General features: G+C 58.4%; 47 protein-coding genes. 17 read left to right on the top strand and 30 right to left on the bottom strand.

Features of this window, described 5'->3' with window-relative positions:
* Positions 1-159: 159 nt before the first annotated feature.
* From HMPREF2724_RS04915 to HMPREF2724_RS04905, 3 genes are all read right to left on the bottom strand, one after another.
* Positions 160-939 (bottom strand): hypothetical protein, encoded by a 780-nt coding sequence (locus HMPREF2724_RS04915; protein WP_061921039.1) that lies wholly within the window; start codon positions 937-939, stop codon positions 160-162.
* A 9-nt stretch (positions 940-948) separates the two neighbouring features.
* Positions 949-1,899 (bottom strand): DUF3152 domain-containing protein, encoded by a 951-nt coding sequence (locus HMPREF2724_RS04910; protein WP_083306089.1) that lies wholly within the window; start codon positions 1,897-1,899, stop codon positions 949-951.
* A 69-nt stretch (positions 1,900-1,968) separates the two neighbouring features.
* On the bottom strand, positions 1,969-2,193 hold the full coding sequence (locus HMPREF2724_RS04905; protein WP_061921035.1) for a DUF3107 domain-containing protein: 225 nt from the start codon (positions 2,191-2,193) through the stop codon (positions 1,969-1,971).
* A gap of 76 nt (positions 2,194-2,269) precedes the next feature.
* Here HMPREF2724_RS04905 and HMPREF2724_RS04900 point away from each other — a divergent pair, with 76 nt between their 5' ends.
* Positions 2,270-3,595 carry a DEAD/DEAH box helicase gene (locus tag HMPREF2724_RS04900; RefSeq protein WP_062041773.1) on the top strand — a complete coding sequence of 442 codons (1,326 nt, stop codon included), beginning with the start codon at positions 2,270-2,272 and terminating at the stop codon, positions 3,593-3,595.
* The gene (locus HMPREF2724_RS04895) at positions 3,592-4,830 is read left to right on the top strand and encodes an Rv3212 family protein (protein ID WP_062035661.1); all 1,239 of its coding nucleotides are present in this window, start codon (positions 3,592-3,594) and stop codon (positions 4,828-4,830) included. The genes HMPREF2724_RS04900 and HMPREF2724_RS04895 overlap by 4 nt, the downstream gene beginning before the upstream one ends.
* Before the next feature lie 38 nt (positions 4,831-4,868).
* On the opposite strand, the gene HMPREF2724_RS04890 is transcribed toward HMPREF2724_RS04895, so the two are convergent.
* Positions 4,869-5,345, bottom strand: coding sequence for a hypothetical protein (locus HMPREF2724_RS04890; protein WP_062035662.1), 477 nt, complete (start codon positions 5,343-5,345; stop codon positions 4,869-4,871).
* Between the two features lie 562 nt (positions 5,346-5,907).
* Here HMPREF2724_RS04890 and HMPREF2724_RS04885 point away from each other — a divergent pair.
* Both HMPREF2724_RS04885 and HMPREF2724_RS13465 read left to right on the top strand, forming a co-directional pair.
* Positions 5,908-6,168 carry a WhiB family transcriptional regulator gene (locus HMPREF2724_RS04885; RefSeq protein ID WP_061921027.1) on the top strand — a complete coding sequence of 87 codons (261 nt, stop codon included), beginning with the start codon at positions 5,908-5,910 and terminating at the stop codon, positions 6,166-6,168.
* A gap of 115 nt (positions 6,169-6,283) precedes the next feature.
* Positions 6,284-6,358 (top strand): 50S ribosomal protein bL37, encoded by a 75-nt coding sequence (locus HMPREF2724_RS13465; protein WP_096030696.1) that lies wholly within the window; start codon positions 6,284-6,286, stop codon positions 6,356-6,358.
* Positions 6,359-6,452: 94 nt separating this feature from the next.
* On the opposite strand, the gene rsrA is transcribed toward HMPREF2724_RS13465, so the two are convergent.
* Positions 6,453-6,725, bottom strand: a complete 273-nt coding sequence (rsrA, locus tag HMPREF2724_RS04880) for a mycothiol system anti-sigma-R factor (RefSeq protein ID WP_062035663.1) — start codon at positions 6,723-6,725, stop codon at positions 6,453-6,455.
* Positions 6,722-7,336 (bottom strand): sigma-70 family RNA polymerase sigma factor, encoded by a 615-nt coding sequence (locus HMPREF2724_RS04875; RefSeq protein WP_062035664.1) that lies wholly within the window; start codon positions 7,334-7,336, stop codon positions 6,722-6,724. The genes rsrA and HMPREF2724_RS04875 overlap by 4 nt, the downstream gene beginning before the upstream one ends.
* 31 nt (positions 7,337-7,367) lie before the next feature.
* On the opposite strand from HMPREF2724_RS04875, the gene ybaK reads away from it, so the two are divergent.
* The gene (gene ybaK / locus HMPREF2724_RS04870) at positions 7,368-7,886 is read left to right on the top strand and encodes a Cys-tRNA(Pro) deacylase (RefSeq protein ID WP_083306088.1); all 519 of its coding nucleotides are present in this window, start codon (positions 7,368-7,370) and stop codon (positions 7,884-7,886) included.
* Between the two features lie 17 nt (positions 7,887-7,903).
* On the opposite strand, the gene HMPREF2724_RS04865 is transcribed toward ybaK, so the two are convergent.
* Complete coding sequence (locus HMPREF2724_RS04865) at positions 7,904-8,593, bottom strand: SOS response-associated peptidase (RefSeq protein WP_070587437.1); 690 nt, start codon at positions 8,591-8,593, stop codon at positions 7,904-7,906.
* A gap of 20 nt (positions 8,594-8,613) precedes the next feature.
* On the opposite strand from HMPREF2724_RS04865, the gene aroA reads away from it, so the two are divergent.
* On the top strand, positions 8,614-9,882 hold the full coding sequence (aroA, locus tag HMPREF2724_RS04860; protein WP_235591008.1) for a 3-phosphoshikimate 1-carboxyvinyltransferase: 1,269 nt from the start codon (positions 8,614-8,616) through the stop codon (positions 9,880-9,882).
* Positions 9,875-10,894 carry a ribosome small subunit-dependent GTPase A gene (gene rsgA / locus HMPREF2724_RS04855; RefSeq protein WP_070587431.1) on the top strand — a complete coding sequence of 340 codons (1,020 nt, stop codon included), beginning with the start codon at positions 9,875-9,877 and terminating at the stop codon, positions 10,892-10,894. Before aroA ends, rsgA begins: the two co-directional genes overlap by 8 nt.
* On the opposite strand, the gene HMPREF2724_RS04850 is transcribed toward rsgA, so the two are convergent.
* Positions 10,891-11,406 carry a DUF6912 family protein gene (locus tag HMPREF2724_RS04850; protein ID WP_070432427.1) on the bottom strand — a complete coding sequence of 172 codons (516 nt, stop codon included), beginning with the start codon at positions 11,404-11,406 and terminating at the stop codon, positions 10,891-10,893. The genes rsgA and HMPREF2724_RS04850 overlap by 4 nt on opposite strands.
* Positions 11,407-11,817, bottom strand: a complete 411-nt coding sequence (locus HMPREF2724_RS04845; protein ID WP_061921014.1) for an HAD-IA family hydrolase — start codon at positions 11,815-11,817, stop codon at positions 11,407-11,409.
* A gap of 182 nt (positions 11,818-11,999) precedes the next feature.
* On the opposite strand from HMPREF2724_RS04845, the gene HMPREF2724_RS04840 reads away from it, so the two are divergent.
* Positions 12,000-12,407, top strand: a complete 408-nt coding sequence (locus HMPREF2724_RS04840; protein WP_070455495.1) for a hypothetical protein — start codon at positions 12,000-12,002, stop codon at positions 12,405-12,407.
* 42 nt (positions 12,408-12,449) lie between these two features.
* On the opposite strand, the gene HMPREF2724_RS04835 is transcribed toward HMPREF2724_RS04840, so the two are convergent.
* From HMPREF2724_RS04835 to HMPREF2724_RS04795, 9 genes are all read right to left on the bottom strand, one after another.
* A complete protein-coding gene (locus HMPREF2724_RS04835) occupies positions 12,450-12,764 on the bottom strand; it encodes a hypothetical protein (RefSeq protein WP_141748337.1) in 315 nt (104 codons plus the stop codon).
* Positions 12,765-12,928: 164 nt separating this feature from the next.
* Positions 12,929-15,487, bottom strand: coding sequence for a preprotein translocase subunit SecA (gene secA, locus HMPREF2724_RS04830; RefSeq protein ID WP_070587429.1), 2,559 nt, complete (start codon positions 15,485-15,487; stop codon positions 12,929-12,931).
* Between the two features lie 213 nt (positions 15,488-15,700).
* Positions 15,701-16,348: a ribosome hibernation-promoting factor, HPF/YfiA family gene (hpf, locus tag HMPREF2724_RS04825; protein WP_062035670.1), complete on the bottom strand. Its 648-nt coding sequence runs from the start codon at positions 16,346-16,348 to the stop codon at positions 15,701-15,703.
* 199 nt (positions 16,349-16,547) lie between these two features.
* Positions 16,548-16,961 (bottom strand): ComF family protein, encoded by a 414-nt coding sequence (locus HMPREF2724_RS13125; RefSeq protein WP_246818206.1) that lies wholly within the window; start codon positions 16,959-16,961, stop codon positions 16,548-16,550.
* 411 nt (positions 16,962-17,372) lie between these two features.
* Positions 17,373-19,115, bottom strand: coding sequence for an LpqB family beta-propeller domain-containing protein (locus HMPREF2724_RS04815; RefSeq protein WP_061921004.1), 1,743 nt, complete (start codon positions 19,113-19,115; stop codon positions 17,373-17,375).
* Entirely contained in the window at positions 19,115-20,809 is a 1,695-nt protein-coding gene (mtrB, locus tag HMPREF2724_RS04810; RefSeq protein ID WP_082778558.1) for an MtrAB system histidine kinase MtrB, read from the bottom strand. The genes HMPREF2724_RS04815 and mtrB overlap by 1 nt, the downstream gene beginning before the upstream one ends.
* Before the next feature lie 93 nt (positions 20,810-20,902).
* On the bottom strand, positions 20,903-21,595 hold the full coding sequence (gene mtrA / locus HMPREF2724_RS04805) for an MtrAB system response regulator MtrA (protein WP_061921002.1): 693 nt from the start codon (positions 21,593-21,595) through the stop codon (positions 20,903-20,905).
* A gap of 4 nt (positions 21,596-21,599) precedes the next feature.
* Positions 21,600-22,214 carry a dTMP kinase gene (locus tag HMPREF2724_RS04800; RefSeq protein WP_061921000.1) on the bottom strand — a complete coding sequence of 205 codons (615 nt, stop codon included), beginning with the start codon at positions 22,212-22,214 and terminating at the stop codon, positions 21,600-21,602.
* Between the two features lie 2 nt (positions 22,215-22,216).
* The gene (locus HMPREF2724_RS04795; protein ID WP_070587428.1) at positions 22,217-22,570 is read right to left on the bottom strand and encodes a DUF4259 domain-containing protein; all 354 of its coding nucleotides are present in this window, start codon (positions 22,568-22,570) and stop codon (positions 22,217-22,219) included.
* A 550-nt stretch (positions 22,571-23,120) separates the two neighbouring features.
* Between HMPREF2724_RS04795 and HMPREF2724_RS04790 the strand changes: the two genes are divergently transcribed.
* Both HMPREF2724_RS04790 and HMPREF2724_RS04785 read left to right on the top strand, forming a co-directional pair.
* Entirely contained in the window at positions 23,121-23,936 is an 816-nt protein-coding gene (locus HMPREF2724_RS04790; RefSeq protein ID WP_061920996.1) for a hypothetical protein, read from the top strand.
* A gap of 78 nt (positions 23,937-24,014) precedes the next feature.
* On the top strand, positions 24,015-24,374 hold the full coding sequence (locus HMPREF2724_RS04785) for a hypothetical protein (protein WP_061920994.1): 360 nt from the start codon (positions 24,015-24,017) through the stop codon (positions 24,372-24,374).
* Here the strand turns inward: HMPREF2724_RS04785 and manA are convergent.
* Both manA and HMPREF2724_RS04775 read right to left on the bottom strand, forming a co-directional pair.
* Positions 24,358-25,605: a mannose-6-phosphate isomerase, class I gene (gene manA, locus HMPREF2724_RS04780; RefSeq protein WP_070432422.1), complete on the bottom strand. Its 1,248-nt coding sequence runs from the start codon at positions 25,603-25,605 to the stop codon at positions 24,358-24,360. The two genes, HMPREF2724_RS04785 and manA, sit on opposite strands and share 17 nt — an antisense overlap.
* Before the next feature lie 18 nt (positions 25,606-25,623).
* Positions 25,624-26,658: an exopolyphosphatase gene (locus tag HMPREF2724_RS04775; protein WP_070432439.1), complete on the bottom strand. Its 1,035-nt coding sequence runs from the start codon at positions 26,656-26,658 to the stop codon at positions 25,624-25,626.
* A 135-nt stretch (positions 26,659-26,793) separates the two neighbouring features.
* On the opposite strand from HMPREF2724_RS04775, the gene cobA reads away from it, so the two are divergent.
* On the top strand, positions 26,794-27,558 hold the full coding sequence (gene cobA / locus HMPREF2724_RS04770) for a uroporphyrinogen-III C-methyltransferase (RefSeq protein WP_070432421.1): 765 nt from the start codon (positions 26,794-26,796) through the stop codon (positions 27,556-27,558).
* 12 nt (positions 27,559-27,570) lie between these two features.
* Here the strand turns inward: cobA and HMPREF2724_RS04765 are convergent, their stop codons facing one another.
* Genes HMPREF2724_RS04765 through HMPREF2724_RS04750 form a run of 4 tightly spaced genes read right to left on the bottom strand, consistent with a single transcriptional unit; the run spans position 27,571 to position 31,273 of the window.
* Positions 27,571-28,611 carry a sulfite exporter TauE/SafE family protein gene (locus HMPREF2724_RS04765; RefSeq protein ID WP_070432420.1) on the bottom strand — a complete coding sequence of 347 codons (1,041 nt, stop codon included), beginning with the start codon at positions 28,609-28,611 and terminating at the stop codon, positions 27,571-27,573.
* 3 nt (positions 28,612-28,614) lie between these two features.
* A complete protein-coding gene (locus HMPREF2724_RS04760) occupies positions 28,615-29,328 on the bottom strand; it encodes a sirohydrochlorin chelatase (protein WP_070587425.1) in 714 nt (237 codons plus the stop codon).
* Positions 29,325-29,600: a hypothetical protein gene (locus HMPREF2724_RS04755; RefSeq protein WP_061920984.1), complete on the bottom strand. Its 276-nt coding sequence runs from the start codon at positions 29,598-29,600 to the stop codon at positions 29,325-29,327. Before HMPREF2724_RS04755 ends, HMPREF2724_RS04760 begins: the two co-directional genes overlap by 4 nt.
* Complete coding sequence (locus tag HMPREF2724_RS04750; protein ID WP_070432418.1) at positions 29,597-31,273, bottom strand: nitrite/sulfite reductase; 1,677 nt, start codon at positions 31,271-31,273, stop codon at positions 29,597-29,599. The genes HMPREF2724_RS04755 and HMPREF2724_RS04750 overlap by 4 nt, the downstream gene beginning before the upstream one ends.
* 337 nt (positions 31,274-31,610) lie before the next feature.
* Here HMPREF2724_RS04750 and HMPREF2724_RS04745 point away from each other — a divergent pair, with 337 nt between their 5' ends.
* Positions 31,611-32,960: an FAD-dependent oxidoreductase gene (locus tag HMPREF2724_RS04745; RefSeq protein ID WP_061920981.1), complete on the top strand. Its 1,350-nt coding sequence runs from the start codon at positions 31,611-31,613 to the stop codon at positions 32,958-32,960.
* Positions 32,961-33,186: 226 nt separating this feature from the next.
* Here the strand turns inward: HMPREF2724_RS04745 and HMPREF2724_RS04740 are convergent, their stop codons facing one another.
* Both HMPREF2724_RS04740 and HMPREF2724_RS04735 read right to left on the bottom strand, forming a co-directional pair.
* A complete protein-coding gene (locus tag HMPREF2724_RS04740) occupies positions 33,187-34,554 on the bottom strand; it encodes a phosphomannomutase/phosphoglucomutase (protein WP_070432417.1) in 1,368 nt (455 codons plus the stop codon).
* 54 nt (positions 34,555-34,608) lie between these two features.
* Positions 34,609-35,106, bottom strand: coding sequence for a DUF3499 domain-containing protein (locus tag HMPREF2724_RS04735; protein WP_082778557.1), 498 nt, complete (start codon positions 35,104-35,106; stop codon positions 34,609-34,611).
* A 94-nt stretch (positions 35,107-35,200) separates the two neighbouring features.
* Here HMPREF2724_RS04735 and HMPREF2724_RS04730 point away from each other — a divergent pair, with 94 nt between their 5' ends.
* On the top strand, positions 35,201-35,671 hold the full coding sequence (locus HMPREF2724_RS04730; RefSeq protein ID WP_062039102.1) for a metallopeptidase family protein: 471 nt from the start codon (positions 35,201-35,203) through the stop codon (positions 35,669-35,671).
* A gap of 98 nt (positions 35,672-35,769) precedes the next feature.
* Here the strand turns inward: HMPREF2724_RS04730 and HMPREF2724_RS04725 are convergent, their stop codons facing one another.
* The 3 genes from HMPREF2724_RS04725 to HMPREF2724_RS04715 all read right to left on the bottom strand — a co-directional run bounded on the left by HMPREF2724_RS04725 (position 35,770) and on the right by HMPREF2724_RS04715 (position 38,604).
* A complete protein-coding gene (locus HMPREF2724_RS04725; RefSeq protein WP_005528147.1) occupies positions 35,770-36,018 on the bottom strand; it encodes a WhiB family transcriptional regulator in 249 nt (82 codons plus the stop codon).
* Between the two features lie 511 nt (positions 36,019-36,529).
* On the bottom strand, positions 36,530-37,624 hold the full coding sequence (locus HMPREF2724_RS04720; RefSeq protein ID WP_061920973.1) for a mannose-1-phosphate guanylyltransferase: 1,095 nt from the start codon (positions 37,622-37,624) through the stop codon (positions 36,530-36,532).
* A 65-nt stretch (positions 37,625-37,689) separates the two neighbouring features.
* Positions 37,690-38,604: a glycosyltransferase family 2 protein gene (locus HMPREF2724_RS04715; RefSeq protein ID WP_070587418.1), complete on the bottom strand. Its 915-nt coding sequence runs from the start codon at positions 38,602-38,604 to the stop codon at positions 37,690-37,692.
* A gap of 186 nt (positions 38,605-38,790) precedes the next feature.
* Here HMPREF2724_RS04715 and HMPREF2724_RS04710 point away from each other — a divergent pair, with 186 nt between their 5' ends.
* Both HMPREF2724_RS04710 and HMPREF2724_RS04705 read left to right on the top strand, forming a co-directional pair.
* Positions 38,791-40,434, top strand: a complete 1,644-nt coding sequence (locus tag HMPREF2724_RS04710; protein ID WP_210386678.1) for an LCP family protein — start codon at positions 38,791-38,793, stop codon at positions 40,432-40,434.
* A gap of 220 nt (positions 40,435-40,654) precedes the next feature.
* Complete coding sequence (locus HMPREF2724_RS04705) at positions 40,655-41,326, top strand: TIGR03089 family protein (RefSeq protein ID WP_062041833.1); 672 nt, start codon at positions 40,655-40,657, stop codon at positions 41,324-41,326.
* Here HMPREF2724_RS04705 and HMPREF2724_RS04700 read toward each other — a convergent pair.
* On the bottom strand, positions 41,323-42,216 hold the full coding sequence (locus HMPREF2724_RS04700; protein ID WP_070455497.1) for a LysR family transcriptional regulator: 894 nt from the start codon (positions 42,214-42,216) through the stop codon (positions 41,323-41,325). The two genes, HMPREF2724_RS04705 and HMPREF2724_RS04700, sit on opposite strands and share 4 nt — an antisense overlap.
* 137 nt (positions 42,217-42,353) lie before the next feature.
* Between HMPREF2724_RS04700 and HMPREF2724_RS04695 the strand changes: the two genes are divergently transcribed.
* Positions 42,354-44,012: a thiamine pyrophosphate-dependent enzyme gene (locus HMPREF2724_RS04695; protein WP_061920964.1), complete on the top strand. Its 1,659-nt coding sequence runs from the start codon at positions 42,354-42,356 to the stop codon at positions 44,010-44,012.
* A gap of 27 nt (positions 44,013-44,039) precedes the next feature.
* The coding region (locus tag HMPREF2724_RS04690) for an amino acid permease (RefSeq protein WP_070587413.1) at positions 44,040-45,325 on the top strand (1,286 nt) is incomplete at its 3' end.

The following is a 45,325-nucleotide window of genomic DNA, read 5'->3' as shown; positions in this document are numbered from 1 at the left end:
CGCCGGCACCAGCCGAGCCTAAAACGCGCCAGGCACCTTTTTGCGGCAGCGGAAAATCCCAAGTGCGCGTGCTGTAATTGGCATGGCGCGGCACGAGGCGCACTTGAGGGGAAGGCGGCAAAACGACGCCTACACGGGCAGTAGAACGGGGATCGTAACTCACCCGTTTAGTATTTCAGATGCCCTGGACACCAGCAGAGCTTCGACCCTTTCAATATTCGAACGCGTGGTTGACTTCGAAGCGGGATGCAAGTTATTGACGTAGCGGCGATAAGCTGAGGCACGCAACAACAACTGCGGCATACCTGGCACGTGTCCAAAGCGCGAACAAATTCCATCATCCACAGACTCGGCTACTAGGCCGTCGACAATAACGAGTGCCGCGCTCCAGCCCAGTGGACGTGGGGCTGCGGAAGGCACGACGTCGACAAGCGCCGGCGGATTCGCCCCAGAGTAAACGGTCGTGCCCAGCACGTCCACGTGCGCGATGCCCACGGGGAGGCTATCAGTTAGCTCCGCCGAATAGGCCTCCCCTGTCTCCGCCCAAGCGGCACGCTCGGCGCGAGCGAAAACGTCGTCACGCTGGCCAACATTCGGCATAGGAAATGTAGAAAGCGCCGCGTCCAAGCGCAAGGCCATCTGTGCGGTTTCATCGATGCGCCCACGCAGCTGCCCTGGAACATACTGATTGGCCTTCCAGCCCGCAGCTGTAAAACGGGCATCCGTGCTAAGGACCGGCCTCACCACGCGCGCGCCTTCTACGACGAGCTTCTCACGGACCTTGGCGGACCATCCGGAAAGCTCGTTGGCGCGGGCGAAGACAACGTCACCTACCTTGATGCCGTGATCCCACTCCGGTCCCAGAACCTCACTTTGGACCTGGCGGAGATTGGCGCCAGCGTGAAATGCATTCAGCACGTGCTCTGGAGGAAGCAACATTTAGTTCTCCTATTCCGGCTTATGCGGATCTTTAACCCGCGGGTTTGGATACGGCCATGGATTCGGCTCGCAGGTTACATCCTCGTTGGGATAGACTTCTTTGGAATCTTTTTCATAGAGCTCAGCGTTGTTCAAGCTAAGCGTCTGCTGCATCATGACCGGCGCAAGCTTCCCGTTGCCGCCACACGCCTGGTGGGAGGCATAGCCAATGGCATGGCCAAACTCGTGGTTGATGAGGTACTGGCGGTAATTGCCCAAGTCACCTTCGAATGGCAGCGCCCCGCGCACCCAGCGGGACTCGTTGAGATTGACCGTGGACTCACCAGTGATTCCGGTGTGGCAGGAAGTTTCCGTTTCCAGCTGCGCGCCGCAGAGCTCAGCGGTGGTTTCCAGGGAGGTCAAGCGAATACGCGTATCCGGATTTTCATCGGCCTTTACGTGGGCGAATTCGAAGTCACCGGTAGCCGTCCAACCGCGTGGATCCCCCAGCGTTGCATCGACCATGGCAGCAAAGGCGGAGTCGCCTCCGTACGGGGTCGTGTCGACGCCGTTTTCAATCTCTACCGAGTAACGAACCTTCTTCTTGCCGCCCTTACCCGCATGCGCGCCGGCAGTACCCGCATCGCGGTAAGTATCGTCGCCCTTTTCCGAGAAATCACCGCCGGCGGGTAGCCCGTCCTTCGCCACAGCAATGCGGCTGGCCTTGGCGGGATCGGGGCCTACTCGGTCTTCTTCGGAGGTAGCCGCCGCGTCTCTGCGGGAAGCTACGGTGGCCTCTTCTTCTTGCGCGGGACGTGCGACGTCGACAAGCACCCACACGGTCAGCACCACCATCACTGGGATCGCAACAACGCGCCACCAACCATAAGCCTGTGCAAACCTGACGATCCACGGATCTTGGCCAGGCTTGCGATGCGGGTGACGTGGGGCGCGTTGCGAACTATCCACAGGGCTTTTCATGAGGAAATAGATTACCCGTTGCGCCCTTTTTGAGGGCAATTCCTCTGCTAGGACGCAAAGCTCATGGGTTTAAGCGCCTGCAAAACCGACGGCATGGGTCTTAGCGACGCCGATTTCTGCATAGACCACACGGTCGGTGCGGACGATGTACTTGCGGCCCTTGGTGTCTTCCAGCTCCAAGGTAGCGTTATCTGCCAATGCGGAATTGACCTTGGCTACCAGCTCTTCCTGGGTGCCCTCTGCGTGAATGACGAGCTCACGGGCGGTGTCTGCGAAACCAATCTTGATATCCATGAAAAGGTCTCCTCCTTAAAAGTTTAATTTAAAGTCTCAATGGCCCTACTATAGCCGTACCGGCTACTATCAAGTTGTGTCATTTCAACAGTCTGAGCCCTCGCAATCACCTACCTTTGCGTCCCTCGGCGTCGCAGCAGAGATCGTAGATGCCCTGGCCAGCCGCGGAATTGAGCGCACGTTCGCCATTCAGGAACTGACTCTTCCGATCGCGCTCGGCGGACAAGACCTCATCGGCCAAGCCCGCACTGGCATGGGAAAGACGCTCGGCTTCGGCATCCCAGTTCTAGATCGCGTGTTTGACGACGCCGATATTAAGGAACTAGACGGCACCCCTCGCGCCCTCATCGTGGTTCCTACTCGCGAGCTTGCTGTCCAAGTCGGCGAAGATCTTTCGGCTGCTGCTCGCAATCTCCCGGTACGCCTTGCCACTTTGTACGGCGGGCGCCCTTATGAAGAGCAGATCAAGATGCTCAACAAGGGCGTCGATGTTGTCGTAGGTACCCCGGGCCGCCTTTTGGATCTGGTTCAGCAAGGCCATTTGAGCCTCGAGCACGTGGCAATCCTCGTGCTCGACGAGGCCGACGAGATGCTTGATCTGGGATTCTTGCCAGATATTGAAAAGATTCTGGAAGCTCTCCACGGCAATGCGCACCAAACCATGCTGTTTTCTGCCACCATGCCTGGCCCCATTTTGACCTTGGCACGTACTTTCATGTCGCGGCCTATCCATATCCGCGCCGAATCAGGCGACGAGAACCAAACCCATGCTTCTACCCGCAAGGTGACCTTCCAGGCTCACCGCATGGACAAGTTGGCGATTGTCTCCCGCGCGCTGCAGGCGGAAGGCCGCGGCAAGACCATCATCTTCGCCCGTACCAAGCGCTCGGCAGCGGAAGTTGCAGACGAACTAGCCCAGCGCGGGTTCCGAGTCGGCGCAGTGCACGGTGACTTGGGCCAAGCAGCGCGTGAAAAGTCCCTCAACGCATTCCGCGAGGGCAAGGTGGAAATCCTCGTGGCCACCGACGTTGCCGCACGCGGTATCGATGTCGACGATGTCACCCACGTCATCAACTATCAGGTTCCAGATGACCCAATGACCTTTGTCCACCGCATTGGCCGCACGGGCCGCGCAGGCCATACCGGCACCGCAATCACCTTGGTGGGCTACGACGAGCTGGGTAAATGGCGCCTTATCAACGACGAACTCGACCTCAACGAAGCAGAACCGCCGCAGTGGTTTAGCACCTCCCCCGAGCTTGCCGAGGCCCTCGGTTTTGAAGAGGGCATCGCCGAGTCCGTCGGCCCCGCGACTAAGGTAATCGGCACAACCCGCCTGCGCGAAAAGCCCTCGCCTCGCAATTCCACCCGTACCCGCCGTTCCAGGAGCCGCCGTCGATGAGCAAGACCCCAATCCTTCGCGCGAGCGCGACTGACTGGAAGTTGACTGGCGCCATCGCTGCGGTGTGTGCGATCGCTGTAGGAGGAGCCTACTTTAGCGCCGATATCCGCGACTCTGAGCTGGTTCCGGCAAGCCATGCCATGCCTGACGACGTCGAGGTGCTCGCGGAACCCCCGGTCAAGCTTGCCGAATCCTTCCGCTTGCCCAATACGCCCGTGCCGGGCCAATACCGCGCGCTTTCTGCGAAGGGGCTGACCATCACGCACGAGGGTGAAACAATTACTGCCTCTGACCCGAATGGCAATCCGGTATGGCACTACACGCGTGCGGGTTTAGACTTGTGTTCCCTGGGCACTGCTTGGGGCAAGGTAGTTGCCACCTACCGCACCGGCGTGGGCTGTGGCGATACCGTGGCTATTGATGCGGCGACGGGTCAGTACTCGGATACGCGCAGCGCTATCAATTCCGAAGATGTCGTGGCCATTGCCTCCAATGACCGAGTAGGCACCGTCTCTACTGAACGCGTAGACATTTGGCGCTCGGACATGGTGCGCACCATCGAGTACGGCGATGTTAAGGCCAAGCAAGAGCCGGATATGCAGGAACACGAGGAGTGTTCCATCACCTCGGCTCTAACGCGCACTGAAAACCTCGCCGTTACTGAGTCCTGCCCAGAGAATCCAAACGTTACGTCGCTGCGCCTGATGGGCGCCACCCCGGAGGATTCGCGTAAGCCGGAGATTTCCGCCGATGCCACCATGGATAATCAAGGCTCGAGGCTAATTGCAGTGGGCCAAAAGGCCGCGGCGGTCTATCAGCCCGGCGAGACCCCGCGCATCGATTCTTACTCTGAGACCGGCGAAAAGACCGCCTCACAACCGGTTGCGCCTTCCCCGGAGGTTAATAACTCTTCGACGCCTTTCGCACCGGCTACAGCGGATCTTCCACACCACATGTCTTGGTTTGATGGCCAGCGCCTCTATTTGTTTACTCCGACTACGCTCAAGGTGGACCACGTCTTTGAGGACGCAATCGGAACCGGCATGGCAGTAGGAGATCGCCTGCTTATGCCAACCGATGAGGGAATCGCAGTGGTCAACTGGAGCACCGGTGAAACCGAACGCAACATCCCCGTCGACCGCGGCGACTACGAGGGCCCCGTCTTCCTCACGCAGTCTGGAACCGCCATCGTGGAACAACGCGGCGACACCGCAGTGGGCCTTAGCGCGCTTTAAAGCGCTGCCCGCACAATCGCCGCTGCCAGCGGCCCTAGCTAGCCACGAAAGTTGGCCTCGGCCCACTTCGCGGAGTCCGGCACGACCATCACGAAATACAGCGCGGCAAGAGCGCTGGCAAGAGTGATAACACCCAGCACCGCAGCGCCGCCGCTAAACATCTGGAAAGAGCTCGCGGCAAGGATGATCTCGACGAGGACCACTGCTCCCCTGCCCCAGCGCTTACCCTTTACAAAGGCTAGGGCACCGATAATCACAAAGCCGAACACGATGAAGATGAAGACAGCGGTGCCGAAACCAACGAAGTTGGAAGCGCCTGCCTCAGAGACCATCGAAGCGTTCTCAGCACCCTTCAATTCACGGATAATGAGGAAGAGGCCGAAGGCAATAACAGCCACGGACTGCACGATGGCAATGCCCGCAGCAATCAGCACCGAGCGCGGCGCGCCCGAATTCGCCGCGGCGCTTTTTTCAAACTTTTTGGCAGTGTTCTTCTTCGAATTCTTCTCAGTCACGCGCCACAGTCTACTCACCTGTTTAAAGCATGAGACGCATTGTCATGCCGTTACGACGCGCGGATTTGATAACGCGTGGGAACAAGTACTGCTAGGAACGCGTCCTTAACTATCGACGCGGATGCGCATCGGGGGCATCTGTCCAGAAGTAGATTTGACGGGATCCAAGTCACCACACTCACCTAAAATAACCCAAAGTGGCAGGTAAACTAATTATTGCCAGCTTTCTTGCAGGAAGAAGGGCGCCATTTTTCGCCGTTCACTTGCATGAAAGTCAGTGATCTTTGCCACAATTTACCTCTTAACCCTAGCGGGATGGAGGTAAACATGTCATGATTCTCAAGTAGCAAAAACAACGGACTGTTTAAGCAGCCCAAAACTTGGAAAAACATCCAAGTGAACACAAAGTGAATCATGGCGGCGCCGACGCTGGCCCTAACTCGAGACAGGGCCCCACTGAGCGCAGACCGGTTCGCTCCCACCCCTGTTAATTGCTGTAGTCCGCATTTGTGGACCGCAGAGACCTGTCATGCTGTCTAAATTCTGTTAGGAGATTTCAATCATGGATTGGCGCCACGAAGCTGTTTGCCGCGACGAAGACCCAGAGCTGTTCTTCCCAGTAGGCAACTCCGGCCCTGCACTTACCCAGATCGCAAAGGCCAAGCTAGTTTGCAACCGCTGCCCAGTTTCCTCCGCTTGCCTGAAGTGGGCACTGGAGTCCGGCCAGGATGCCGGAGTCTGGGGCGGTATGTCTGAGGAAGAGCGCCGCGCTCTCAAGCGCCGCCGCAACCGCGGCCGCGGCCGCGCACGCGTTACCGTTTAAAATTCACTTCCCTAATTCTCCGCTAACCTAACCCGATTTCCCCACCGGCTGATCCAGCCACTAAAGTCAGTGGGTAAGTAATTTATCCGCTCACCTATTAGCAAGGAGGCCGCCCATGTCTAAGCGTGGTCGTAAGCGCAAGGATCGCCGTAAGAAGAGTGCAAATCACGGCAAGCGTCCTAGCGCGTAAATAAGCAGCACGACAAAGGCTCGCTCTCCCTTCGTTGAAGGAAGGCGAGCCTTTTGCTGTATCTAAAATAGGCTGCTGAATCTACCTTTGGATTTTAGTTCCAGCGAACCTCGGTACGAGTTATTTCGATGGTGATGCGCTGACGCAGCGACTGTGGCGCTTTGGTGCCAGAACAACACTTGCGAACGAGCGCACGAACCACTTCTTCGCTTTCAAGCCGTGCTTGGCATTCGTCGCACTGGGCAATATGTTCACGGATTTCTAGCGCACGCGCATAGCTTGTGCGCTCATCCAATAGCTCGCAAAACAGTGCCTGGACCTCAGGAGAATTACATGCGCCGCAATTGTTTCCTGTAGCGTTGCTCATTGCTTCTCCTCCATGTCTGGGTGGTTGAGACCGATGCCTTCTTCTCTAGCCACGTCTTTCAACGCGCCACGAAGGAGTTTTCTTCCACGATGTAGCCGGCTCATGACCGTGCCAAGTGGAGTGTCCATAATTTCTGCGATTTCCTTGTACGCCAGGCCTACGACGTCGGCGTAATAGACAACCATGCGATAATCCTCCGGCAAATCATTCATAGCCTCGGAGATCGCGGAATCCGGCATCAACTTCAATGCTTCGACTTCGGCTGATTCCAGGCCTGTCGAATCATGGCCGGCAGTTGTATAGAGCTGAAAATCGCTCAAATCATCTGCTGAAGATTCCGCCGGGCGGCGCTTCGCCTTGCGATAGGAGTTGATGTAGGTATTGGTCATGATTCGGTAGAGCCAAGCTTTGAGGTTGGTGCCTTGCTTGAAGGAGCCAAAATTCTTATAAGCCTTCAGATAGGTCTCTTGAATCAGGTCTTCGGCGTCCTGCGGGTTGCGCGTAAGACGCATGGCTCCACCGTAGAGTTGGTCGAGTAAAGGCAGTGCTTGCTCCTCAAAGAGGCGCTGACTGTCCTTAGCGCTAGTAGTTTTTGTAGCCACGTATCCCATCCTAATGGGTTGGCATGACGCGGCTACTAAAATGCGGCTTATGTCCAAGTCCAAGAAAACTCCGCATGCCGCTACCCCAGTTTTAAAGCTCTTGGAAGAAGCGGGAATCCCACATAAGGTGGCAATCTTCGAGGGCGGTACGGATCATTTCGGTGACACTGCCGCAGCGGAACTAGGCATCGATGCTGATCGCGTATTCAAGACTCTGGTGGTCGATCTCACCGCGGGCAAAGGCGCCAAGCGGGAATTAGCGGTTTGCGTGTTGCCAGTCTCACACAAGCTCAGCCTAAAGAAGGCGGCCGCGGCATTCGGTGCGGCGAAGGCGACGATGGCTGATCCTCAAGATGCCTCGAAATCCTCCGGCTATATTCCAGGCGGAATCTCTCCGCTAGGCCAAAAGCACGTTCTTCCCACCGCAATTGATGAAACGGCTGTCCTCTTCGACACCATCTTTTTCTCCGGCGGGCGCCGTGGCCTCGACATCGAAATGAATGCGGAGGACTTAGCCAAGGTTCTCGATATCACTTTCACCGACCTGGTAGCGCAGTAGTTGGCGCAGCAATCGTTCTAGAACAGCCCTTCCGGGGGTTGTTCTGCAATAAGCTCGGCATAATCGTTATGCACGTTGCCCACGGCTGAATCCGCGGGCCGCGCTTGAAAACCGGTGACGGTGCTTGGCTCGAGCAAAGGCTCGCCTGCCAGCCATGGCCCGATTTCCTCCTGCCGCAGGAACTTAGGCAGGCGGCCGTGCAGCCACGCCATTTCTTCGGTGGCTTCGGTGGTAATCATCGTGGCTGAAAGCCTGTCTTGGCCCGAGGACCACAGCCCGGCAGCAAAGAGCATGCCCTCTGGGCCGGTGACGTAATAGGGCGTCTTCTTGCCCTTGCCCTTGGCCTTGGTTCCACCGCCTGGGCTTGAAACGTCAGCTTTCCATTCGTAGTAGCCATCCAACGGAATGATGCAGCGATTGCGTGCGAAAGCCTCGCGGAACGAAGGCTTAGTCGCCACGGTTTCGGCACACGCGTTAAAAAGCGGCGGACCGTTTAGGTCCTTCTTCCAATGTGGGATAAGACCCCAGCGTGCTGGCTCCACACGTGCTACGGATTCCTGTACACGCACCACGGCAATCGGCTGTGTCGGGGCGATGTTATAACGCGCCGGCGGCAGCCCTTGTGGGGCGTGGACCTCCTCAATACCTGGCCAGTCGCCAACCGCGGCGAGTAAAGACTCGCTGAACAAAACAAATCTTCCGCACATGAACTTATATTATGGACTACATGTCTTTGTATTGGTCAGCCCCGCGTGCCACCGGCCCACTGGATTGGGAACAACCCATTCCAGGGTCGAAGTCGATCACTAACCGCGCCTATATTCTGGCAGCGTTGGCTGACTCTCCATCTATCCTGCGCAATCCGTTGCAGTCACGCGATACGCGTCTTATGGAGGCAGCGCTTGAGTCCATGGGCGTTGCCTTCCGCCACGAAGGCAACGACGTCCACGTCAATCCGGGCCCGCTGCACGGCGCCACCGTCGAGTGCGGTCTCGCAGGAACGGTCATGCGCTTTGTCCCACCCGTCGCAGCACTAGCCAATGGCCCTGTCCGCATCGACGGTGACCCGCAAGCACGCAAGCGCCCAATGGGCACGATGCTTTCCGCACTGCGCAGCCTCGGCGTTGAGGTCGAGGGCGAGGGCCTGCCCTTTGCCATCTCGTCCACGTCAGTTCCAGTAGGCGGCGCAGTGACTATCGACGCCTCCGGTTCCTCCCAGTTCGTCTCCGGACTCTTGCTTTCGGGCGCGCGCTTTGGGGAAGGCATCACCGTCACTCACGAAGGCGGCCCGCTTCCTTCCCTGCCGCATATCGAGATGACCTGTGCAATGCTGCGCCAAGCCGGCGTCGAAGTCGAAGAAAGTAACAATACCTGGCGCGTTAGCCCCGGCCCCATCGCCGGCGGGGAATGGAACATCGAGCCCGATCTCTCCAACGCCACTCCGTTCATGGCCGCAGCGGCGGTTGCTGGCGGCCGCGTAACCATCCCGCAGTGGCCACAGCACACGACCCAGCCGGGCGCTGAGATGTGCGAGATCCTGCAAGCCATGGGCGCCCACGTGGAACAAACAGAAGATTCCGTCACCGTCATCGGTGCCGCGGACGGCAACCTGCATGGCATCGAAAAGCACATGGGCGATATCGGCGAGCTCACGCCTACCGTCGCTGCCCTGTGTGCGCTTGCTTCCTCGCCCTCGCGTCTTAACGGCATCGCTCACCTGCGCGGCCACGAAACAGACCGTCTGACAGCGCTCGCAACCGAAATCAACGCCCTAGGTGGCAAGGTCACGGAGCTTTCCGACGGCCTCTATATCGAACCGGCGCAGCTCCGCGGCGGGAAGTGGCATTCCTACGCGGACCACCGCATGGCAACCGCCGGCGCCATCATCGGGCTGCGCGTTAAAGGCGTGGAAGTAGAAGACGTCAACACCACTGCGAAAACACTTCCTGGCTTTGCAGGAATGTGGGAAGAAATGCTGGAGGCCGCCCGTGGCTAGAAGTACACGCTCATACGACGAATCCGACGTACGTATCCGCCCCGGTAAGGGCTCGCGTCCGCGTACCAAGGATCGCCCCAAGCACAAGGACGCCAAGTTCGGCATGGTGGTGACCAAAGACCGCGGCCGCTGGGGCGTGACGCTCGACGAGGGACCGCAGGTCGTCGCCATGCGTGCACGCGAGATGGGCCGCACCCCGGTCGAGGTCGGTGACCGAGTCGGCGTCGTCGGTGATACCAGCGGGCGCAAGGACACCCTCGCACGCATCGTCAAGCTTGCGGAGCGCACTTCTGTTTTGCGCCGCACTGCCGACGATACGGATCCTTATGAGCGCATCGTCGTCGCCAACGCCGACCGCATGCTCATCGTCACCGCAGTGGCGGATCCTCCCCCACGCTCCGGCTTTGTAGAGCGCGCACTCATCGCCGCCTTCGTCGGCAACGTGCACCCAGTGCTCTGTCTGACCAAGACCGATCTCACCGACCCCACACCTTTTGCTGCCGAATTCGCAGATCTTGACGTCACCGTAGTCGAAGCAGGCGTCGATGATTCCTTGGACCAAGTGCGTGATGTGATAAATGGCCACGTCACAGCCCTCATCGGGCACTCCGGCGTGGGTAAATCCACGCTCGTTAATCGCTTGGTTCCCGACGCTAAGCGCGAGACCGGTGAGGTCTCCGCCGTGGGCAAGGGACGCCATACCTCCACGCAATCCGTCGCTCTTCCGCTGCCAGAAGAGCTTTGTGCAGACGGCGGCTGGATTATCGATACCCCAGGCATCCGTTCCTTTGGCCTAGCGCATGTCGACGCCGATACAGTCCTCGGTGTCTTTGAAGATCTAGCCGCGGCAACAGAATATTGCCCGCGCGGCTGCACGCACGTCGGCCCCCCAGCCGATCCAGAATGCGGGCTGGATCTGAAAATTCCCGAAGGCCCAGCCTCCGCCCGCCGTCGTGACGCGGTGCGCAAGCTGCTCGAAGCGCTGCGCACCAACGTCGATTGGGAAAATTAGAGCAGCTCCACCAAGAAGGGCAGCTCAGATGGGTCGTAGAACGCCATAAAGTTATCCAGGGCGTCTCCTACGGCCAGCTCCGCGTCTTCGTCACCAAGATCGGCGTTATCGATGACCTCGATGGCCTTCGCGGTAGCTTCCTCAGACTCTTCCACGTCCACGTGGATAGCCTGCAGGTTTTCCTCCGTAATGACTGCAGGATTCAGCTTGACTACCGGATCACCCATGTCAGGCTGGGGAGTTAACACAGACTCGTCAACGTCCACCGAAATAACTACGCGACGATGCGGGAAATTCTCCTCGTCGCCAATGGCGAGCAGGCGAAGGGATGCCATCGAAGCCTCCAAGAATGCGGAGTAGGCAATCTCTTCTTCATCCCCCTCGGTGTAGAACTCGCGCAGCGCAGGGGTCACGGTAAAGCCCCAGCCGGAGCGTGCGGCCAACTGGCCGGTCTCCTTAAGCTCGCTGAGCATAGCGAAGGTCGCCGGCAGATAAACGCGCGCCTTAGCCACTTAGAACTCACCCTCGATGTCGAATACAGCCTGGACCTCGACGCTGGTGCGGTCGAAGACGGTATACAGCATGCCGAGCATTCCGAAATCAACGGCAGCACGCACGTTGAGAATAGAGTCATCGACCATGACGCAGTCATTGATCGGCAGCTCGATGGCATCCGCCGCAGCCTGGAAGGCAGCCAGCTCAGGCTTTTCTGCCCCAATTTCGCCGGAAAGGATGACCGCATCAACGATGCCGCGGTATTCCCACTCGCGGATATGCTCTGCGCCTGGGCCACCTGGATCATTAGACAGGATGGCGGTCGCTACGCCGTTAGCCTTGGCTGCAGCGAACAGGGAACGCCAGCGCTTGACGTCTTCCTCGGTGCCGTCCAAGACACCAACGAAATCTACGATAAGACCGCGCATTTAAACTTCCTTAATACTAAAAGAGCGGGTGTGCTTTTAACGGACGAAAGTATATCTAAAAATAAAAAATATCGCGCCCACCCCTTTCAGCATTCTCACAGGAGCCAGCGCTTTCCGACGCCACGTGGCACAATGGTGGGTGCGTTCGCCTCCTGTATGACCTGCAGGAAGGCTCACTTAAGTTGTATTCACCTATCCCTGGTTTTAGCCACCTCAAGCTCTATACCGCGCCCGATCGAGTGCGCTATGAGAGAAAGCCCACGGAAGAAGACCTTTCCGCCCGCAAGGAAATCCTCGACCTTGTCGTCTTCGCACTGGAGGTTACGGGCGGGCTGCGCCCACTGCATCATCTAGCGGGCAACAAGTACAACCGCGATATCAAAGTGCATTTGCGCGCTTGGGCGCTTAATCATCGGCCCCACGATAGGCCGCTGCGCGCACAGCTGCGAAGCCTGCACGCCCGCGCTAACGGTGAGTTCTTTGGCTCGGCCGATATTGGCGGCAAACGCCATGGTTTTACCGGGTCCTTCAAGCACAATCGGCTAGAAGAGTTCCGCTTGCTCTCCCTTGGCCACAACCTGAATATCTAGGCTCAAGGGGCAGGGCTCGCACCAAGTACTTAGGGCCAAATATTAAAGCGACCCCAGGCGCAGCAGGATGTCGGTCCAATCCACCGAGGTCCATGCGCCGACGCCGAGGCCAATCACAGAGGCGATGCCGCCAAAGAGCATGCCAATCTGGCCGAAGGCAGGGCGCTCTTCGGGGGTCTTACTGGGTTTTCCATCTGCAATGCGTTCTACGCATTCTGCGACCGTGAGGTTCTCGGTTTCGGCAGCAGAAAAGTAATCTTCCATGCCTGCAGCGACAACAGCCTCATGGCAGGAACGCGGTTCCTGTTCAACCTCGCCGTAGGCTTGCGCGGTTCCGCTCAGGAGCGTGGCAGACAAAAATGCCGAAAATCCCAGGCTGAGTGAACGACTGCGCACGGAGTTACCCTTCTTAGAAAAAGAAAATCTATTGTTGGCTTCCTTCTAGAGTATAGGAAACTGGCATAAAACTTAAAGCGCCTGACCAATTTCTTGGCCAGACGCTTCAAATGAGCTTATATCCGCTAAGCCTCGGTGGTTTCAGGGGAAGCTGCCTGGGCTTCCTGCTGCGCCTTGAACTGCTTGCGGAGCATGAACAGCTGGCGGACGGTCTCTTCCTTGACGCCCTCGTTCATGGCGTTGAACATCTCGCCGCCTTCCTTCTGGTACTCCCCCAGCGGATCGCGCTGTGCCATCGCACGCAAGCCGATGCCTTCCTTCAGGTAGTCCATCTCGTAGAGGTGTTCACGCCACTTCTGGTCGATGATAGGCAGGATGACCATGCGTTCGGTGTTGCGCATCTGGGACTCGCCGCCGATAGCGCTAACGGACTCTTCGAGTTCGTCGTACTCGTGGTTAGCATCGCTTAGCAATGCATCGCGCAGCTGCTCTGCACTTAGCTCGCCGACAGAACCGTACTCGGTGCCCTCCACCAAGGACTCGTGGCTCATAGTCGGGCCATAGAGAGACTCCAAAGCATTCCACAGCTCGTCCAAGTCCCAGTCCTCGACGTAGCCGGTGGCAGTAGCGCCGGCAACATAAGCCGACACGGTGTCATCGATCATGTCGCGGATGTTGTCCTTGATGTCACCAGAGTCCAAGATGTCGTGGCGGGTAGCGTAGACAACCTTGCGCTGCTCGTTGAGCACTTCGTCATACTTCAGAACGTTTTTACGCATTTCGAAGTTCTGATTCTCCCCCTGTGCCTGGGCGCCCTTGATGGAGTTGGACACCATCTTCGCCTCGATCGGGACATCGTCAGGCACGTTCAGGCGGTTCATCATGTTCTCCATGGACTGACCCACGAAGCGAACCATCAGCTCATCACGCATCGAAAGGTAGAAGCGGGTCTCACCTGGATCGCCCTGACGGCCGGAACGGCCACGCAGCTGATTGTCGATACGGCGAGATTCGTGGCGCTCGGTGCCCAGGACATAAAGGCCTCCTGCTTCACGGACCTCGTCACCCAGGCGCTTGGAACGCTCACGCTCCTCGTCAATCTCAGCGTCCCATGCCTCCTGGTAACGCTCTTCATCCTCGAAAGGATCGAGGCCGCGCTCACGCAGTTTCTCGTCCAGGATGACCTCGGGGTTGCCACCCAGCACGATATCGGTACCACGGCCTGCCATGTTGGTAGCAACGGTTACGGTGCCAGGGCGACCGGCGCGGGCGACAATCTGGCCCTCTTCCTCGTGGTGCTTCGCGTTCAGGACGGAGTGCTTGACGCCACGCTTGGTCAAAAGCTGGGACAGGTACTCGGAGCGCTCAACGGAGGTGGTACCAACCAGGACCGGCTGGCCGGCCTCGACGTGCTCAGCAATGTCATCGACGACTGCGGCGAACTTTGCTTCCTGCGTCTTGTAGATGCGGTCAGCCTGGTCAACACGCTGGTTCGGCTTGTTCGTCGGAATCGGCACAACATCGAGACCATAAATGGAATGCAGCTCGGCAGCCTCGGTCTCTGCGGTACCGGTCATGCCGGAAATCTTCTCGTACAGGCGGAAGTAGTTCTGCAGAGTAACGGTCGCCAGAGTCTGGTTCTCGTTCTTGATCTCCACGTTTTCCTTGGCCTCAATGGCCTGGTGCATGCCCTCGTTGTAGCGACGGCCTGCCAGCACGCGGCCGGTGAAAGAGTCAACGATCATGACCTCACCGTTACGCACGATGTAGTCCTTATCGCGCGCAAACAGTTCCTTCGCCTTCAGCGCGTTGTTCAGGTAAGACACGAGCTGCGAGTGCTCTGGGGCATAGAGGTTGTCGATGCCCAGCTGGTCTTCCACGAATTCCACGCCATCCTCAAGCACGCCGATGGTGCGCTTCTTGTGGTCTACCTCGTAGTGGATACCCTCGCGCATCTTCGGCGCAATCTGGGAGAAAACGTTGTAGAACTGGGAGGATCCGTCCACTGGGCCGGAGATGATAAGCGGGGTACGGGCTTCGTCGATAAGAATGGAGTCAACCTCATCGACGATGCAGAAGTTATGGCCGCGCTGGACGACGTCGTCAAGCGTGCGGACCATGTTATCGCGCAAATAGTCAAAGCCCAGCTCGTTGTTGGTGCCGTAGGTGATATCGCAGCCGTAGGCTTCCTTGCGCTGTGCAGGGCGCATCTCGGAAAGAATGACGCCAACGCTAAGGCCCAGCCAGCGGTGCACACGACCCATCATCTCGGCGTCACGCTTTGCCAAGTAATCGTTGACGGTAACGATGTGCACGCCCTTGCCCTCAAGCGCATTGAGGTAAGCCGGCAGCAGCGAGGTCAGGGTCTTGCCCTCACCGGTGCGCATCTCGGCAACGTTGCCGAAGTGCAGCGCCGCGCCACCCATGATCTGCACCTTGTAGTGCTTCTGATCGAGCACGCGCCAAGCGGCTTCACGGACGGTGGCAAAAGCCTCGAGAAGAATGTCATTCATCTCTTCGCCGGCCCCCAGGCGGTCCTTGAATTCCTGGGTCTTTGCCTTTAGTTCTGCATCAGATAGAGCAGCGTACTCCGCATCGAGAGCAATAACGTCATCAGCCATCTTTGCTAGGCGCTTGACGGTGCGTCCTTCGCCTGCGCGCAGCAGCTTGGAGAGTCCAAACACTTCTAGATAGTCCTTCTTGTCGCGACAAAATAGTTAACTTCTCGTCATTGTACCCACTGGGTAGTTAACGCTTGATTCCGACCACCTTATGAAACCCTGAACGTTTGCGGTGCGTCAGCAAAACTTTAGCCCCTCCTCCGCGGTGCATAGGCCCCGACAATCAGGGACTTAAGCGAACGCGGCGGAAGGGCTAAATCTTAAAAAGAGTTGGGTTTACTCCTCAGTTGCGTCCTCCGACAGGGAGATGATGCCGTAGTCGAAAGCATGACGACGGTAGACCACAGATGGCTTGTTGTTTTCTTCGTTAATGAAGAGATAGAAGTCGTGGCCCACGAGCTCCATCTCGCTCAAAGCATCATCGACGCTCATCGGGGTAGCCGGGTGCTCCTTGGAGCGGACGATCTGGCCGGGGCGAACATCCTCGACGGTTTCTGCATAGGGATCGATGTAGCGCTCTTCCTTCGCGCGCTCGTGCTCTGCAGCAGCAACGATCTCAGCAGCCAGCTCGCCGGTACCCTTCTGCGCGCGGTGACCGGACTTCACGTTCTCACGGCGGACCTTGACCTTACGCAGGGAACGCTCCATCTTTGCCAGAGCGGTTTCCAGTGCTGCGTAGAAGGAATCTTCCTTTGCTTCAGCGCGAGCGATGTGGCCCTTACCCGTTGCGGTGATCTGGATGCGATCAGACTCTGCTTCACGACGCGGGTTCGGCTCGTGCTGGAGCTCCACGTGGAAGAAAGTCAGAGTCGGGTCAAGGCGTTCAATCTTGGCCAGCTTTTCGGTGACGCGCTCTTGGAAGTGGTCTGGCACCTCGACGTTACGACCGGTGATGGTGACCTGAGCGTTGGTGGGCTGGGACATTGAATTGCCTCCCTTATCTCGTGGGGACTGAATGACTGCACATTCCGCAGGTGAAAGGCCCTTTCCGATGCGACTTTCCAAAATAGAAACCGGATGGTTTGGGACACTTTATCTGCTTCCCTGTGACACTCTTCATGGTAGCACTGGTCATAACCAAGGGGACCAATAGGGCCGGAATTACCCCTGCAACCAACCGAATCTAAGCTTCTGCCAGTACGATTGCCCCATCAGGGACTCCCCCGCTGCCCCGCAGACGGCTGGCGCTGGCCACCAAAGTTGCGCCGGTGGTTACCACGTCGTCGACAAGCAGCAATCGTCGTCCTACGATCCGGCTTGCAGCAGGCCTGACCTGCACCGCTGCGCGCATATTGTCCCAGCGTTGAGTTGCAGAAAGCTCGGATTGATCAGCCGCTGACTCCCGAACTTCCAATGCCTCGCATACGCTTACCCGCGGCAAGGTCTTGGCCACCTGCATGCAAATCTGCGCTACTGGGTCGCCACCGCGTGCTCGCGCCGAAGAACGCCGCGTGGGGGCTGGCACCAGCACTAATTCCTCCGGAATCTCGCCGCGCGCCCGCAAATGCTCAATGCCTGCGGCATAAACTGCTGCCACATGGCTGCGCACTTTGCGGTTACCCCGCTCCTTCATGGCCACGATGAGGTTTCGCCGCACGTCCGAATAGGGCCCGAGCGCCCATACCGGCATCCCCAATGGGACTGGCCTAGCAATCTGTTGCGGCAGCGCCCGCAAATGCAGCTGGCAACGCGCACATAGATGTGCTGCAGCCTCTAGCTCTCCCCCGCATCCGGCACACTGATGCGGAACAACTATTTCGAACAAGGCCGCCGCACGCTGTGCCAAAACGCGCGAATCCCAATGCTTACCTACTAGTGCCACCTATCTCTTCTCCCCCGAGCACTCGGCTTATTTTCGCCCCATGTTTGCCTCACGCATGCTTGTCTCACGATTGCCTGAAGCCACCCCAGCTTTAGGCGCAGACGTCACAACTTGTATAAGGCGCTTTTACTTGGCAACGATAGGTGAAGAACGCTGACCCTGCAGGCCGGCAACCTCGCGCCAGAAGGTGTTGTCGGTGTTTTCGGCAGGTAGCTCCAGCAATGCGTGAGAGTCGGTGATGTAAAGCTTCGTTGGAGAAGCTGCAACTGCCACCACCGGCGCGGTCACATTACCCGTTGCCAAAGTCGTTGCAGAAGAGCCATCCTGTTCGATGCGCCATACCGGCGAGTTCACGCTATCTGTGCCCACCATCAATCCGCCGTCGCTCATCCAATCCAGCGAAAGCGCGGTATTTTGTATCTCTTGACCCACGCGATGCGCATTAACGATTGAGTACTTACGGTTTTTGCCGCGCACGACGACGCCGACGTAGACGTTGCCCTCAATAATCATCGCAACGCGTGCTCCGGTAGCCGAGAGGCGAATAACAGAAATCTCGCCCTGAATACTATCCAGGCTAGAGGAGTCGACCTCAGATTGATGCAGTTCGCCCTTCGCCGAGCGGGATACGCGAACAATTTTCTTGCCATCAACAACAGTCCAAATGCTCTGGCCGTTTGCCTCAAAGGTCGGGCGCGCCAGTGTCTTAGACTTCAGGTCATCCTCCAGCTTTACGCCTAGCTCTCCCATGCTCAATTGATATTCATCGGAGGACTTCTTACGTATTGCGGCTACGATTCCTTCCTTGGAGATATCCGCAGACTGAACATCTGAGCCCCTGCCCAGGACGCTGTTGGCTGGCTCCACCTGGTCACCTGCGACTTCAAACAAGGCTCCGTTGTTGACGGCGAAAAGCTGGGCGTCAGAGCTGACCAGATTTCCAGGGTTGAATTCGGCAAAATCATCGACGGTCATCACGTCCAAGCCATCAACGAGAGGGCTACCATCCGCCGTAGCTTTAACGGTGGTAGATACACCAGCGTTGTTTAACGTCCACGTCAGCGCCGCGGCAAAGCGGAAACGCTCGTCCTTGCTCATCGAGCTCAACCCGCCGAAGTTGTAGGTGCCGTTTTCATAACCTAAGAACGTCGCCGAAGTTGGCGTTAGATCTGTAGTCGCCGGACGCAGATCAGTATTGGGGCCTTCCAGCAACAAGGTGACAATTTCGCTATCGATGGATTGCTGGCCGGTGTAGATCCAGCGCCTATCCGAAACGAGCGATTCGCCCGACTGCCCCAAGAAATAAAGCGAAATTGGCCGGTAATTATTACGCAAGTCGTTGCGTTCAATGACCAACTTGGGCGGAAAATCTTGGATACGCCACTGCCCGTCCACCTTCTGCATTTGCACGGTGGCTGAATAATCGCGTTCACTCGGGGTATAAGCACCGTTAGGGCTCAAGGTACCGATATGTTTTCCACTGACTTCGAAGGTTTTATGGTCCAGGCCATTATCCGTGGTCAAGATGTCGATAGAGTCGACCACATCCACGGCTTCTTTCGGCGTCCATTGCTCTTGGGCGTCCGGTGTTAGGAAGTTGCGGGTGGATTGATAGTCATTGGCAGGCTTCCCGGAGGCCTTATAGAATTCACGCAGTACCAAGTCTGCATCCGCGTCCTGCTTCGGGGACATGATTTCCACTTGCGGATCGGCTTGCGGTGCAAAAGTGGCGATGACCTCGGGCGCAGTGTTATTCGGCAGCGTCGAGCAGCCGGCAGCCGAAAACAAGAGAAAGCCACTAGACAGCGCTAGACATTGCCGCGCCTGCTTTTTCCAGCGCGTAGCCCTAGACGAGTTGGGATTATTCATCACCGCTCCTTCTCGTCGTCTTGTACACCCTTATCCGGGTGCGCTGCCTCGCTTTCGGCGACGCTACCAGAGCGATCACCGCTGGATTCAGGGCCAGGTTCCGGGGCGTCGTCAAGCACCGCGGACTCCAGCTCCACGAACTCACGAGCACGGCGCTCCGAAGGCCAGATGATGCCGACATCTTCTTGCTCCATTACCTCTGCCGCTTCCAGTTCCGGCTGCGGGGCATTGGGGACCTCAAGGGCAATCGGCTGCTCTTCGATGGCCGTGTTCGGCGAGCGCGGAACGATGAGGCGGAAGCGCGAACCGACGCCGATATAACCGATGGCATCGAGCGTACCGCCGTGCAAGACCGCATCCTCGCGGGCGATGGCCAAGCCCAAACCGGTACCCCCTGAATGGCGCTTACGCGAAGCATCTGCACGCCAGAAACGGTTGAATACGAGCTCTTCTTGACCGTCCTTCAGACCCACGCCAGAGTCGGTCACCGCGATGCCCACCGCTTGGTCATTGGCCTGCAAATCGACGACCACGGGATTTCCCTCAGAGTGGTCGATAGCGTTGGCCAAAAGATTACGCAAGATGCGCTCAATGCGGCGCGAATCTGCTTCGATAGTGACGGGCTCATCCGGCATATTAACCTGCACGTCGACGTTTAATTCCTCTGCCAGGTGCTGGACCTGTGCCAGCGCAGAGTCAACACAGGAGCGGGCGTCGAATGAGGCCGTGGAAAGGTCAGCCACGCCCGCATCATGGCGCGAGATCTCCAGCAGGTCGGCGAGCAATTCCTCGAAGCGATCAAGCTCGCGAATCATCAGCGCTGATGCGCGGCGAGTATGCGGCTCAAGGGAATCCGGATCAGCAGCGATGAGGTCCGCCGCCATGCGTACCGTGGTCAACGGAGTGCGCAGCTCATGGGAGACGTCTGAAGTAAATTGGCGCTGGAGATCGCCATATTCCTCAAGCTGGTTAATCTGCTTTGAAAGCTTGTCAGCCATGTCGTTGAAAGAGCCCGCCAGACGGCCCATTTCATCGTCAGAGTTGACCACCATACGCTCGCGCAAGTGGCCTGCCGCGAGGCGTTGCGCAATGCGAGATGCGGAACGAATGGGAACGATAACCTGCTGCGTTGCCAGCCAAGCGATGCCGACCAGCAACACGACAACCACCACGCCGGCTGCCGAAAGCAAACCGCGCATGAGCGCCATTGTGGCTTCCTCAGACTCCATCGACAGCACCAGGTAAACCTGGGCGTTTGGAATATCGGAATCGATTGGGGTGCCAATAATCAAGGCATTATAAGGATCGCCGCCGGGGTGATCCACGCTGGTGTATTGCTGCGCCACCTGGCCGTTAGACACCAAGTCCCGTAATTCATTGGGCAGGCGAAAGCCCTCAGGAGAAGTAGTAAGAGAGTTATCGTCGTTTTCTACGGCGATAACAGCTTCATAGGCTTCTTGGTGTTCGTTGTGATCAGCCGATAGCTGGCCAAGGGAAGAACGTGCGGAATTGATGCGCACTTGGTTCGAGTTGGCGCTGCCAGTGGCATCGATTTGCTGCTCCACGGTGGTACGCGCGCGATCGAGCTCCTGGCGGGCTGCATCTTCTTTTTGGCTGACCAAACGCTGCGTCAGCACCGAGACAAGCGCGTACGCCAACAAGAGCATGACCACCGTGGATGCCACGAGGATCATGCCGATGACCCTTGTCTGCAGCGATGTGCGCCACTTATCTACAACGCCATCCTGCAGACGCTTAAACCAATCAAAAATAGCTGCGGGTCCTCTTTATTCGCCGGCGCCAGTCTTGCCGGTCTTATAGCCAACGCCGCGGACGGTCAGGACGATCTGCGGGTCTTCCGGATCGTGCTCGATCTTGGCGCGCAAACGCTGCACGTGCACATTGACGAGACGGGTATCAGAAGCGTGGCGGTAGCCCCAGACGGATTCCAGTAGCGCTTCACGGGTGTGCACCTGGCCAGGCTTGCGTGCCATCTCGAGAAGTAAGTCGAATTCCAGTGGGGTAAGTGAAAGCTCCTCGCCGTCGACGCGCTTGACGGTATGTTCTGGGACGTCGATGACTAGGTCGCCGACCTCGATGAGCTCGCTGGAGGAAGAGTCGGTGCGGCGCAGGCGCGCACGAATGCGGGCAACCAGCTCCTTCGGCTTGAAGGGCTTGGTGATGTAATCATCAGCGCCAGATTCCAAGCCAAGCACTACGTCGACAGTGTCCGTCTTCGCGGTGAGCATAACGATAGGAACTGCCGATTCCGAGCGGATGGCGCGGCAAATATCAACGCCATTCATGCCCGGCAGCATGAGGTCAAGCAGGATGAGCTCTGGCTCGTGTTCGTGGAAAGCAGGAACTGCTTCATTGCCGTCAGTAACAGCGATGGGCTCGAAGCCTTCGGCCTCAAGAACGATGGTCAACATTTCCGAGATGGCTGGATCATCGTCAACGACCAGAATCTTCGGCGCCATTTTCCTACTCCTCTACGAGTTCCTTGACAGATTGCACAATCATATCGGTATCAGCGGTGGCGATCCAGCGTCCGCCCCACGCACGTTCCGCTAATCGACGATACGCCGCCGCAGTGTTCGTCTGGAGATCACTGTCTTTTTCATATCGGTCACGGGCACGGCCGGCGTCCTCGGCTGCGCGCGCCTCGGCGCGGGCTGCGGCGAGCTCGACGTCGGTGTCGAGAAAGATCTGCAGGCTGGGCTTAGGCAGCCCCAAACGCGAAAACTCAAGATCGTAGACCCAGTCTACGACCTCATCGGTACCCAAGCGCGCGGCCGAGTAGGCGGCGTTTGAGGCCACGTAACGGTCCAAAATCAGCAGGTCTTTGCCCTCTTGCGCTTCCAACAGGCAGTCTTTTGCGCCAAACCTGTCAAGAGCAAAGAGGGTGGCCATGGCATAGGCGGAATCCGTTAAGTCACCCATCCGGCCGTAGAGAGCCTCTTGGGCCAGCTGCGCGTGCACGGATTCTTCATAGCGCGGAAAGCCCAAGACATCGACTTCTACAGAAAGCTCGCCTTTAATCCTGTTTACGAGCGTGTTCTTGCCCGCACCGTCAATTCCTTCGATGCTAACCAGCATTATTAGGACAAAGCCTCAATGAATGCTTCGAGGTCATAATCTTCTTCCACGCCCTCCAGCAATTCCAGAGCCTGCTCGTTGAGCTCTTCGCTGCCGGAGCCGGCAAGCCCACGGATAAACGGATAGGAAGAAACAATTTCACCGGCGCTAAACGGCACACCGGCCCAGATGGCGGCGATGGTAGCGGCCGCTAGTGCATTGCGCTGTTCCTCTTCAGAAACGGAATTGTCATTCGTAGCCAAGGCACAAGCATCAGATACAGACTCAACGATGTCCTCGTCATCAAGGTTGGCGGGTTCATCCAGGAAATCAACGTTGACGTCATCTGCAAAGATGTCTTCGTCCCAAGTGCTCATTGCGCTCTCCTTTGATATAACGCGAAAGTTCTACTGCTGGTGGCCTCCACCGCGGGCAGACAGTTGATGAAGGGGAGAAATCTTCCCGCGATGTTTACTTCTATATCTAGCCGCTGCCGCTGCTTTTGTCAGTGCGTTGCCACAGTCAATTTATACGTTAAAAACCACAGAGAGAATCAACACACTTTAGGCTGAGCGCGGAAACAGAGGTCAATCGCCAATTCAGTCCAGACGGACAAGCACCTTGGGCCGTGTAGGACGCAGAACTTCCCCGGCTGCGCACTGCGAAGCGGAAGCCGAACTAGCTAAACCAAATTCCGAAACACTCTTTCAAGGAAACTTCCGCCTACATGGCGATACGTAAGATGCCTATTCCACTAAATACTCTTACATGGTATGGTCGTTACCGAGTTGTTACACATATCAGTTTCCAGCCCGCATCCCCGCTGGTCGGAAGCTATTTCTTTGAAGTCCATTATTGTAACGGTTAGAACTAAGCCATTCCCCTTAGAACCCTCCATAGGTGGCTTGAGAAGGAAAGGAGCGTACGATGAAGCCCGATGCACGTCGCGTGTATGTCTTTATCGCCCTCGGTCTCCTTTTCGCGTTGTTCGTAGGCTACGGTGTCTGGCGTGTTTCCACGCCTGACACCGTGGCGTCGCACAGCACCAGCGAGTCTGTAACTCAGGTTGGCGAAACCGAGTCGCAAAGCAAGCGCACCTCGCAAACTCCCACCACGAGCAGCCGCCCCCACTCCAAGCACAGCAGCAAGAGCCACAAAGACAGCTCTTCCCGCAAGCGCGCCGTGGCACTCAAGAATGACCCATTCTTGGCCCCAAACGCTTTTACCGGCAGCACCTCTAACACTGGCCCCACGTCGGTTTACCGCCCGGAGAACCTCTCCTCCCAGTCCCACGCCACCGCGCAACAGAATGCCAACAGCACCTACGCAACGGGCTACCCACAGGAGCCTTCTAACAGCGCCTCCGGCACTGCTGCACCAACCACTTCTACGCAGGCAACTGCGCAACAGCCAACCAGCCAAGCTTCTGCACCAAACAACACGCAGCCAAGCCTGACTGAAACCGTCCGTCCAAAGCCCGGGGATTCCGACTCCGGCCAGCCCACGGCGGCTCAGCCCGTCGAGCCTTCTCCTTCGGGCGAAGCCACCCCAGGCAAGATGAACGGCACGGAAGTTCCTGCTACCGATACAGCGCCAACTTTTGGAGGCAGCGGCGATACCGTTGATGCCCCGCAGCCAAGCTCCGAGCCGACCTATGCAGATACTTTTAAGGAGCCGACTGCTGTTGATGTCGAGGACACCAACATGACCGAAGCCGTCGATATCTCCGATCCAACCGGCTAGGCTCCTACCCCAACGGAAGCGCCGACCACCGGCGCGACTACGGCCGCAGGTCAGGCAACTAACCTCGCTGAGGCCCCAGTGCAACTGCTCGATGGTCAAGCGGTAACCAATTTGCGCACTCCCGCGGTTTCGGTTGCCACAATTGTCGATTTTCTGGAAGGCCCTGGCAACGCTTCATCCACGGCGAACGAGCCGCTGCGCGTTGTCATCTTCGTCGCACTGGGTTCGCACACTCCGGACGCACGCGAGCTTAGCGGCGAACTGGTGGGCGCTTCTACGGTTATCGTCGAAGATTTAGATGCCACGTTCGTCGAAGGCGGCGACGTCATTCAGGCAGAGGCCGAGGGGTTTATTGAGCGCAAGGATGTAGTTTCCATGGCGGAGATAATTCGCGGTGACGTTACAGGTCTCCTAGCAGGCCCTAGACACGAGCGATAAAGAGCTGGCTCGCCTCGCCCGCTGCAACCCGCGCCACTACGGTCTCCTCTGCTGCTGGCAGCCATGCCGCCTGCCCCGGCTGCAGCTTGAGCTCTTGGCCTTCGGTGTCACGCAGCTCCACTTCCCCACCGGTGCACAGCGCAATGGCCGGACCATCGAAGTTCAGCTCAACGGTATCGTCTGCGCAGAGCTCTACGCGGTCCAAGATGAATTCATCGATCGGCACCGGATAGGCCCAAGCCTTAGCGCCGTGCAGGGTTTCTTCTACGCTCTTCTCTTTTTGCTGCACGCGCGGATCATCCACGCTTTCATAAGTGAGGACCTTGACCAATTCCGGAACATCCACGAACTTCGGGGTCAGGCCGCCGCGCAGGACGTTGTCGGAGTTCGCCATGATCTCCACGCCAAGGCCCGAGACATAAGCGTGCAGCGCGCCGGCGTTGAGGTACACAGCCTCGCCGGGCTGCAAGACCACGTGGTTGAGCAAAAGCGCTCCCAAGACACCGATGTCACCTGGGTATTGCTCGTTCAGGCTGATGACTGTGCGCATATCGCGTGCCATCCACGCCGCAGCCGAATCCGCTGGTTCTGCTTCAAGGCGCGCGATCAGCTTTTCACCAGCCTCGACGATTGCTGCGATGAGTTCCTTACGCTTTGTAGCCGGGATAGTGATCCAAGTGGTAAACAGCGCGCGCAAGTTTTCCGACTCCGCGGCGGCCTCCGGCAGGAGCATGTTCAGGTAGTGCTCGAGCTCAGGGCATTCCAAAGCCTTCAGCAGCTCCAGCGTGCGCTCGAGGGGCCGAAAGCCAGCCATGGCGTAGAACTCAGTGAGTGCCACTATGAGCTCCGGCTTGTGGTTGTCATCCTTGTAGTTGCGGTTCGTGGCGCTTACCTCGATACCCTGCTCATTTTCGCGGGCAAAACCCTCTTCCGCCTGCGCCTTAGAGGGGTGCGCCTGCAAAGACAGCGGCTCTGCGGCGGCCAATATCTTCAACAAGAAAGGCAGGCGCTTGCCATAGTCTTGCTGCACGCGCTTGCCCAACTGCTCCGCCGGAGCGGCTGCAATAACCTCGTCGAGGCGCTGGCCATCAACGGTTGAAGGGGCCCCCGGATGCGCGCCGAACCAGAGCTCGGCTACCGGGGTATCGCTCGCGGGATCACCTTTGAGCTCAGGAATCATGGTCCGTGAGCCCCAGGAGTAGTTGCGGGTTGCGCTGTTGAGCAGCTGCATATGTATTGCTTCCTTCTTTTAAGAAATCTCGTAGGCGGTCGCGGCATAACTGCGCGTAATGAACTGAAGAGCGCGCGCCAATTCCCCTAAGGCGGGTTCAGGATCATTGCTCGATTCAGCGATTGAATGGGGAAGGTTCGCCTCTTCCTCTCCCCACAAAACAATTTTCAATGGTACCAAAGCATTTTCTTCTGGCGGGTCTATCTGCGGGTCAAAGAATATGTCACGCACCGCTGTTCCACCTCTTTGCTGTGCGCGCTCCAAAATATGTGGCAACGCCTCAGGGTCAGCAAAAGTACCGCCCAGACCATGCGCAGCCCAAACCGCGGCGGCCATGCGGGCAACCAGGGCATTGATAAATACTCCGGAACGCTCCTCTGACCAGGAATATGGGTCGACGCCGCAGGAATGAATAACCCTCGCGCCCTCCACAAATTCCCGCAGCTCGCGGCCGGGGTTAGTTGCGGAATCATGCTCTGGGCTAAGCGCCTCCAGCTCGCGGTCCACTGCGTCGGCGGCTTCCTCCAACCTGCGGGCTACGAGCTCTCCTTCTTCTTCGAGGACCGCAGCCACCGCATACAGCGCGGCGATGAACCGAGCCGGCGAGGCTCCCTCCGCCGTGGGCAAAGTGGGTGCCACAAAGGTGGACTCGGGAGCGTCCTCCACGAGCGGACCGCGCGAGGGCCCGACCAGTACAGTAGCGGCTCCCCTTTTATCCGCAGCAATAAGTGCACGGGAGGCCCAGTCACACTCCGCACGCTCACCTACCACCACGACGACATCCAAGGCACCAACAAAGTGCGGGAGTGATTCCGCCACCACCAACGGAATGCGCGCTGGCTCGGCCAGCCCTACCGCTGTATAGGCAGCCGCGCGGGCTATCTGATCAGTAGGCAAAATGACCAGGCAGCGCGGTTTAGCCCCGCCCAAAAGGCCGGCCAGCTGCGAGATAGCACCGCCTAAGACCCTGATTTGGGCTCCTTCATGAGCGACGTCGAAATAACGCACTGTTTCTGGGTCATAAGCTGCGCCATCATAGTAAGCACTATCCATGCCGCCGAGCATAGTCTGGCCCTCGGACACGCAGTAGTGCTAATTAGAACTTCCCCAGCCAATTATGAATAAAACCCCAGGTATATAATCCCTTTTTGCACGTGAGGTGAAATACCTCAACTAGAATCAACCAGCATGGTTGCAGCAGAAAGTCCGCAGATTCACCCCGTAGTTTTGATTGGTGGCGGCCCCGGCGCGTGGGACCTCATCACGGTACGTGGAATGCACGCCTTGCAAAAGGCGGAGATTATCTTGGCGGATCACCTGGGTCCAGTGCAGCACCTGGACAAGCTCTGCGACGTGGCAAACAAAGAGCTCATCGATGTCTCCAAGCTGCCGTATAAGCGCCAAACCTCCCAAGAAAAGATCAACGAACTCCTCGTCGAGTATGCGCTTGCCGGTCGAAAAGTAGCCCGCTTGAAAGGCGGCGACCCGTATGTCTTCGGCCGCGGTTTTGAGGAGCTGCAGGCACTTACCGCCGCGTCCATTCCGGTGGAAGTAATCCCTGGCGTTACCTCCGCCATCTCGGTTCCTGCTTTGGCAGGCGTGCCCGTCACCCAGCGCGGCATTGTCCATGCATTCACAGTGGTTTCCGGTCACCTGCCGCCAGGCCACGCCAAGTCTTTGGTGGATTGGCAAGCGCTAGCGCAATCGGGGGCTACGCTCAGTATCATCATGGGCGTGAAGAATTCGGCAGCCATCGCCCAGGCGCTTATCAATGGCGGACGTTGCGCATCGACGCCTGTGGCCATCATCCAGGAGGGCACAATGGCCAGCGAAAGGGTCTACAAGTGCGTCCTCGGGGACCTCGCGGAGACCGTCAGAAAAGAGCAAGTTGCCCCGCCCGCGGTCTTCGTCATCGGCGAGGTCGCCGGGCTAAACAGCCAGGATGCGCAGTAAACGCCACCTGGCTTAGTTCGCCTGCAGCGGCCAGTACTCCTTGGTCCGGCTGAGCTCCGGGGCAGTTTGCGCCACCACCTTGAAGCCGCGGCCCCCGCGCGGGCGGTGTGGCACCGCAGCGTGGAATGCCGCATGCGCTTCACGCTCTGCCTCCTCGGCAGCTTCTTCAGCAGTGCGCGCCGCACGTGTGCGTCGAGCACCAATCGCCGTAGCAGCCACTCCCGCTACAACCACGAGGATCTGCACAGCCACCACGAACCAAGGCGCGATGGCCCAACCGAAGTAGGCTTCAGCACCGCTTATCACCTTGCCGATGTTCAGCGCCACGATTGCAGTACCGACGAAACCGCCCAGCACCACCGGGTTAATGCGCGAAATCAACCAAGCGGCAATCGGTGCCGTAACCGCCCCGCCAACCAGCAGCGCAATCACCGCTGCCAAATTAGCCACGATGTCATTCCACAACCCCACCAGGAACCCGGCAGTCGCGCCGAAAGTCACCAGGAATTCCGCCGTATTAACGGTTCCCACGATGCGCCGCGACTGCTCTTTACCGATCGCCATCATCGTCGAGGTGGATATCGGACCCCATCCACCGCCGCCAGTGGCATCGACGAATCCGCCGACTATCCCTAGGCCGGCTAGAAATCCCGCGGAATGCTTGCTGCGATAGGCCGAAGGCTTCTTTTGCAGGCGCGCGAAACGCCACACGAGGTTGGTTCCAATGCCGACAAGAATTAACGCGGTTATCGGCGCCGCAGCCGCAGTCGAGATATTAGACAACACGCTCGCCCCCAGAAAGGCCGCGAGCGCCCCGGGCAGCCCGAGCTTGAATACCGTTGGCCAATGCACGTTTCCAAAGCGCCAATGGCTAATCCCTGATACCAGCGTCGTTCCGAGTTCCGCCGTGTGCACCACCGCAGAGGCTTGTGCCGGCCCAAGACCAGCCAAGAGCAGCATGGTCGTGGAGGTTACGCCGAAGCCCATGCCAATTCCGCCGTCGACAAGCTGTGCCGCAGCGCCGGCTAGAGCAATCAGAATGAACGACCGCATTTTTTATCCGATCTGTGCAAGCATGTGAGTCTGGGTGGACAAGCCCGCTGCATGGGCAAAACGGTCAGCAACAACCCCAGCAAGGTCAGTGCCTAGCGGGAAGTCTCCTTGTGCAGGGGAATCCGCGAGCAGGTCCAGCAACAGCCCTGCCGTGCTAAACAGTGGCAGCACCCGCACCTCGCCTTGGCGGCGCACCTGCTTGGCGACGCCCTCTTTCCCACCACGTGTTGCAAACACCACCGAGGTGGGCAGATGGGTGAGGCTTTCTACATTCGCAGCGAGGTCGCGCACAGAGCTATCCGCCTTCTCGTCCGAAGAGCCCACGGCATAGATGACGAGATGCTGTGGTTTCTTACCTGTCTGCGGCGCCATCGCACGCGCTGCTAGGAGCTCCGCGATGTCGGCACCGGTGCCTAAGCCTTCTGCTTGCAGCAGCCGCAGCCCGGCGGATTGCGCAGCGCGATCGATCGCTTCCGGCACATCCACGCGCAGATGACAGCCCCGCGTAAACAGCAGTGGTACGACCACCGCTTCCCTCTGCCCCGCGGTAGCTACTCGTTGGGCTGCAGCTTCCAGGTCAGATTCGTGAAAATCGAGGTAAGCCGCTTCATAAGATGTGGCGCCGGCAAGCGCCGCCGCCTTTCGCGTCAAAGCCTCAATGCCAAGAGCTGCCTCTGGATGGCGCGAACCATGTGAAAGCGTAATCAGTGCGCTCATCGTCTGCTCCCCGCGCTTGCATCCTGCTTAGCCGTAGACAGATGCCCGCGACGTTGCAGCGATCGTTGCAACGCCTCGTTGGAGGAAACCGCCTTGGCAGGTGCTACCGGCGCATCATCCTGACCGTGGAACATCACGGAAAAGATACGCAGGCACTCGCAGCACTTCCAAGCGAAATCGCCTTCCTCATCGGGAAAGAGGTTCATGCCGCCGCAGTAGGGGCAGTACATCGGATGGTTGCGGTTCGGATTCGGCTCGCGACGAAAATTCACTGCAGATCCTCCTCATCTGCGCGCAGGACCCAGTGGCGGAACTGCTCGCCTTCCTCGCGCTGCTCCTTATATTTCTGCACCAACCGGATGACATAGTCTGGGACCTCATCCGCGATGACCTTGTGCCCGCGCAGCTTGCGCCCCCAGTCCGGGGAGAGCCCGAGCGCGCCACCCAGATGCACCTGGAAGCCCTCAACACGGTTTCCTTCGGAATCGGTGACTATCTGGCCTTTCAGTCCGATATCCGAGACCTGGGAACGCGCGCAAGCATTCGGGCAGCCGTTGAGCGCAATGGAAGTCGGCACGTCGAGGTCGCCCAAGGTGTCTTCCAAGATGTCCACCAGCTCAATCGCCCGGGCCTTCGTGGTCACGTGCGCAAGCTTGCAGAACTCCAAGCCGGTGCAGGAAATAACGCCGCGCCGGAACTCAGATGGCTGTGAGTACAAACCGGTCTCATCGAGCGCCCGCGAAAGAGCCGGAATATCGGCTTCCTTGACGTCGAGGAAGAGAAGTTCCTTCATCGGCGTGGTGCGGATGCGGGTAATGCCGAAACGCTCCGCGACGTCGGCAATAGCGATGAGCTGCTCGCCCGTGGCGTGGCCTACGGTGGGCTTGACGCCGAGATAAAAGTTGCCATCCTTTTGTCTGTGCACGCCGAGGTGGTCGCGGGAGCCAGGCTCGACGGTAAGGGGCTCGCCGTCGGCAAGCGGGGCGTCCAAGTACTCATTTTCTAGCACCTCGCGGAACTTCTTGATGCCCCACTTCGCGACTAGGAACTTCAGGCGCGCTCGATTGCGATTGCGGCGGTAGCCATAATCGCGGAAGATGCGAGCCACGCCGGCCCACACCTCCGGTACACGCTCAAGCGGCACCCAAGCGCCCAAGGACTGGGAAAGCATGGGATTCGTGGACAAGCCGCCGCCGACGAAGCAGTCGAAACCAGGGCCGTACTCGGGGTGATCGACGCCGACGAACGCGATGTCCTGAATCTCGTGAGTAACGTCCTGCCGGCGATTGCCCGAAATGGCCGTCTTGAACTTGCGCGGGAGATTGTGGAACTCCTCGCGCGGGAGGTAGTTAGCCACGATGTCATCGATGGCCGGGGTGGCGTCGATGATTTCGTCTTCCGCGACTCCCGCCACCGGCGAGCCCAAGATGACGCGGGGAACGTCGCCACAGCCCAACAGAGTATCGAGGCCCACCGCGCGCAGCTTTTCCCAGATACCCGGGACGTCCTCAATCTGAATCCAGTGCAGCTGGATGTTTTGGAGGTCCGTGAAATCCGCGGTGGAACGCGCATAATCCCGCGAGATCTCCCCCACCGTGCGCAGCTGCTGCGGGCTGACGCGACCGCCGTCGAAGCGCACGCGCATCATGAAGTACTCATCCTGCAGCTCCGCATTGCTGAGCTTGGAGGTTAGCTCGCCTCCTAGATTCTGTTTGCGCTGGGTATAAAGGCCAAGCCACTTAAAGCGCGGCGCAAGGTCCTCCGGCGGGATGGACTTAAAGCCCTGCTTGGAGTAGATATCGATGACACGCTGGCGGGCGGAGAGACCACCGTCCTCGCGCTTGATCTCCTCGTCCGCGTTAAGCGGCTTTGTACCGTCGATTTTCCATTGTCCTTCTGGCTTGCGCGTACGAGACTTGGCGGTAGGTTTCGTTGCGGTAGTCATGGCGGTGAACAATTGCCTTTCGTAGTGGTTGCCAAAAACCTACCTGTCTAACCTCAATAGACAAAGCGGTTCGGATTAATTTCACCACTCTTTACAATGTGACCTGCGACAACATCGCCAAGCTGGAAGAATCTAAATAACCCGGTTGCCGGATTTACGTTAACGCGGTTCAATAAACCCCACGCTCACGAAGTTTCAGCAGACTAATCAGTCTAATATTCATAAAAGGAATTAGAACGACTAGTATTACGACCAGTACCTGAACGATGGCTTTTAGCGTTTAGCGCTAGTCGTTCCAATATTCCGTAAAAATCTTGAGGAAAGGCCCACTACTGACATGTCGCAAGCCCCACTGAAGGTAGCCGTCATCGGCGCTGGCCCAGCAGGCATCTACGCCTCTGACATCCTGGTTAAAAAGACCGGTGGCAATGTTGAGATCGATCTCATCGAGCAGATGCCAGCTCCCTTCGGCCTGATCCGCTACGGCGTGGCGCCGGACCACCCACGCATCAAGGGCATCGTCAACTCCCTGCACCGCGTTTTGGAAACCGAGCAAATTCGCCTCATCTCCAACGTGCACATCGGCCGCGACCTCACCGTGGCTCAGCTACAGGAGCATTATGACGCAGTCGTCTTCGCAACCGGCGCTGTCGGCGACCGCAACCTCGACGTCCCAGGCGCAGACCTCGAAGGCGTCCACGGCGCAGGCGAGTTCGTTGGTTTCTACGATGGCAACCCACGCTTCAACCGCGAGTGGGATCTCAGCGCAAAGGAAGTAGCCGTCGTGGGCGTGGGCAACGTTGGACTCGACGTCGCCCGCATCTTGGCGAAGACCGGCGACGAGCTCAAGGTCACCGAAATCCCAGACAATGTCTATGACTCCCTGGCCAAGAACCAGGCTGAAACGGTCCGCGTTTTCGGCCGCCGCGGCCCCGCACAGGCTAAGTTCACTCCGCTCGAGCTCAAGGAGCTGGACCACTCCCCGACCATCAACGTTGTTGTCGACCCAGAAGACATCGACTACGACGAAGCTTCTCTCGAAGCACGTGCAAACTCTAAGTCCCAGGATCTGGTCTGCCAGACCCTCGAGGGCTACGCCATCCGCGAGCCGAAGGATGCGCCGCACACCCTGCAGATTCACCTCTTCGAGCAGCCGGTCGAAATCCTCGGCGAGAACGGCAAGGTCACCGGCATCAAGACCGAACGCACGGAGCTGACTGGTGACGGCAACGTTCGCGGCACCGGCAAGTTCACCGAGTGGCCTGTCCAGGCTGTTTACCTCGCCGTAGGCTACCGTTCCGATGCCATCGATACCGTTCCTTTCAATACCGACAAAAACGTCATCAACAACGATGGTGGCCACGTCATCGAGCAGGACGGCAGCATCGTTCCGGGCCTTTACGCCACGGGCTGGATCAAGCGTGGCCCGGTCGGACTTATTGGCAACACCAAGTCTGATGCAACGGAGACCATCGGTATGTTGCTCGAGGACGCCGAGGCTGGCAAGCTTTCCCACTCCTCCGACGAGGACATCACCGCAACCTTGTCCGAAGCAGGCATCGAGTTCCTGACCTGGGATGGTTGGAAGAACCTCGACGCTGCCGAGCGTGCGCTTGGTGAGGCAGAAGGCCGCGAGCGCAAGAAGTACGTCGAGTGGGAGGACATGGTTACCCACTCCCGCGGCTAATTTTCCCGCATAAAAGCGCCAGCATTGTGCTGGCGCTTTTTGTGTTTTGCGGCGCGGCCACGCCCTGCGGCTCGGCTAGGGCGGCGCTCACCCGCGGCTCAGCCTCCGCGAATGTACCGTTTCTTGCAAATAGGCCGGCAAAGCTAGCCTGTTTGGGTTCACTATTTACAGGAAACGGTACACGCAGAAAGGCGGCCTGCGCGAAGGCACCGGCACGGGAAAGCGCCTAAGCGCGGATAATGCCGAGAACCTTCTCCACGATGGCATCGACCTCATCAGCAGTCTTTGCCTCGACGTTCAGGCGCAACAGCGGCTCAGTGTTGGAAGCACGCACGTTGAACCACGCATCGGTGCCTTTCAGCTCGACGGTCACGCCGTCGAGCTCGTCGATGGACTCAATCTCCTCAGCCAAACCGTCGAGCACTGCCTGCGTAGCAGCCTTCTGATCCTCCACGGTGGAGTTAATCTCACCAGAAGCTTCGTAACGCGAGTACTGCGCCATGAGTTCAGAAAGCGGCTTATCGGATTCGCCCAACGCAGCTAGCACGTGCATCGCAGCGAGCATGCCCGAGTCCGCGTTCCAGAACTCCTGGAAGTAGTAGTGCGCAGAGTGCTCACCGCCGAAGGCAGCCTTCTCCTTGGCCATCTGGGCCTTGATGAAGGAGTGACCCACGCGGGTACGCACAGCCTTGCCGCCGTTTTCAGCGATAAGCTCCGGGACCGTCTTGGAGGTAATCAGGTTGTGAATGATGGTCGAGCCTGGGAACTTCTTGAGGTAGCGCTCCGCGACAAGTGCACAAATAGCAGAAGGCGAAACTGCATCGCCGTTTTCATCGACCACGAAGCAGCGATCGGCGTCGCCATCGAAGGCGAGTCCGATGTCTGCCTTCTGCTCCTTCACAAAGGCCTGCAGGTCCACGAGGTTCTTCGGGTCCAAAGGATTAGCCTCGTGATTCGGGAAGGTGCCATCTAGCTCGAAGAATAGCTCGCGCACGTCAAAAGGAAGGCCCTCGAAGACCGCCGGAACCGTGTGTCCGCCCATACCGTTTGCTGCATCCACGGCTACAACGAGCGGGCGGGAAGACTCCAGCGGAACCAAAGAGCGCAAGAAGTTTGCGTAGTCAGGCAGGACCTCACGCTCGGAGACGGAACCTGCGGCGCCGTCGTAGGCTGGAACACCATCTACGAGCATGTCCTTGATTGCTTCCAGGCCGGTCTCTTGGCCCACCGGGACAGCACCAGCGCGACAAAGCTTGATGCCGTTGTACTTGGCTGGGTTATGCGAGGCGGTAAACATCGCACCGGCGCATTCCATGGAGCCTGCTGCAAAGTAGAGCTCATCAGTGGAGGTCAAGTTCAACTTCACCACGTCTAGGCCCTGCGAAGCTACGCCTTCAGCAAAGGCAGCAGACAACGCCGGCGAAGAAGGACGCATATCGTGGCCCACAGCCACCGTCTTCTCGCCTTCTTCGCGCAAAATAGCAGCGAAAGCAGCACCAGTGTCGCGGACGAAATTCTCATCAATGTCTTCACCCACGACGCCACGGACGTCATAGGCCTTAATAACGGCGTTTAGCTGTTCACGAGTACGCATAACCTGCAATAGTACTCTTCCCCCAGCCCCAAATACTGGAGCCGTGGCCTAAAACTAGTCCTCTTTCAAGCGATGGCGGCCACCCGCGGCGGATTCGGAGGCGTCCTGAGTCAGGGCGTCGTCAGGCACGACGCTCAAGTGTGCCCGGCGGCGCTGCTTGGCCTCGCTTACGCGGCGCGTGCGGAAGACCGGGTGGTTGGAGCTATCAGGATCGGCGCCATCAAAGTTGGCGGCGTAGTCGATCGGGTCTTGGCCGGAGCCCGAACCATCCTCAACTAGCCCGGTGGTGACGCGCCCGCCCTCGCGAACTGCCTCGGCCAGAGCCATGAGGTCGTCTTCTTCCTCAAGCTCAATGCGGTCCACGCGCACCATCTCCCAGCCGATGGGAGCGGTGATGCGGGAGCTGTGCTTTTCGCACAAGTCCCAGCTATGCGGATCAGTCTCCTCCGCGAGCGGGCCTACGACGGCCGTCTGCTGTGAATACGCGTAGGTCAAAGTTGCCACGGCGGGTTTGCCGCAGCCTGGACGAGAGCAATGACGAGAATGATTCACGGCAATGAGTCTAAACCTTTAGTTGAGATTTGAATAGTCGAAACTCGGCGCGCCCCGCACGAAAATGGTCATGTGAAACCTTAAAATCACGGGCATGACCATGCGCCGCCCCCACACTCGTCCGTTCCGCGACCGCCGCGGAAGGGGCATGCACGGACCGCTTTTGCCACAATCGACGCCGCGGTTCCGTAGCAAGAGCGAGCGCTTCGACATGGCCGTACTCGAGGCCTATGCCCCCATCCAGAATGCTTTTGCAGAGCAGCTCGCCGGATTGGACTTGGCGGTGGACACGGTTCCACGCATGCGGCTTTCTGCTGATATGACGGTCCTGCCGGAAGAGATCATCGCCGACGGCCCTGTACCTTTAGGCCGGGTTGTCCCCGCTGGCGTTGACGCTGCCGGCCACCCAACACGCGCCCGCATGGTAATTTTCCGGATGCCCATCGAGGAGCGTGCCGAAACATCTAGCGAACGCGCAGAGTTACTAGGCACGGTTCTAACAGCCTTGGTGGCCAACTACCTCAACCTTGATCCACAGGACGTTGATCCTCGGTTTAGCTGGTAAGCAAAAATCCTCCATCACAATCCACGCCCTAGCGTCAGATGGCACTAAACATAGATAGAGGTGAAGGATTTAAGAAGAAAGGTCTCCCTAGCCGGAGGTTAACCAATCTCACGCTTGAGGCGGCGGCGTTCACGATCAGACAGTCCGCCCCAGATTCCGAAGCGCTCGTCATGCTCAAGTGCATACTCGAGACACTCATCTCGCACCGCACAAGCCTGGCAGATACGCTTGGCTTCGCGGGTGGAGCCTCCCTTTTCCGGAAAGAAGGCTTCAGGATCAGTCTGCGCGCACAGTGCCTGGTCTTGCCACTCCTGCTCGACGGCGCCAAAAAGCTCATCGAGAGACATCTCTGCGGCAGCACCGCCACGGAGAATAGCGCCATTATTTGAGTTTTTCTCCACGCTAATTCCTTTCTCCGAGGTTGGGTAGTTTCTTCTAAGTTGCACCGACCTTACACCGAAGCCAAAGTTTGGCGGAGGTGTCGCCGATGCGCTTGATTACACTGATGTTATTTCACACCGGATCACTAAATATCGTCAACCCGAAAACGGGGCCTTCCGGGGATTCTCGCCAAAAACGCAGCACACGATCCCCAACTTTCACATCCGTCACATAGATCCCCCTCTGGGGGTAAGTCCTGGGGGTACTATATGTAGTGGTGCTTCATATTCCTGTGAACAATTCCAAGGTTTGATCGGCGTGTCGCCACCATCTAAGCCGATCTGCTGGATCTCTGCGCGCACAAGCTACCCAGCAACCAAAACCGTAAAAGACCAGCTAAAAAGCGAAAACTCCCACCACCTGCGCCCCCTTAAAAGGAAACGGGTCGTGGGAGAGATAACTTAAATGTCTGCCTTTTTAAGCGTCAGAGCTGAAGCGGACGCCGGCATCCGGAATCTGCACGCCTGGGAAGACACGCATGCCTCCCTTGAGTTCACAGCGGGCGCCGATGACAGCCCCCTCACCAATGACGCAGTTGTCGATGTGTGCGTTGGCACCGATATGCGCGCCCGAAGCGATAATCGAGTTGCTGATGATTGCCCCCGGCTCGATGGTCACGCCGTCAAAGACAACAGTGCCGTCCAGACGCGAACCTGCACCAACCTCGGAGCCGCGGCCAATCGCGGTGCCAGAAAGCAACAACACACCGCCGGCGATTCCCGCAGACTCATCGACGATGGACTCACCGGTGTGGCCTTCCAACAGCGGCGAATGAGCAATGCCGCGAACCAAGTCAGAAGAACCGCGCACGAAGTCATCTGGGCGGCCCATATCGCGCCAGTAGGAGTTGTCGACGTGGCCTACCACCAAGCGGCCGGACTCCAACAGGCTCGGGAAGGTCTCACGCTCAACGGAGACCACGCGGTCAGCCGGAATGGTCTCAATGACTTTCCGCTTGAACGTGTAGCAGCCAGCGTTAATTTGGTTCGTTGGCGGGTCCTCGGTCTTTTCCAAAAACGCCGTCACGCGGCCGTTGCTGTCAGTCGGAACGCAGCCGAAGGCGCGCGGGTCTGCCACGTTAAGCAGGTGCATGGTAACGTCCGCATCTTTTTCGTGGTGGGTCTGCAAGATGCCGCCCAGGTCCATACCGGAAAGAACATCGCCGTTGAAGACCATCACGGTATCGTGGCGCAATTTGTCGTAGACGTTGCGGATGCCACCGCCGGTACCCAGCGCGGTCTCTTCTACTACGTATTCGATTTCCAAGCCCATATCGGAACCGTCACCGAAGTACTCTTCGAAGACCTCTGCCTTAAACGACGTCGACAGCACCACGTGGGTAATGCCCGCAGCCTTGATGCGGGCAAGAAGGTGCTGGAGGAACGGATAGTTAGCAGTCGGCAACATCGGCTTTGGGGTGCCGATGGTCAGCGGGCGCAGGCGGGTTCCACGGCCACCGACGAGGATGACGGCATCGGTAGAAGCGCCCCATTGGACAGCTGCTTGACTCATAGAAGAATTCCTTATGCGAATAAATCGACGTGTTTTATCGGGGTCAGTGTATATGCCCAAGGAGCCTAGCCACTGCTGCGGCACGCTAGGGCGCTTAGAGCAAACCCGCGCAACCGCAGTCCGGCCTTGAGCGCTAGTCGGACTGGCGCTTGCCACCACTGCGGATGGCGGTCCGCTTGGAAGCGGTAGGCCGAGTCGTGGTGGGCTCGCAGCATCGCACCCGCGTGCGCCTGGGTAGAGTGCCCTTTGGCATGGGTGATGATTGCCTCAGGGCAAAAGGCGTTGCTCCAGCCCGCACGACTAAAACGGTCGCCCAGATCGACGTCTTCCATGTACATGAAGTAGCGCTCGTCAAAGCCGCCGATCTGCTGGAACGCATCCCACCGCACCAAAAGGCAGGAACCCGAAAGCCAGCCCGCCTCGCGCTCAACGGACATATCGGCGTCATTGCGATAGGCACGCGACCACGGGTTGCTAGGCCAGATGGTGCCAAACAGGGCGTGGCCGATGCCGGTGGTCAATGTGGGGATCGCACGCGCGGAAGGATAATACGAGCCATCCGGTTCCACGATGCGCGGGCCTACGGCTGCGGCTTGTGGATTCCGGCGCGCGCACTCCACCAACTTATCCAAAGCTCCAGGAGTAAAAGTCACGTCTGGGTTGCTGATGAGGAAGAACTCTTCATCGACCTCACCCAGCGCGCCAGAGCTGACGAGCCGCGCGCCGGCATTCATTCCGCCGCCGTAACCGATGTTGCCGCCCGTGTCTAAAAACACAACGTCGTCACGGCCAGCAGCCGCGGCCTGCGGCACTGAATCGGTGGAGCCGTTATCCGCCAAGACCACAGCCGTGGGCCGGTTGGTTGCGCTTTCCAGCGATTTAAGGAAATCCCCGAGGTAATGGCCCGGCGAATACGTCACCGTGACCACTGCGAGGGCAGTTACGTTATCTGTGTTCACAATGCTGCTTAGCGTACCCATACTCGCTGCTAGGTTACTGCCAAGACACTACAAGCTTGACAAAAATCATGTATAGATCACGATTTCTTTATCTTCTCGCCTAAACTGTCACAAGATCAGCCCTAACTTGGCTACACGGCAAGCACCGAGAGAAGCCACCTTGCTTGCTGCCACCTTTGAACGCCACAATTAGAAAGTCCTCCTCCTGTGTCTTCTGAGAAAAAGTCAGACAAGCAGCGTCATTCCCGCGCCATCTCGCCCTCGCCCAATTCGGCGACGGCGGTAAAGCAACAGGGGTCCAAGCCCCTGAAGGCCATCATGGCATTTGTGTCGGCGGCAATCTTGGTGTTCTCTGGCGTTGGCTATGCCACCGTGGGCCGCGTGGGAGATGGCATGTCCTCTGTCTCTAACCTCGCGTTAGGCAACAAGGGTGGTTTTAAGGCAGACACCGAAGATGGCGCGATGGATATCTTGCTGGTGGGCAAGGATTCGCGCACGGATGCCAAGGGTAACCCACTATCGGAGAAGGAACTGGCGGACCTGCACGCCGGTGTGGACGAGGGCGAGGAAAACACCGACACAATCATGATCATCCGCATCCCGGATGACGGCTCCCGTGCAACTGCGGTTTCGATTCCGCGCGATACCTACGTCGACGACGGCGATTTTGGAAACACCAAGATTAACGGCGTTTTCGCCAACCACAAGACGGACAAGGTCGAAGAGCTAGAGCAAGAAAACGCCGAGGCAGAGGCTGAAGGCAAGAAGAAGCCGCATTCCGCGAAGGAGATCGAGCAGCAGGGCGTGGAGGCCGGCCGCCAGGGACTTATCAGCATGGTGCGCTCGCTCACAGACATCGACATCGATCACTACGCTGAGGTCGGCCTGCTGGGCTTCGTGCTGCTTACCGACGCCGTCGGTGGCGTCGACGTGTGCTTGAACAACGACGTCAAGGACGTCATGTCTGGCGCTGATTTCAAAAAGGGCCGCCAGACCCTCCACGGCGCCCAGGGCCTGTCCTTCGTCCGCCAGCGTTACGAGCTTCCGCGCGGCGACTTGGACCGCATCGTGCGCCAGCAGGCATATATGGCTTCCTTGGTTTCCAAGGTGCTCTCCTCTGGCACCCTAGCTAACCCGAATAAGCTCTCCAAGATTGCTGACGCAATCGAACGCTCTGTAGTCATCGATGAGGGCTGGGACGTCATGGGGTTGGTCACCCAGCTTTCGGGCTTGGCCGGCGGCAACGTCACCTTCACCACCATTCCGGTGACCTCCATCGACGGCGTGGGTGACTACGGTGAGTCCGTCGTGACCATCAACAAGCAAGAGGTCCATAAGTTTATGGATGACCTCGCCAAGACTGCGGAGCAGACGGAGGAAGCCGCGGCGTCGTCAAGCGCAGAGGCAGGCTCCAACCCTTCCGAAAAGCCAGTGGCCGATGGCATCGAGGTCAACGTGCTCAACGCGGGCAGCATCGACGGCCTGGCCTCCGGCGTTGGCACGTGGCTGACTGGCGTGGGCTACAAGGTCGGCCAGACCAGCAATGCCGAGCCGGGCTTGTACTACGAGTCCCAGGTTGTCGCCGCGGATGAGAACGATCAACGCGCCAAAGACTTGGCTGAGCAGCTCGGCGGTCTGCCGGTTACGTCCAGCCCGTCGCTGGATGAAAACACCTTTGTCGTCGTGGCTTACGACGACTACGAAGGCCCGTCCGACAAGGAAGCACAGGACGCAGAACCTACCGACACCGCACCGAGCGAGCAGGTCGGCACCCCAGGCAGCGACATGGGCGCGGCAGAGGTTGCCCCGGAAATCGACGCCGGCGGCGAGGGCCCGCGCTGCGTAAACTAAACGCCACACAAACTAAGTAATTCTCAAGCCAGGGACCTAATCCAAAAGGTTCCTGGCTTTTCTTAGGGATCGTTCCCCAATTTTTTGGCAGGTAGTTGCCATTTAATGTTAGAAAATGAGTATCCCTATCACTCACCTTCCGGGGCGCTCGGGGGCCTAGGACCGTGGTGTGAAAGCATTCCCTGCCGCGCAAAGGCTCAGTCACCTACCATGGGCGGACATGGATATGCTTCAGCACCTACTTTCCGCAGATGCCGCAGCGCCGCGCCTGACGTTCTACAACGAAGCCACCGGCGCGCGCATGGATTTTTCCGCACAGACCTTGGATAACTGGGTCTCCAAGATTGCCAACATGCTCTTAGAAGAGCTTGAGCTCGCTTCCGATTCCCTCATTTTCCTCGACCTTCCTGTTTCCTGGCAGCCCGCAGTTATCGCTTTGGGTGCCATTGCTGCCGGCGTCGACACAGCGTTCACGCGCGCCGAGCTAGACGGCGCAAGCCCCGATGTTATTTTTGCCGCGCCCGAGGGCTTTGCAGAGTTGAGCGAGGAATTCACAGGCGCCGATGTTGTGCTCGTTACCGATGATCCATTCGGGCGCGGCGTCATCGAATCTGGCGGCGAATTGCCCGCCGGCGCCATTGATTTTGGGCCCACCGTGCGTTTCTACGGTGATCAGTTCTATGGCCCCACCACCGCTTTACCGGAGCTTTATCCTGCCGCCGGCCCTGCCCAACGCGTAATGTCCGCGGGGTGGAAGGACAAGGATTCCTTTAAGAAGTTGATTCTCGAACCGCTCGCATGTGGAGGCTCCGCCGTGATTGTCGCCGGCATGTGCACTGCCGAGCGTTTAGAAGAAATCGCCGCCAACGAGAAGGTGGATCTGCGTCTTTAGCTGGCACGAACGCCATCGGCGGGGTTAATTCCCAGAAACTCCTGGAGGCGCGTGACCACGGCATGGATTTCCGCGGCGGCGAAGTGCCCGCTACGCCAAGCCGCGTGCAGGGGCACACCGCCTAGCATCTCCTCCGCGTTGCAGATGCGCAGGCCTACCGCGTCGTGAGCCTGCAGAGCACTGGAGATGGCGATTGCGCGCCCGGCTCGCGCGAGGGCGATGAGCGTAACGGTGTCCTCACACTCGACGACGTCGCCAAGCACAGCGTGGCTGCGCCCTACAAAGGCATCGAAGAGCCCGCGCGAGACGCTGCGCCGGCCTGACATGGCTAGGCGATGAGTGACCAAGTCCTCCACCTCAATGCTGTCTTGGCCCGCTAGAGGGTGCTCCTTGTTTACCCACGCCCGGATAGTGGCCTCCCCCAGCGGAACGGAATCAAGCCCCTCCTTTACTGGAATTGGCGTCACCACCACATCGGCGGTGGTATCTAGCGCCTGGTACACCTCGTAGTGCTCGACCGCCAGCGTGGTCAGAAGCGGAATGTCCTCGCGCGCGTCAACGATGAAAGGCGCCAAGATCGTCGAGATGGTCGTCGGCGTTGCCGCCACTTGCAAGGCGCGCATCTCGCCGCGTTGCAGCGCCGAAACCGCCTGCGTAGCCCTGTTATTATCTGCCACCAATTGCTGGCACACGGGAATCAATGCCTTGCCCGCCTCGTTGAGACGCAGCACCCCAGCTGCGCGTTCGAAAAGCTCGAGCCCCAGCTCCTCCTCAAAGCGCCGCAGCTGGCGGCTTAGCGCTGGCTGGGTGATGCTCAATTGCTCTGCCGCGGTGGTCACGGAACCGGTGCGCGCAAGCGCCAAGAAATATTTCGCCCTCGTGTAATCCATAAATCTTCATTTAACACGAGCTATTACCAATGAGCATGGATTTGAAAAATCTTAGACATTAGACAACATGGACGAAAACCCTTCACAATAGGGTGAAATTGTTGCACCAATCACAAAAGAAGGATTGTCTGAAAACTATGACTCGTCGCCATGTTGGCACCGCCATCGCTGAATCTCTCGCAGCACACAACGTCAAGCGCGCATACCTCGTCCCAGGCGAGAGCTTCCTGCCAGTACTTGATGGGCTCTATGACAGCCCCATCGAAGCCATCGTTACCCGCCAGGAAGGCGGCGCTTCCTACATGGCAGAGGCACACGGCAAGGCCACCGGTGAGCCGGGCGTCGCAATGGTCACCCGCGGCCCAGGCGCCTCCAATGCTTTCGTTGGCATTCACACCGCCTGGCAGGATTCCACCCCGATGGTCCTCTTCGTGGGCCTTATTCCCTTCCCCGACCGTGACCGTGAGTCCTTCCAGGAGTTCGACCCAAAGGCTTGGTTTGGCACCCAGACCAAGCAGGTCTTCATCCTCGATGACCCATCCCGTGCTTCCCACGTGGTGGCCGAGGCATTCTTCCAGGCCAAGCAGGGCCGCCCAGGCCCAGTAGTGGTGGGCCTGCCGGAGGACATTCTCCACATGGACTTCGACGGGGAGATTATCCAGCCAATCAACGTGACAGACGGCGCGGTATCCCCAAGCGATATCGCCGAGCTTTCCGAGGCCCTACGCTCCGCCGAGCGCCCACTCATCTTCGCCGGCGGCCCGCGCTGGACCCCAGAGTCCGCACGCCAAATCACCGAGTTTGCAGAGACCAACCAGATTCCGGTGGTCCACGATTTCCGCGCCAGCGACCGCATCCCTTTTTCTTCCCCGGCCAACGCCGGCTGGCTGGGCTACGGCCGAGATGAGAAGGCAGCTGCGCTGCTCAAGGATTCCGACCTCGTACTCGCCGTTGGAGCAGTGCTTGGCGACGTCCCGACTGACGGCTACAAGCTGCGTCAAGGCGCAAATGACCACAACTTCTTCATCAACATCGATTCCAGCCTGCGCGGCAACTCCGCAGCCGTCACCCGCCACATCCTGGCCAGCCCGGTAGCCTTCGCCGAAGCGCTATCTGAGATCAATGCGGGCGAGGCCTCTGCTGCCCAGCAGCAGTGGTTCGCGGATGCGCACGCGGCGCAGGTGGCTTTCTCTACGGTTCAGGACGAAGCCGACTGGCGCCCGGCTCCTGAGGGAACCGCACACATCGAATCACTCATGCGCGCCATTCAGGAGCAGGCCCCAGAGGATTCCATCTACACCTTCGGCGCCGGCAATCACTGCATCTGGGCGCAGCAGTTTATGCACACCAACGTCTACCCCTCCCAGTTCAGCGTGCGCAATGGCTCGATGGGCTACTCCGTTCCAGGTGCAGTCTCCACCAAGCTGGAGTTTCCTGAGCGCACCGTCATCGCCATTGCTGGCGACGGCGAGTATTTGATGAATGGCCAAGAGCTGGCTACCGCCTTGCAGTACGGCGCTCCTTATCTGACCGTCGTGATGTCCAACGGCGAGTTCGGCACCATCCGCGATCACCAAAAGAACCACTTCCCTGATCGCGTTTCCGGCACCCAGCTTTCCAACCCGGATTTCGCCGCCGTCGCCCGTGGCTTCGGCGCACACGGCGAGCTTGTCACTTCCGACGCCGAGGCAGGCCCTGCCGTCGAGCGCGCCCTGCAGGCTATGCGCGAGAAGCAGATTCCAGCAGTCATCAACGTGATTGTGGACCAAGCTCTGTCGCTGCCTGACAACGACTAAACCTGTCCCCAAACAAAGGATTTTTCAATGAGCGATACCGTTGCTACCGCTGTTGAGCGTGCGGAGGCCAAACCTGCTGGCTCCACGATGACTTGGGTCATCACCCTGTTCGGCACTGCCGTCGGCGCAGGAATTTTGTTCCTTCCACTTAACGCTGGTGGATTTGGTTTCTGGCCGCTGGTCTTTGCCACGGTCTTCATCCTGCCGCTGGTCTATTTCTCGCACCGCACCTATGTCCGAATAGTCAGTGGCGCGCCCATCCGCGACCACGGCAAGGACGTCCTGGAACTGGCCACGCAGTATTTTGGCCGCACCTCCGGCATCGTTATCGCCATTTTGTACTGGCTCGCTATCTTCCCCACGGTGCTGATTTACGGCATCAGCATCACCAACTCGGTCGATAGCTTCATCGTCAACCAACTGGGTGGACCTTCCATCAACCGGTGGGTACTCGCTATCCTCTGCGTGGGCATTATGACCGGCGCGTTCGCCGTGGGCCGCAAGCCCATGCTGTGGCTGGCCCAGGTGCTGGTCTATCCGCTCATCTTCGCTTTGGCAGCAACGTCCATCTACCTCATCCCACGCTGGGATTTTCAGAGCTTCCTGCACTACGACAACGGTGAAGGCGACTTTGGAATCCTCAAGGGAATCCTGCTGATTCTGCCGGTGCTTGTATTTTCCTTTTCCCACATGGCGGCACTGTCTCAGTTCGCACTAGACATGCAGCCGGCCTATGGCGAGAAGACCGCCAAGCGCGTTGACCGCACGGAGCTGCTTACCGCCATCTTGCTGGTGGTCTTTACCATGTTCTTTGTTTGGTCATGCGTCCTGGCTTTGGGCGCCGACGGTATGAATGAGGCGCTGGAACAAAACATTCCGGTACTGTCCTACTTCGCTAACGTCACCGGCACCCCGTTCATGGCCTACATGGCACCCGTTGTGGTCATGTGCGCCATCATCTCCTCCTACTTCGGCCACATGCTGGGCACCGAGGAAGGCACAGAGTACCTGCTGCGCCTAGCAGCGCCAAAGATGGCTGAGCGTATCTCGCACCGCAGCCTGCTCAACATCATTTATCTCATCACCTTCGTTGGCACTACCCTGGTGGCGGTCTATAACCCATCCATCGTGTCGATGATTTCGGTCGTCGGTGGCATCTTCGTGGCTTTCCTCGTTTACCTGGTCCCGGTCTACATGTTCAAGAAGTTCGACGCTTATTCCAAGTTCAAAAATGACCCGTGGAACTACTTCGTATTTGGCATGGGAATCGTCATTATGGCGGTTACCGTGTCGATTTGGGGTAGTTGGTACCG

It is taken from the genome of Corynebacterium sp. HMSC071F07 (genome assembly GCF_001810285.1).
In the GTDB taxonomy this organism is placed as follows: Bacteria; Actinomycetota; Actinomycetes; order Mycobacteriales; family Mycobacteriaceae; genus Corynebacterium; species Corynebacterium simulans.
The sequence above is the reverse complement of the archived record's forward strand: the minus strand, read 5'-3'. Positions and strand labels throughout refer to the sequence as shown.

Coding starts and splice junctions, on each gene's coding strand:
- aroA (WP_235591008.1), top strand. CDS start 8,614: ATGTCTTTGTATTGGTCAGCCCCGCGTGCCACCGGCCCACTGGATTGG.
- ybaK (WP_083306088.1), top strand. CDS start 7,368: ATGCGGCTTATGTCCAAGTCCAAGAAAACTCCGCATGCCGCTACCCCA.
- HMPREF2724_RS04760 (WP_070587425.1), bottom strand. CDS start 29,328: ATGAGCGCACTGATTACGCTTTCACATGGTTCGCGCCATCCAGAGGCA.
- HMPREF2724_RS04910 (WP_083306089.1), bottom strand. CDS start 1,899: ATGAAAAGCCCTGTGGATAGTTCGCAACGCGCCCCACGTCACCCGCAT.
- HMPREF2724_RS04865 (WP_070587437.1), bottom strand. CDS start 8,593: ATGTGCGGAAGATTTGTTTTGTTCAGCGAGTCTTTACTCGCCGCGGTT.
- HMPREF2724_RS04765 (WP_070432420.1), bottom strand. CDS start 28,611: ATGCGGTCGTTCATTCTGATTGCTCTAGCCGGCGCTGCGGCACAGCTT.
- HMPREF2724_RS04915 (WP_061921039.1), bottom strand. CDS start 939: ATGTTGCTTCCTCCAGAGCACGTGCTGAATGCATTTCACGCTGGCGCC.
- HMPREF2724_RS04715 (WP_070587418.1), bottom strand. CDS start 38,604: ATGGGTACGCTAAGCAGCATTGTGAACACAGATAACGTAACTGCCCTC.
- mtrB (WP_082778558.1), bottom strand. CDS start 20,809: ATGATCCTCGTGGCATCCACGGTGGTCATGCTCTTGTTGGCGTACGCG.
- HMPREF2724_RS04845 (WP_061921014.1), bottom strand. CDS start 11,817: ATGCGCGGTCTTATCGTAGATTTCGTTGGTGTCTTGGACGGCACCGAG.
- HMPREF2724_RS04730 (WP_062039102.1), top strand. CDS start 35,201: ATGACCATGCGCCGCCCCCACACTCGTCCGTTCCGCGACCGCCGCGGA.
- HMPREF2724_RS04750 (WP_070432418.1), bottom strand. CDS start 31,273: ATGACTACCGCAACGAAACCTACCGCCAAGTCTCGTACGCGCAAGCCA.
- HMPREF2724_RS04790 (WP_061920996.1), top strand. CDS start 23,121: ATGAAGCCCGATGCACGTCGCGTGTATGTCTTTATCGCCCTCGGTCTC.
- HMPREF2724_RS04745 (WP_061920981.1), top strand. CDS start 31,611: ATGTCGCAAGCCCCACTGAAGGTAGCCGTCATCGGCGCTGGCCCAGCA.
- HMPREF2724_RS04720 (WP_061920973.1), bottom strand. CDS start 37,624: ATGAGTCAAGCAGCTGTCCAATGGGGCGCTTCTACCGATGCCGTCATC.
- HMPREF2724_RS04700 (WP_070455497.1), bottom strand. CDS start 42,216: ATGGATTACACGAGGGCGAAATATTTCTTGGCGCTTGCGCGCACCGGT.
- HMPREF2724_RS04705 (WP_062041833.1), top strand. CDS start 40,655: ATGGATATGCTTCAGCACCTACTTTCCGCAGATGCCGCAGCGCCGCGC.
- mtrA (WP_061921002.1), bottom strand. CDS start 21,595: ATGGCGCCGAAGATTCTGGTCGTTGACGATGATCCAGCCATCTCGGAA.
- manA (WP_070432422.1), bottom strand. CDS start 25,605: ATGCAGCTGCTCAACAGCGCAACCCGCAACTACTCCTGGGGCTCACGG.
- HMPREF2724_RS04895 (WP_062035661.1), top strand. CDS start 3,592: ATGAGCAAGACCCCAATCCTTCGCGCGAGCGCGACTGACTGGAAGTTG.
- HMPREF2724_RS04725 (WP_005528147.1), bottom strand. CDS start 36,018: ATGTCTCTCGATGAGCTTTTTGGCGCCGTCGAGCAGGAGTGGCAAGAC.
- HMPREF2724_RS04905 (WP_061921035.1), bottom strand. CDS start 2,193: ATGGATATCAAGATTGGTTTCGCAGACACCGCCCGTGAGCTCGTCATT.
- HMPREF2724_RS04695 (WP_061920964.1), top strand. CDS start 42,354: ATGACTCGTCGCCATGTTGGCACCGCCATCGCTGAATCTCTCGCAGCA.
- rsrA (WP_062035663.1), bottom strand. CDS start 6,725: ATGAGCAACGCTACAGGAAACAATTGCGGCGCATGTAATTCTCCTGAG.
- HMPREF2724_RS04795 (WP_070587428.1), bottom strand. CDS start 22,570: ATGAGCACTTGGGACGAAGACATCTTTGCAGATGACGTCAACGTTGAT.
- HMPREF2724_RS04775 (WP_070432439.1), bottom strand. CDS start 26,658: ATGGATAGTGCTTACTATGATGGCGCAGCTTATGACCCAGAAACAGTG.
- HMPREF2724_RS04815 (WP_061921004.1), bottom strand. CDS start 19,115: ATGAATAATCCCAACTCGTCTAGGGCTACGCGCTGGAAAAAGCAGGCG.
- hpf (WP_062035670.1), bottom strand. CDS start 16,348: ATGTCCCAGCCCACCAACGCTCAGGTCACCATCACCGGTCGTAACGTC.
- HMPREF2724_RS04875 (WP_062035664.1), bottom strand. CDS start 7,336: ATGGGATACGTGGCTACAAAAACTACTAGCGCTAAGGACAGTCAGCGC.
- HMPREF2724_RS04885 (WP_061921027.1), top strand. CDS start 5,908: ATGGATTGGCGCCACGAAGCTGTTTGCCGCGACGAAGACCCAGAGCTG.
- HMPREF2724_RS04740 (WP_070432417.1), bottom strand. CDS start 34,554: ATGCGTACTCGTGAACAGCTAAACGCCGTTATTAAGGCCTATGACGTC.
- HMPREF2724_RS04800 (WP_061921000.1), bottom strand. CDS start 22,214: ATGCTGGTTAGCATCGAAGGAATTGACGGTGCGGGCAAGAACACGCTC.
- cobA (WP_070432421.1), top strand. CDS start 26,794: ATGGTTGCAGCAGAAAGTCCGCAGATTCACCCCGTAGTTTTGATTGGT.